Annotated in this window: 48 protein-coding genes, 1 tRNA gene and 2 other annotated features (2 of these 51 running past the window's edge); of the genes, 47 read left to right on the top strand and 2 right to left on the bottom strand. The window is 47.7% G+C overall.

The window, feature by feature from the left end; all coding sequences use genetic code 11:
* Nucleotides 1–3,902: the 3' portion of a S8 family serine peptidase gene (locus tag F4V51_RS23150; protein WP_153979787.1), read on the top strand. It extends 58 nt beyond the left edge of the window; the window shows 3,902 of its 3,960 coding nt (coding positions 59–3,960); its start codon lies off the left edge, out of view; it ends in the stop codon at nt 3,900–3,902.
* A 299-nt stretch (nt 3,903–4,201) separates the two neighbouring features.
* Here F4V51_RS23150 and F4V51_RS23145 read toward each other — a convergent pair whose 3' ends face one another.
* A complete protein-coding gene (locus F4V51_RS23145) occupies nt 4,202–5,440 on the bottom strand; it encodes a CynX/NimT family MFS transporter (RefSeq protein WP_153979786.1) in 1,239 nt (412 codons plus the stop codon).
* A gap of 422 nt (nt 5,441–5,862) precedes the next feature.
* Nucleotides 5,863–5,936, bottom strand: a tRNA-Arg gene (locus F4V51_RS23140).
* Between the two features lie 325 nt (nt 5,937–6,261).
* On the opposite strand from F4V51_RS23140, the gene F4V51_RS23135 reads away from it, so the two are divergent.
* The 46 genes from F4V51_RS23135 to F4V51_RS22910 all read left to right on the top strand — a co-directional run.
* On the top strand, nt 6,262–7,104 hold the full coding sequence (locus F4V51_RS23135; RefSeq protein WP_153979785.1) for a hypothetical protein: 843 nt from the start codon (nt 6,262–6,264) through the stop codon (nt 7,102–7,104).
* 135 nt (nt 7,105–7,239) lie between these two features.
* Nucleotides 7,240–8,580 (top strand): trigger factor, encoded by a 1,341-nt coding sequence (tig, locus tag F4V51_RS23130; protein ID WP_127541053.1) that lies wholly within the window; start codon nt 7,240–7,242, stop codon nt 8,578–8,580.
* Between the two features lie 375 nt (nt 8,581–8,955).
* The gene (gene clpP / locus F4V51_RS23125; RefSeq protein ID WP_091001992.1) at nt 8,956–9,546 is read left to right on the top strand and encodes an ATP-dependent Clp endopeptidase proteolytic subunit ClpP; all 591 of its coding nucleotides are present in this window, start codon (nt 8,956–8,958) and stop codon (nt 9,544–9,546) included.
* A gap of 12 nt (nt 9,547–9,558) precedes the next feature.
* The gene (gene clpX / locus F4V51_RS23120; RefSeq protein ID WP_095293292.1) at nt 9,559–10,812 is read left to right on the top strand and encodes an ATP-dependent protease ATP-binding subunit ClpX; all 1,254 of its coding nucleotides are present in this window, start codon (nt 9,559–9,561) and stop codon (nt 10,810–10,812) included.
* A gap of 121 nt (nt 10,813–10,933) precedes the next feature.
* Nucleotides 10,934–12,031, top strand: a complete 1,098-nt coding sequence (gene ispG, locus F4V51_RS23115) for a flavodoxin-dependent (E)-4-hydroxy-3-methylbut-2-enyl-diphosphate synthase (protein ID WP_153979784.1) — start codon at nt 10,934–10,936, stop codon at nt 12,029–12,031.
* 168 nt (nt 12,032–12,199) lie between these two features.
* Nucleotides 12,200–13,957: an ATP-dependent protease LonB gene (gene lonB / locus F4V51_RS23110; RefSeq protein ID WP_153979783.1), complete on the top strand. Its 1,758-nt coding sequence runs from the start codon at nt 12,200–12,202 to the stop codon at nt 13,955–13,957.
* Nucleotides 13,958–14,044: 87 nt separating this feature from the next.
* Nucleotides 14,045–16,384 carry an endopeptidase La gene (gene lon / locus F4V51_RS23105; protein WP_153979782.1) on the top strand — a complete coding sequence of 780 codons (2,340 nt, stop codon included), beginning with the start codon at nt 14,045–14,047 and terminating at the stop codon, nt 16,382–16,384.
* A 161-nt stretch (nt 16,385–16,545) separates the two neighbouring features.
* Nucleotides 16,546–17,187: a ribosome biogenesis GTP-binding protein YihA/YsxC gene (yihA, locus tag F4V51_RS23100; protein ID WP_221807704.1), complete on the top strand. Its 642-nt coding sequence runs from the start codon at nt 16,546–16,548 to the stop codon at nt 17,185–17,187.
* Nucleotides 17,188–17,456: 269 nt separating this feature from the next.
* Nucleotides 17,457–18,044 carry a non-ribosomal peptide synthetase module gene (locus tag F4V51_RS23095; RefSeq protein ID WP_153979780.1) on the top strand — a complete coding sequence of 196 codons (588 nt, stop codon included), beginning with the start codon at nt 17,457–17,459 and terminating at the stop codon, nt 18,042–18,044.
* Between the two features lie 336 nt (nt 18,045–18,380).
* Entirely contained in the window at nt 18,381–18,779 is a 399-nt protein-coding gene (speD, locus tag F4V51_RS23090; RefSeq protein WP_153979779.1) for an adenosylmethionine decarboxylase, read from the top strand.
* Nucleotides 18,780–19,101: 322 nt separating this feature from the next.
* Nucleotides 19,102–20,490, top strand: a complete 1,389-nt coding sequence (gene hemA, locus F4V51_RS23085) for a glutamyl-tRNA reductase (protein ID WP_153979778.1) — start codon at nt 19,102–19,104, stop codon at nt 20,488–20,490.
* Between the two features lie 15 nt (nt 20,491–20,505).
* Nucleotides 20,506–21,333: a cytochrome c biogenesis protein CcsA gene (ccsA, locus tag F4V51_RS23080; protein WP_375335150.1), complete on the top strand. Its 828-nt coding sequence runs from the start codon at nt 20,506–20,508 to the stop codon at nt 21,331–21,333.
* A gap of 5 nt (nt 21,334–21,338) precedes the next feature.
* Nucleotides 21,339–21,989 (top strand): precorrin-2 dehydrogenase/sirohydrochlorin ferrochelatase family protein, encoded by a 651-nt coding sequence (locus tag F4V51_RS23075; RefSeq protein ID WP_153979777.1) that lies wholly within the window; start codon nt 21,339–21,341, stop codon nt 21,987–21,989.
* 2 nt (nt 21,990–21,991) lie between these two features.
* Nucleotides 21,992–22,948, top strand: coding sequence for a hydroxymethylbilane synthase (gene hemC, locus F4V51_RS23070; RefSeq protein ID WP_153979776.1), 957 nt, complete (start codon nt 21,992–21,994; stop codon nt 22,946–22,948).
* A 4-nt stretch (nt 22,949–22,952) separates the two neighbouring features.
* Entirely contained in the window at nt 22,953–24,515 is a 1,563-nt protein-coding gene (gene cobA, locus F4V51_RS23065; protein WP_153979775.1) for a uroporphyrinogen-III C-methyltransferase, read from the top strand.
* Between the two features lie 135 nt (nt 24,516–24,650).
* Nucleotides 24,651–25,652, top strand: coding sequence for a porphobilinogen synthase (gene hemB, locus F4V51_RS23060; protein ID WP_095293302.1), 1,002 nt, complete (start codon nt 24,651–24,653; stop codon nt 25,650–25,652).
* 149 nt (nt 25,653–25,801) lie between these two features.
* On the top strand, nt 25,802–27,106 hold the full coding sequence (gene hemL / locus F4V51_RS23055; RefSeq protein ID WP_153979774.1) for a glutamate-1-semialdehyde 2,1-aminomutase: 1,305 nt from the start codon (nt 25,802–25,804) through the stop codon (nt 27,104–27,106).
* A complete protein-coding gene (locus F4V51_RS23050; RefSeq protein WP_153979773.1) occupies nt 27,103–28,008 on the top strand; it encodes an RluA family pseudouridine synthase in 906 nt (301 codons plus the stop codon). Before hemL ends, F4V51_RS23050 begins: the two co-directional genes overlap by 4 nt.
* A 138-nt stretch (nt 28,009–28,146) precedes the next feature.
* Entirely contained in the window at nt 28,147–29,685 is a 1,539-nt protein-coding gene (locus F4V51_RS23045) for a LysM peptidoglycan-binding domain-containing protein (protein WP_153979772.1), read from the top strand.
* Between the two features lie 160 nt (nt 29,686–29,845).
* Nucleotides 29,846–30,134: a binding site (T-box leader), on the top strand.
* Between the two features lie 58 nt (nt 30,135–30,192).
* The gene (locus tag F4V51_RS23040) at nt 30,193–32,859 is read left to right on the top strand and encodes a valine--tRNA ligase (RefSeq protein WP_153979771.1); all 2,667 of its coding nucleotides are present in this window, start codon (nt 30,193–30,195) and stop codon (nt 32,857–32,859) included.
* Nucleotides 32,860–32,937: 78 nt separating this feature from the next.
* The gene (locus F4V51_RS23035) at nt 32,938–34,314 is read left to right on the top strand and encodes a bifunctional folylpolyglutamate synthase/dihydrofolate synthase (protein WP_153979770.1); all 1,377 of its coding nucleotides are present in this window, start codon (nt 32,938–32,940) and stop codon (nt 34,312–34,314) included.
* A gap of 56 nt (nt 34,315–34,370) precedes the next feature.
* Nucleotides 34,371–35,690, top strand: coding sequence for a UDP-N-acetylmuramate--L-alanine ligase (gene murC / locus F4V51_RS23030; protein WP_236146838.1), 1,320 nt, complete (start codon nt 34,371–34,373; stop codon nt 35,688–35,690).
* 118 nt (nt 35,691–35,808) lie between these two features.
* On the top strand, nt 35,809–36,996 hold the full coding sequence (locus F4V51_RS23025; RefSeq protein WP_162009980.1) for an SPOR domain-containing protein: 1,188 nt from the start codon (nt 35,809–35,811) through the stop codon (nt 36,994–36,996).
* A gap of 144 nt (nt 36,997–37,140) precedes the next feature.
* Entirely contained in the window at nt 37,141–37,383 is a 243-nt protein-coding gene (locus tag F4V51_RS23020) for a DUF4321 domain-containing protein (RefSeq protein WP_095293309.1), read from the top strand.
* 91 nt (nt 37,384–37,474) lie between these two features.
* Nucleotides 37,475–38,086, top strand: coding sequence for a Maf family protein (locus F4V51_RS23015; protein WP_153979767.1), 612 nt, complete (start codon nt 37,475–37,477; stop codon nt 38,084–38,086).
* A 35-nt stretch (nt 38,087–38,121) separates the two neighbouring features.
* Nucleotides 38,122–38,811 (top strand): RadC family protein, encoded by a 690-nt coding sequence (gene radC, locus F4V51_RS23010; RefSeq protein ID WP_095361429.1) that lies wholly within the window; start codon nt 38,122–38,124, stop codon nt 38,809–38,811.
* A 185-nt stretch (nt 38,812–38,996) separates the two neighbouring features.
* Entirely contained in the window at nt 38,997–40,031 is a 1,035-nt protein-coding gene (locus F4V51_RS23005) for a rod shape-determining protein (RefSeq protein ID WP_095293312.1), read from the top strand.
* A 185-nt stretch (nt 40,032–40,216) separates the two neighbouring features.
* The gene (mreC, locus tag F4V51_RS23000; RefSeq protein WP_095361430.1) at nt 40,217–41,092 is read left to right on the top strand and encodes a rod shape-determining protein MreC; all 876 of its coding nucleotides are present in this window, start codon (nt 40,217–40,219) and stop codon (nt 41,090–41,092) included.
* A complete protein-coding gene (gene mreD, locus F4V51_RS22995) occupies nt 41,092–41,625 on the top strand; it encodes a rod shape-determining protein MreD (protein ID WP_153979766.1) in 534 nt (177 codons plus the stop codon). The genes mreC and mreD overlap by 1 nt, the downstream gene beginning before the upstream one ends.
* Before the next feature lie 74 nt (nt 41,626–41,699).
* Nucleotides 41,700–42,362 (top strand): septum site-determining protein MinC, encoded by a 663-nt coding sequence (gene minC / locus F4V51_RS22990; RefSeq protein WP_095293315.1) that lies wholly within the window; start codon nt 41,700–41,702, stop codon nt 42,360–42,362.
* Between the two features lie 3 nt (nt 42,363–42,365).
* A complete protein-coding gene (gene minD, locus F4V51_RS22985) occupies nt 42,366–43,160 on the top strand; it encodes a septum site-determining protein MinD (RefSeq protein WP_024633965.1) in 795 nt (264 codons plus the stop codon).
* Nucleotides 43,161–43,396: 236 nt separating this feature from the next.
* A complete protein-coding gene (locus F4V51_RS22980) occupies nt 43,397–44,275 on the top strand; it encodes a M23 family metallopeptidase (protein WP_162009979.1) in 879 nt (292 codons plus the stop codon).
* Complete coding sequence (locus tag F4V51_RS22975; RefSeq protein WP_153979764.1) at nt 44,268–45,128, top strand: M50 family metallopeptidase; 861 nt, start codon at nt 44,268–44,270, stop codon at nt 45,126–45,128. The genes F4V51_RS22980 and F4V51_RS22975 overlap by 8 nt, the downstream gene beginning before the upstream one ends.
* A 106-nt stretch (nt 45,129–45,234) precedes the next feature.
* On the top strand, nt 45,235–46,485 hold the full coding sequence (locus F4V51_RS22970; protein WP_153979763.1) for an Rne/Rng family ribonuclease: 1,251 nt from the start codon (nt 45,235–45,237) through the stop codon (nt 46,483–46,485).
* A gap of 56 nt (nt 46,486–46,541) precedes the next feature.
* Nucleotides 46,542–46,626 (top strand) — a sequence feature (ribosomal protein L21 leader region).
* 14 nt (nt 46,627–46,640) lie between these two features.
* A complete protein-coding gene (rplU, locus tag F4V51_RS22965; RefSeq protein ID WP_095293319.1) occupies nt 46,641–46,952 on the top strand; it encodes a 50S ribosomal protein L21 in 312 nt (103 codons plus the stop codon).
* 13 nt (nt 46,953–46,965) lie between these two features.
* Nucleotides 46,966–47,295, top strand: a complete 330-nt coding sequence (locus F4V51_RS22960) for a ribosomal-processing cysteine protease Prp (protein WP_095293320.1) — start codon at nt 46,966–46,968, stop codon at nt 47,293–47,295.
* A gap of 23 nt (nt 47,296–47,318) precedes the next feature.
* The gene (gene rpmA, locus F4V51_RS22955; protein ID WP_095293321.1) at nt 47,319–47,630 is read left to right on the top strand and encodes a 50S ribosomal protein L27; all 312 of its coding nucleotides are present in this window, start codon (nt 47,319–47,321) and stop codon (nt 47,628–47,630) included.
* Between the two features lie 161 nt (nt 47,631–47,791).
* Nucleotides 47,792–48,529: a Spo0B domain-containing protein gene (locus F4V51_RS22950; RefSeq protein WP_095293322.1), complete on the top strand. Its 738-nt coding sequence runs from the start codon at nt 47,792–47,794 to the stop codon at nt 48,527–48,529.
* A gap of 15 nt (nt 48,530–48,544) precedes the next feature.
* Nucleotides 48,545–49,855, top strand: a complete 1,311-nt coding sequence (gene obgE / locus F4V51_RS22945) for a GTPase ObgE (RefSeq protein ID WP_153979762.1) — start codon at nt 48,545–48,547, stop codon at nt 49,853–49,855.
* A 244-nt stretch (nt 49,856–50,099) separates the two neighbouring features.
* Nucleotides 50,100–50,537: an ACT domain-containing protein gene (locus F4V51_RS22940; protein WP_153979761.1), complete on the top strand. Its 438-nt coding sequence runs from the start codon at nt 50,100–50,102 to the stop codon at nt 50,535–50,537.
* A gap of 107 nt (nt 50,538–50,644) precedes the next feature.
* Nucleotides 50,645–51,931: a homoserine dehydrogenase gene (locus tag F4V51_RS22935; protein ID WP_095293333.1), complete on the top strand. Its 1,287-nt coding sequence runs from the start codon at nt 50,645–50,647 to the stop codon at nt 51,929–51,931.
* A 119-nt stretch (nt 51,932–52,050) separates the two neighbouring features.
* Nucleotides 52,051–53,121 carry a threonine synthase gene (gene thrC, locus F4V51_RS22930; RefSeq protein WP_153979760.1) on the top strand — a complete coding sequence of 357 codons (1,071 nt, stop codon included), beginning with the start codon at nt 52,051–52,053 and terminating at the stop codon, nt 53,119–53,121.
* Entirely contained in the window at nt 53,118–54,086 is a 969-nt protein-coding gene (thrB, locus tag F4V51_RS22925) for a homoserine kinase (protein WP_153979759.1), read from the top strand. The genes thrC and thrB overlap by 4 nt, the downstream gene beginning before the upstream one ends.
* Entirely contained in the window at nt 54,083–54,964 is an 882-nt protein-coding gene (pheA, locus tag F4V51_RS22920) for a prephenate dehydratase (RefSeq protein WP_153979758.1), read from the top strand. Before thrB ends, pheA begins: the two co-directional genes overlap by 4 nt.
* Nucleotides 54,965–55,106: 142 nt before the next feature.
* Nucleotides 55,107–55,991 (top strand): branched-chain-amino-acid transaminase, encoded by an 885-nt coding sequence (gene ilvE / locus F4V51_RS22915; protein ID WP_153979757.1) that lies wholly within the window; start codon nt 55,107–55,109, stop codon nt 55,989–55,991.
* Nucleotides 55,992–56,184: 193 nt separating this feature from the next.
* Nucleotides 56,185–57,671, top strand: partial view of a LysM peptidoglycan-binding domain-containing protein gene (locus F4V51_RS22910; protein WP_153979756.1) — the 5' portion only. It continues 136 nt past the right edge of the window; only the first 1,487 of its 1,623 coding nucleotides appear in the window; its start codon is at nt 56,185–56,187; the stop codon falls past the right edge of the window.

The raw sequence follows: 57,671 nt of genomic DNA, 5'->3' as shown, positions 1-57,671 counted from the left end.
TGCCTGCGGCTGGAGCCGCTCCAGCAGAAGTACAGCTTGACAGGAATTTGCCTTCCAAGGCTGAAGCCCAGCAGTGGAGAGAGATTCTCGACCAGCGGGAAGAGAAACTTGCCGCAGAACCTTTTTTGGATCAGAGGCTGGAAGGCCTAGGTGGAGAGAAAACAAGAGTAATCGTTGAACTCTCAAACAAACCCGTAGCTGTAGCGCAAGGTGAATCAACCCTCTCAGGAAAGTCATTTACCTCCTCTATGGAAACAAATGCTGTGACGAAGGTCGAACAACAACAACAGTCATTTGTACATAGCCTCACTCAGAACAAAATCAATCACGAAGTATTGGAAAAGTACGCATACGCCCTGAATGGTGTAGCCATTGAAGTGAATGGAAGCCAAATGGGACAGTTGCTTCGCATACCAGGTGTGGTCAGTGTGTATCCTGACCTTGAAATCGCGTTAACGCCAGAGAATGATGAAGTTAATCCCTATATGAAGGATACAGCTCCGTTTATCGGTGCCCCGGAAGTATGGGATTTGGGTTACAAAGGAAATGGTATCAAAGTCGGCGTTATTGATACAGGGATTGACTACGAGCACCCTAATCTGACAGAAGGTTATAAGGGTGGATGGGATTTTGTGGATAACGATGAAGATCCTTATGAAGCAACAAGAGAAGAGTGGAAGGTGTCTGGAGAGCCCGAGTTTAATGAAAGAGGCAGTTCCTACTATACATCCCACGGTACTCACGTTGCAGGAACGATTGCTGCTCGTGAAGCAGGAGATTATGGGGTTATTGGTATTGCTCCTGAAGCCGAAATCTATGCTTACCGCGTATTAGGGCCTTATGGCAGCGGACAAACCGCTTGGGTCTTGGGCGGAATTGATCGCTCGGTCAAAGACGGTATGGACATCATCAATCTCTCTCTGGGGAATTTAGCCAATGATCCAAGTTACATTACTTCGGTTGCCCTCAATAATGCCATGCTGTCAGGTGTGACTGCAGTGGTCGCAAGTGGTAATGAAGGCCCGAACCGTTACACCCTAGGTTCTCCGGGAGCATCGGCTATGGCAATCACGGTCGGTAACTCTACGGGCCCTAGTCAGATGATTACAGCCGACACACATTTTTGGATCGGTGAGGAAGGTGAAGGTACACTACCTGAAGAATTGCCTGCACCTGAGGTTGAGCAATCACCTGAACTGGGAGTAGCACCAGGAGCTGAAGCTCCAGAAAATCCAGAGCAAGACATTCCTGCTAGCACACCAGATGCAGAAGAGCCAACCGTTGAAAAGCCTGAATCGGCAGGCGAGGATACGCTGCCACAAGGAGAGCAAGCAGAGACTACATTGGAAACAGAACAAAATACAACTACTCCTAGTACGGAAGAAGTGGCACCTGCGGAAGAGGAGGAAGTCGCAGCACCAACTGAAACGGACACCACTCCACTAACCGTTACAGAATCAGTCTATCGCCTGGATGTGATGGGCTGGAATCTAGCGGAGGATCCGGAAACGGTATTGAATGGACAATACGATTTGGTGTACGCCGGCTTGGGCAAACCAACCGATTTTGAAGGAAAAGATATGAACGGCAAGGTTGCTTTCATTCAGCGCGGGGAGCTGGCTTTCGTTGATAAGATTGCCAATGCCAAAGCGGCTGGGGCGATTGCGGTTATTGTTTACAATAACATTCCTGGGCCAATTGGCGTTAGTTTGGGGGATGATTTTGAATTTATCCCTACCCTAAGCATGAGCAAGGAAGATGGAGAAGCTATCAAAGCTCAGCTCGATGCTGGTCAAGACGTTGAAGTCAGCTTCAGTGATTTCGTCAAAGACATGACAGAGGGAGATGAGATGAACTCATCAAGTTCCCGAGGACCAGCCAAGGTAACACTGGACATTAAACCTGACATTGTTGCACCAGGAACCAGCATCTTGTCAACCATTCCTGCGTATGGCAAGGATGAGCCGGGAGCAAATTACGATCAAGCGTATGGACGTAAATCAGGAACAAGCATGGCGACTCCGCATGTAGCCGGGCTGATTGCGTTGCTGATCGAAAAACATCCGGATTGGACCCCTTTTGATATCAAAGTTGCCCTTATGAACAATGCCAAAGTTCTGAATACAGAGAACTATGATGTGTTCGATCAAGGTGCTGGACGTATACAGGCAACGGAGACGATTGATCCTGAGACTTTCGTTAAAGTCATGGATGTGACGAAATATACTGAAAACGGCGTGGCAGTAGAAAAAGAAAACATTACAGGCAGTGTTAATTTCGGCAACTTTCTGAGTACAGACGAAAAAACGGTCAGCAAAACGCTCAAGGTTCAGTCATTAAAAGGGGCAGGCGGGGAATATTCTGTATCCGTTAATCCTACTCGCACCATTAATGATGTCTCGGTTTCCGTTGATAAGACGTCCTTTGAATTGAATGGAGAAGAAGAGGTAACGGTGACGATTACGGTTCCAAAAGGCGTGACTACTGTTGGAGAAGCCCAAGGGTATCTTCAGTTCAGTCATGGAGCGAAAACGTACAGCTTACCATACGTGGCTCACTTCAATGTTACAGAGGCCGGTGTTAAATACATTGAAACGAAGTATGGTAATGAAACGAATCCATTCCATTATCCTTTAAAAGCTGACGGCACACTGGATACGTTAAATGTAGCGATGGAGTTCCACAATCCAATGAACTTTGCACTTATAGAAATTTTTGATGGTCTTAACCCGGATGGTGGTTTTTATCAGGATGGGTACATTGGAAGTATCTTTGGAAATTACTACAATTTTAATGCCAATACCCGATATAACCTGGCTTGGACCGGAAATTACTTGGATTATGAAACAGAAGAAGCAACGAAAATACCGGATGGTTTGTACACCGTTGATATCACAGCTTTAGGTACAGACGGAAAAACCTATGTAGAAGATACTCCTCCATTTTTGGTGAAAACAGAAGCACCAGTGGTAACCGCTCCAGAAAAGCTGGAATTTAAAAACGATGAGTCTGCAGTTATTAATGGAAACGTGGAAGACTTGTACTTCGTTGTCGCTCCTGCGCTCCAAGAAGGGTGGAACATTGAGTTTGACCCTGCAGCATCCCTCGAAGCATCGTATGTTGTGAAAGAAGAGGATGATTCGATCGTTAAAGAGGGTGACTTTGAAATACAACAGGATGGTAGCTTTGGTCTTGCTTTAGAGGACATTGAATCCGGCGAATATGTCGTTGAACTGACGGTGAAGGACCAGCAGGGGCTTTCAGGTACAGCCAACACTTTGTTGAGCTTGGAATCTTCGGAGCCTGAACCGGAGACTCCGGCAACCAAAGCACCTGGCACTCCTGTACTTTCTCACAATAATGGACATGCTAATGGTCTGCTCGAAGGCTCCTATACCGTGAGCATGAACTTATGGTGGGGCGAAAATGCGACCAGCTATAAACTTTATGAAGACGGAGTATTGATTGACACGCAGAAGTTGACATACAATGCGCCTATGGCACAGTTTGCTCAGACGAAGATTACAGGAAAAACAAACGGGACTTATACGTATGTAGCTGAGCTAACGAATGACAAGGGAACAACACGAAGTCAAACGCTAACTGTGAGGGTTACCAATGCATCTCCTGGTAAGGCAGTGCTTTCTCAGGACAATTGGGATGGCGATGGTAATTATAAGGTCACCATGAACTTATGGTGGGGAACCAACGCTACGGAGTACCGCCTTTACGAAAATGATCAGTTAATTGATACCCAAGCACTCAATGCGGCTACACCTTATGCGCAAAGTGCGGTCAGTACAATTTCTGGACGATCTTCGGGCACGTATAAGTATCGTGCCGAGTTAAGTAACTCAGCTGGTACTACCAGTACCGAAACGATTACTGTAAAGGTCAAGTAAGTCCAATTATAAGATCCATGTAAGATAGCAAGCCTAATAAACTATCTATACACGTTGAGTGAAGTATATGTATAGAACGTTGTTTTTCTCTTAAGAGGCCTTCATCCTGATTTAATAGGGTGAAGGCCTCTTGTTTTGGAATTTTTTTAAAACTGTAGGTTACCTGAAGTATTTATTCTGATTGGCAACACAACATATACTTGTTGATATAAAAGACTCCCCTTACAGTGACTGGTGTTTTATCCTAGTCATCACAAGGAGAGCAAAATTCAAAAAGATCTGCACATCGAATCAAAATTTTATTTTGAATCACCAATCAATCGATTTTTACTTGCCATGATTCCTGTAATCAGCAATACGATAGCGAGTGCAACCTGCAAAAGTAGTGGAATGGTCCAGCCATGCGTCCAGTCATGAATTAGTCCGAACAACAAGGGACCTCCCGCTGCCAGCATATACCCGAACGATTGAGCCATTCCCGATAATCCTGCAGCTTGTCTTGCGTCTGCAGTCCGAAGTACAAAGAACATCGTAACCAGGCCAAATGAAGCCCCGCCCCCAATACCGGCGAGAACCACTCCGATCGTCACCAGTGATGAGATCCCGCTTAAGAGGAACGCATACCCCAAAATGAGGCAAGTACAAGTGATGGCTGTCAGCACGCGTTGATCCTTCATTCGTCCAGCAAGAATAGGGATAACAAACGTCACTGGAACGCTGACCATCTGCATCATGGATAACATCAATCCTGCTGAAGATGGGTTAAAACCCTGCGTAGACAAAATTTCGGGCAGCCAGGTAATGGTCGAATAAAAAATCAACGACTGTATTCCCATAAACAGCGTGATATACCAAGCTAGTGAAGATGAGATGAGTCGTACCGGTTTCTCGGTATTCCGAGAAGCTACATAGACTTCTCCGCGGCGTCCGTTACGAACGTGAGGCAGCCACAGGATAAGAGCCAGGATGGAGAGTACAGCCCACATTCCAAGTGAAGCATGCCAACCCATGGAGGTGAATCCTGCTGCCGGAACGCTAATTCCAGAGGCAATTGCACCCCATATATTCATGGAAACGGAGTACAGGCCAGTAACCAATCCTACACGTAATGGAAAATCCCGTTTGATTAAACTAGGGAGTAACACGTTACTCAGTGCAATTCCACATCCCAGGATGGCTGTGCCAGCAAAAAGTGCAGGGACAGACGGCAAAAAACGCAGTGCAATACCACACGTTACAATAATGATAGCGGTCAGCAGTGCAGCCTCCAAACCGAATCTTTTTGCCAGCTGCGGAGCAAAGGGGGAAATTGCCGCAAAAGCAAGCAGTGGCAGGGAAGTGAGTAATCCCGCCATGGTATGACTTATCCCTGTATCGGCACGAATTAAATCAACGATAGGCCCTGTCGCTGTAATGGGCGATCGCATCGTGGCTGCAATCAGGATGATGCCTGTAAGGAGAAGTCCGAGTTTCACTGACGCTGTAGAGTTATCCGCAACTGCATGATCAGGCGAATGTTGATGTAAAGAGGATGGCATAGGTAAATCTCCTGTTATTTATTTTTTTCTAATATGTATACTTTGATACATACGTATACCAACAAGCATAACATTCGGTGTCAACATTGGGCAACGAAGTGGGATGAACATATCCCAAGAACGCAGAAAAGCTTCCCGAAGGAAGCTTTTCCTAATACGTCCCAGAAGGGATACTCTCCTTACAGTCGAGACTGTGAAGTAGTGCTATCGAGGCAGATGCTCCGACGAACCATGGGGGTTCTCATCCCCAGAACGCAAAAAAAGCTTCCCGAAGGAAGCTTTTCTTAATACGTCCCAGAAGGGATACTCTCCTTCCAGTCGAGACTGCGAAGTGGTGCTATCGAAGAGGATGCTCCGACGAACCATGGGGGTTCTCATCCCCAGAACGCAAAAAAGCTTCCCGAAGGAAGCTTTTCTTAATACGTCCCAGAAGGGATTCGAACCCCCGACCGACGGCTTAGAAGGCCGTTGCTCTATCCAGCTGAGCTACTGAGACATGAATTTTTCAAGCAAAAATGATTTTATCATAAATAATGATGAATATCAAATGTTTTATTTAAATAACTTATTCGTATATGATGTTTGGCGGTAGGGGACGTTTTTTTCATTATATTTAAGGTTATGTTAGAATATCAGGAGAACTCAGAAAATAGATCGACATTCGTTTAATATACATCTATTTATGGTTGATTCCGACTGGAGATTGAGGATATAGAGGAGGTGCTCCTATCAAGGAATCCACGACGCCGGAAAACGAGCACAGTAACAATATTGTTCTGTTTCCTAAAACGCTGGACTATTACCAGATTCAATTAACTGTCATGCTGGAAAATGAGCGATATGGGGAAGCCATGAATCTGCTCCGCTTCCTGCTGCAATGTCAGGGACAGGAAGAACGTCATTATGATGAATGGCGGGCTCTGCTGGAGTGGCTTGAAGCTGCGTTCCCTCATTACGCCGAAGATTCCTCTATTGCCCCGGATGAACAAGAAGAAGAGGAAATCAGTGAGGAAGATATGGCACGTCAGCACGCCAGGTCCAAGCTGGAACAGGACCAAGGATATGCGGATAAGCTGCTTCGCACAGTAATGGAAGAACCGCTATCCGAACAAACGATGCTTGCCTTGGAGCAGCTTGCCTATCTTGAACTTCCGGAAATCGATGAGGCACTTAGTAGCTGGTTAACCGATAAGTCTCTTCATCCATTGCTGCAGTTCCGGGTGTTGCAAACCTTGCGACGTCGCGGTACGCAGGGCTTCATCACGTTCACAAGAGGGGAAGAGCAGGTTGAAGTGGAAATTGATACGGTTCCTCTGCGTCCGGAGGATTTTCCGCTTCAGATCGTGCGCATTCTCGAGCGAGTGGCCGATCAGACGGAAGTTCATGAGCCGACACTCTTTTATTTTGCACAGGAACTTTGGATCCAGTTTGTCATGGCGGTGTATGGAACACGAGACTACGATTCCATGCTGGAAGATAATGATTCCATGACAGATATATGGGCAGCAGCATTACATATGACCGTTGCAGACAGCCTGGGAGGCTCCCACGACGAAGAAGATACCCGTTCAATGTATGCTGTAACTGGAGCAATGCGCTTCCGTCTGGAGCAGGCATATCGCTCGATGAAGCAGTTTGTTTCTGCAGGTTTGGGGGGCCAATAAGGCCCGGAAACGTTTACCTCAAACCGCATCAAGGGATTCCCCTTGAAAAAGAATGTAATCTTGTTTATACTAAAATGGTTATTTTGTACGTGATCGCCTACGTGAACATGTGAATTTTGGAGGGGAAAGTATACAATGAAAGCAACTTGGGAAAAGATAGAGAAGAACCTTGGGGTTCTTGAAGTTGAAGTTGGTGCAGATCGTGTAACTGCAGCACTCGACAAAGCTTTTAATAAAGTAGTAAAACAAGCGAACGTGCCTGGATTCCGTAAAGGTAAAGTGCCACGTCCAATTTTCGAAGCTCGTTTCGGTGTAGAAAGCTTGTACCAAGAAGCAATCGACATTTTGCTTCCTGAAGCTTACACAGAAGCTATCGACCAAACGGATATTTTCCCGGTAGATCGTCCGGATGTAGATATCGAACAATTCGCTAAAGGACAAGCATTCAAGTTCAAAGCGAAAGTAACGGTGAAACCTGAAGTTACCCTGGGTGACTACAAAGGAATCGAAGTTGCTGTAGCTAAAGGCGAAGTAACAGATGCAGAAGTGACTGAAGAGCTTGAGCGTCTTCAACAACGTCACGCTGAACTCGTTGTAATCGACGAAGGTTCTGCACAAAACGGTGACGTTGCAGTTATCGACTTCGATGGTTCCGTTGATGGCGTACCATTCGAAGGTGGACAAGCTGAGCGTTATTCCTTGGAACTGGGTTCCAACACATTCATCCCAGGATTTGAAGAGCAAGTTGTGGGTCTGTCCACAGGCGACTTCAAAGACGTTGAAGTAACTTTCCCAGAGAGCTACCACGCAGCAGAACTTGCTGGCAAACAAGCGGTATTCAAAGTGAAAGTACACGAAATCAAACGCAAACAACTTCCAGAACTGGATGATGAGTTTGCAAAAGATGTCAGCGAATTTGATACTCTGGAAGAGTACAAAGCTGATCTGAAAACACAACTCGAATCCCGCAAAGCAGATGAGTTCAAAGCAGCTCAAGAAAATGCGGTAGTAGAAAAAGTAGCAGAAAATGCTGAAGTGGACATCCCTTCTGCAATGGTTGACAGCGAAGTGCAAAACATGATGCGTGATTTTGACAACCGCCTGCGTAACCAAGGCATGAACCTGGAAATGTTCCTGAGCTTCTCCGGTCAAACACAAGCTGACCTGAGAGGACAAATGCAAGACGATGCTTCCAAACGTGTTCGCAACAACCTGGTTCTTGAAGCTGTAGGTAAAGCGGAAAACATCGAAGTTTCTGATGAAGAAGTGAACCAAGAACTCGAAAAAATGGCTGAATCCTACAAGCGTCCTGCTGAAGAGATTCGTGGCATTCTGGAGAGCAATGGTTCCCTCGACAGCCTTCGCGATGAAGTTAAACTGCGCAAAACGATCGATGTTCTCGTTGAGAACAGCAAAGTTGTAGAGCCGGTTGAAGCTCCAGCTGAAGAAGCTGCTGCAGAATCTGACGAAAAATAAGACAAGCTGTAAGGCAACAAGCAGCTGAATAAAGGATAAGGCACGTGAATCATTGCGTGCCTTATTTTTAAATTATGGCATCCATTTTATAGATGATTCAGTAATAATATGGATGGTTATAATGTGGGAAGGGATATACTGCTTCAAGCTCCTATGTACTTTATGCAAATAAAATAAGGTTAAACGGCATAGGATTCCTTCGATTTGCACATACATAGAAAACATGGTTAAATATGATCAGGCTAAAAAGTAAACTAACTTATGCTTGACACTACTTGTGAAAAATGACATTGTCACAGGAACGTGTTAGAATGAATTTGGGTTTGCTTTACAGGTAGCCTATGTCTAATTACATGTAGAAAAGAGGTTGGTCTCATGAGTCTGGTGCCAATGGTTGTGGAACAAACCAATCGAGGCGAACGGTCTTACGATATATACTCGCGTTTGCTGAAGGATCGCATCATTTTTCTAACCAGTGCGATTGATGACGATGTAGCCAATCTTGTCATAGCACAGCTTTTATTTTTGGCAGCCGACGATCCTGAGAAGGATATCAGCTTGTACATTAATTCACCTGGTGGTTCTGTCACCGCAGGGATGGGTATATACGATACGATGCAGTATATCAAGCCGGATGTATCTACCATTTGCGTTGGGATGGCAGCAAGCATGGGTTCGTTGTTGTTAACGGCCGGTGCGCCTGGTAAACGATATGCGCTGACCAATAGCGAAGTGATGATTCACCAACCGCTTGGCGGCGTTCAAGGACAGGCTGCGGATATTAAAATCCACGCCGAATGGATTATTAAAACACGTCAGAAACTGAATCAAATATACGTCGATCGTACAGGTCAGCCCCTTGAGAAAATTGAGCGGGATACGGACCGTGACTTTTTCATGAGTGCGGAAGAAGCCAAAGCGTACGGCATTATTGACCAGGTGCTCAGCAGACCGATCAATTCCTAAAGGGGTGGTTTCATGTTTAAATTTAACGATGAGAAAGGGCAACTGAAATGCTCTTTTTGCGGTAAATCTCAAGAACAGGTGCGCAAGCTGGTCGCTGGACCAGGCGTATACATTTGTGATGAATGTATCGAACTTTGCACCGAAATCGTTGAGGAAGAGCTCGGTCATGACGAAGAACTGGACCTCAAAGATATACCGAAACCAAAAGAAATCCGCGATATTCTGGATCAATATGTTATTGGACAGGATCAAGCGAAGAAATCTTTGTCTGTAGCGGTTTACAATCACTACAAACGGATTAATACACAAAGCAAGATTGAGGACGTTGAACTGCAAAAGAGTAACATTTTGCTACTCGGACCTACAGGTTCAGGTAAAACGTTGCTTGCACAAACGATGGCGAAAATCCTCAATGTTCCTTTTGCTATTGCTGACGCGACTTCATTGACTGAAGCTGGTTATGTCGGTGAAGACGTAGAGAACATTCTGCTCAAGCTGATCCAGGCTGCTGACTATGATGTGGAAAAAGCAGAGCGCGGTATCATTTATATCGATGAAATTGACAAAGTAGCCCGCAAATCCGAGAACCCGTCCATTACACGTGACGTATCGGGTGAAGGGGTACAACAAGCCTTGCTGAAAATCCTGGAAGGAACGGTTGCTTCTGTACCACCACAAGGTGGACGTAAGCATCCACATCAGGAATTCATTCAAATTGATACAACCAATATCCTGTTCATTTGTGGTGGTGCCTTTGATGGTCTGGAGCAAATGATCAAACGCCGGATCGGTAAAAAAGTCATTGGCTTTAATACCGTTGCGGAACAAAAAGACCTCAAACCGGGTGAGTACCTGGGTATGGTTCTGCCGGAAGACTTGCTGAAATTCGGTCTGATTCCGGAATTTGTAGGACGTCTACCAGTCATCTCCACTTTGGAGCCACTGGACGAAGATACACTGGTACGGATTCTTTCCGAACCCAAAAACGCCCTGACCAAGCAGTATCAAAAATTGCTTGAACTGGACAATGTGAATCTGGTGTTTGAACCAGGTGCATTGCTCGCGATTGCAAAAGAGGCAATCAAACGTAACACAGGGGCGCGGGGATTGCGTGCCATCATTGAGGGTATCATGCTTGAAATCATGTATGAAGTGCCTTCACGTGAAGATGTTACGAACTGTGTGATTACCGAAGAAGTCGTTGAGAAAAGAGTTGTGCCTGAACTTGGCCAATCGAAGGACGATAAGCAGGAAGAAAGTGCCTAACTAAAGGCAGCATTCCTGCTCAGCTCTGAAATATAGACTTGTCAGTTCTCCACTTTGGCAGAAGGCGAATTCATGTCTCTGTCAGGGTGGAGCTTTGACGTTGTGGGGAGAGAAATCACTCATGTATTTAAGACAAGATACACGTCCCGTAAAAGTAGGGAATATAACGATTGGTGGCAGTAATGAAGTTATTATCCAAAGTATGTGTACTACAAAAACGGCAGACGTTGAGGCTACCGTTGCGGAAATTCTGCGATTGGAAGAAGCAGGATGCCAAATAGTACGTGTAACCGTAAATAATGAGGAAGCTGCTGCAGCCATTAAAGAAATCAAGAAACGCATCCACATTCCGCTTGTAGCAGATATTCACTTTAACTATAAATTAGCTCTTCTTGCGATTGAGAACGGCATTGATAAAGTCCGGATTAATCCAGGCAACATCGGTAAACGTGCCAAAGTGGAAGAAGTCGTGAAAGCATGTAAGGAACGGGGTATTCCCATTCGGATCGGGGTTAACGCCGGTTCACTGGAAAACCATTTGCTTGAGAAGTACGGATATCCAACAGCTGATGCTATGGTAGAAAGTGCATTGTATCACATTGGTATTCTGGAAGAACTCGATTTCCATGATATTATCGTTTCACTGAAAGCATCGGACGTACCGATGGCGATTGAAGCGTACTCCAAGGCAGCTCAGATCATTAAATATCCGTTGCACTTGGGGATTACGGAAGCAGGTACACTGTTCTCGGGTACAATTAAGAGCTCTGCAGGTATGGGTGCTCTGCTCTCGATGGGTATTGGTTCAACCATGCGGATCTCGCTCAGCGCAGACCCGGTAGAAGAAATCAAGGTTGCACGCGATCTGCTCAAAACCTTTGGGCTCATTTCGAATGCCGCCACGTTGATATCTTGCCCGACCTGCGGTCGTCTGGACATTGATCTCTTCTCTATTGCCAACGAGGTGGAAGAGTATATCTCCAAACTCAAAGTGCCGATTAAAGTGTCAGTACTGGGATGTGCGGTGAATGGTCCAGGTGAGGCCAAAGAAGCGGATATCGGGATTGCAGGTGCCCGCGGTGAAGGTCTCTTGTTCCGTCACGGCCAGATGATCCGTAAAGTGCCTGAGGAAATCATGGTAGAGGAATTGAAAAAGGAAATCGATAAAATCGTCGAAACCTATGAAACAACAGGAGTAATTCCTGGACGCTCGCACTGATCGTTTCATATATGTTTAACCAAGAGCCCGTCAGCAATGGCGGGCTCTTGCTGTCTTAACATCCATAAATTCTGTCTGGACCGTTTACCTGTTGGTGAAACGGCTATACTACCATGTATTAGTATGATTCCGTAGGGAACAGTCAGATGAACAGGAGGATGTTGAGATATGGGTGATTTAGGCATGGTCTTCATGTTGATACAGTTATTTTTTGGTGTGGTGATTGGTTTGTATTTCTGGAATTTGCTTCGGGGCCAGAAAACCAATCGCAGTGCCGTTGAGCGCGAGTCTCGCAAAGAGCTGGAGAAATTGCGTAAATTACGTTCCATTTCACTTACAAAACCACTCGCAGAGAAGACACGTCCAGCTACTATCAATGATATCGTGGGGCAAAAAGACGGCTTGCGTGCTCTCAAGGCTGCCTTGTGCAGTGCAAATCCACAGCATGTAATCATTTATGGGCCTCCCGGAGTTGGGAAGACAGCAGCGGCCAGGGTGGTGTTGGAGGAAGCCAAAAAAAATCCATCATCACCGTTCAAGCCAGATGCCAAGTTTACGGAGCTGGATGCGACAACCGCCCGTTTTGACGAGCGCGGGATTGCCGATCCCTTAATCGGTTCAGTACATGATCCGATATATCAGGGAGCAGGTGCCATGGGGGTTGCGGGAATTCCACAACCGAAACCGGGAGCCGTGACCAAAGCTCATGGGGGCATGTTATTTATCGATGAGATCGGTGAATTGCATTCCATTCAAATGAATAAATTACTCAAAGTACTGGAAGATCGGAAGGTCTTTTTGGAAAGTGCGTACTATAACTCGGAAGACACGCATACTCCTGCTTATATCCACGATATTTTTCAAAATGGCCTGCCAGCGGATTTCCGTCTTGTCGGAGCGACGACACGTTCGCCTCATGAACTGCCTCCAGCGCTTCGTTCGCGCTGCATGGAAGTATATTTCAGACCATTATTGCCGGAAGAGATTGGGAAAATTGCTGAGGATGCTGTTCAAAAAATCGGCTTCAGTCCTTGTCCGGATGCCGTTGAAGTGGTCAAGCGATATGCCACGAACGGACGCGAGGCAGTGAATATTATTCAGCTTGCTGCCGGATTGGCACTCACTGAAAAAAGAGAGACCCTTCAGGCCTCTGATGTCGAGTGGGTTGCTGGCAGCAGCCAAATCCAGCCGCGTCCGGATCGCAAGGTGCCTCAGCAGCCACAGATTGGTTTTGTTAATGGCTTGGCCGTATACGGTCCGAATATGGGCACCATACTTGAGATCGAAGTGTCTGCCGTGCCTGTACTCAAAGACCAGGGCCGAATCAATATTACAGGCGTGGTGGATGAGGAAGAGATTGGAGGCGGTTCGCGTACACTCCGGAGAAAAAGCATGGCCAAAGGTTCGGTTGAAAATGTGATCACCGTGTTAAAAGCCATGGGACTTCGTCCGAATGACTATGACTTGCATATCAACTTCCCTGGAGGAACACCAATTGACGGTCCATCAGCAGGAATTGCGATGGCCACAGCAATAGCCTCTGCCATTCAGGGACGTCCTGTTGATCATGAGACAGCGATGACTGGGGAGATCAGCATTCATGGCCGGGTGAAGCCGATTGGCGGCGTGCTCGCCAAAGTAGAGGCTGCTTTTCAGGCGGGAGCCAAGACCGTTATTATTCCCGCCGAAAACTGGCAGTCCATTTTTGAGAATCTGGATGGATTACGCGTCATTCCGGTAGATACGGTTCAGGATGTTTTTCGTGAGGTATTTGCCTGGGTACCTGATTCTCAGCAGGCGGAGCAATTGAAGCACGCAGATGAGCCAGCAGCACCCGCTGCAGAGATTTTCCCTCCAGCATCTGCTTCATTTTTACGTGCTGACCTGACCCGTCCGGGACAGGTTACTGATTCGGGAAGCTGCTAAGCGCTTCCCTTCAATTGGTTTTTTATGTGAACATTTGATAGAATAATGAATGACTACAACCTGAGAGCCATTGGAGGTGCGAAAGCGATGGGACCGAGCAAAACGAAAGGTCGTCGTTTTCCTTTACTGCCTTTAAGAGGACTTCTCGTCTACCCGAGTATGGTACTGCATCTCGATGTGGGCCGGGAGAAATCGGTCAAGGCTTTAGAAAAAGCGATGGTAGAAGAACATTTGATTCTCCTATGTTCCCAAGCCGAGGTAAATATTGAAGAACCAACACAAGAAGACATTTTCAGAATCGGAACCGTAGCCAAGGTCAGACAAATGCTGAAGCTTCCAAACGGAACGATTCGTGTGCTGGTGGAGGGCTTGGAACGGGCTGAAATCATTGAATATACGGACAACGAGGAATATTACGAAGTGCTGGCACAGGAACTGCCTGAAGAAGAGAACAGCCATCCGGAGACGGATGCCCTGATGCGCACGGTTCTGAACCAGTTCGAAAATTATATTAATCTGTCCAAAAAGGTAACACCCGAGACACTTGCCGCTGTGTCCGATATTGAAGAACCAGGCCGACTGGCTGATGTGATCACGAGTCACTTGTCCTTGAAAATCAAGGATAAACAGGAGATTCTGGAGACCATTGATGTTCGCGAACGTCTGGAGAAGCTTCTCGACATTCTCAATAATGAGCGTGAAGTGCTGGAGCTTGAACGCAAAATCAGCCAGCGTGTGAAGAAGCAGATGGAGAAAACCCAGAAGGAATATTATTTGCGCGAGCAAATGAAGGCGATTCAAAAAGAACTGGGTGAAAAAGAAGGCCGTGCAGGTGAGGTTGAGGAGCTCCGTAACCAGATGGAGACGCTTGGTCTGCCGGACAAGGTCAAGGAGAAGGTCGAGAAAGAGATTGACCGACTGGAGAAAATGCCTGCCAGCTCCGCTGAGGGCGGGGTCATTCGCAACTATGTGGATTGGCTGCTGGCTCTACCTTGGAACGAGATGACAGAGGATGATCTGGATATTCAAAAAGCCGAAGATGTGCTGAATGCCGATCATTACGGTCTGGAAAAACCAAAAGAGCGTGTACTTGAATATTTGGCGGTTCAGAAGCTTGTCAAAAAGCTTAAAGGGCCAATTCTATGTCTGGTTGGTCCTCCGGGGGTAGGGAAAACGTCACTTGCCCGTTCGATCGCAAGATCGCTGGGCCGGGAGTTTGTGAGAATCTCCCTCGGTGGCGTGCGGGATGAAGCGGAAATTCGTGGACACCGTCGTACGTATGTCGGTGCCATGCCTGGTCGTATCATTCAGGGAATGAAAACAGCAGGCTCACTTAATCCCGTCTTCCTGCTCGATGAGATCGACAAAATGGCATCCGACTTCCGCGGGGATCCATCTGCAGCGTTGCTTGAGGTACTTGATCCTGAACAAAATAGTACGTTTAGCGATCACTTTGTGGAACTGCCTTTTGACTTATCCAACGTCATGTTCGTTACAACCGCAAATACGGTGCACAATATACCTCGTCCACTGCTTGACCGGATGGAGATGCTCAATATTCCTGGGTATACGGAGATCGAGAAACTGCAGATTGCCAAAAACTATCTGCTGCCGAAGCAGAAGCGTGATCATGGTCTGGAAGAAGAACAGCTGGAGATTGGCGATGACAGCCTGCTCCGTGTTATTCGTGAATATACCCGCGAGTCTGGCGTGCGGAATCTGGAACAGCAGATGGCTTCACTATGCCGGAAAGCGGCTAAAAATATCGTATCTGGTGCGGAAGGTCAGATCATTATCACACCGGATGAAATCAAGGACTATCTCGGACCTGGCAAGTTCCGTTACGGTATGGCCGAACTGGAAGACCAGATTGGTACCGTAACCGGACTCGCATGGACCGAAGTAGGTGGAGATACGCTTGTTATTGAGGTCACGGTTGTGCCTGGAACAGGGAAACTGACATTGACTGGTAAATTGGGTGATGTCATGAAGGAATCTGCTCAGGCAGCATTCAGTTATACCCGGTCCAAGGCGGCCCAGTTAGGCATTCCGGCTGACTTCCATGAGAAGAATGATATCCACATCCATGTACCTGAGGGAGCTATTCCTAAGGATGGACCTTCTGCAGGAATTACGATGGCGACAGCTTTGATTTCTGCATTGACAAACAAACATGTGTCGAAAGACATTGCGATGACGGGTGAGATTACGCTGCGTGGTCGCGTGCTGCCTATTGGCGGTTTGAAGGAAAAATCACTGGCAGCACATCGCGCCGGTTACAAAAAAATATTATTGCCCAAGGATAACGAACGGGACCTGCGGGACATTCCGGACAGCATCAAGGAAGATGTGGAATTTGTCCCAGTAGCCCATATGGATCAGGTGCTGCAGCATGCGCTCGTGGAGCAGACAGGAATTCACCTCTAGATCCGGTTAACCGAGGGAGCGTATGAAGAATGAACCGTTCTGCGGAAGCTTCGGCGTCCGCTGGAACGGTTTTTTTGGTATGATAGAACAATGATCCAAGGCATAATACGTTTATTGGCTTCCAATGCAAGAACAAGAGATCCAGAGAGGACAGATATATGATGAAAGTAAACCAATCCGAATTTATTATCAGTGCCGTTAGGCCTGAACAATATCCCGATGATGGCCTGCCGGAGATTGCTTTGGCGGGACGTTCAAACGTGGGCAAATCATCTCTGATTAATCGTTTGATTAACCGCAAAAATCTGGCAAGAACAAGCTCAACACCGGGTAAAACGCAGCAGCTGAACTATTATAAAATTAATCAGGATTTATACTTTGTCGATTTTCCAGGTTACGGTTACGCCAAAGTTTCCAAGGAGCAGCGCTTTGCCTGGGGTAAAATGATGGAGAAGTACTTGCTCGGCCGCAAGGAATTGAAGCTTGTCATGCAAATGGTGGATATGAGACATGAACCCTCCAAGGATGACAAGATGATGAATGAATGGCTTCGCCATCACGGATTGCCTTTGGTAGTCGTAGCAACCAAAATGGACAAGATTCCAAAGACACGCAGAGCCAAACATATCAAAGTCATCAAGCAAGCGCTCGATCTGCGTCCAGGAGACTTGTTTGTACCGTTTTCATCTGAATTAGGACTGGGTAAAGATGAATTATGGGAGATCATTACACGCCACGCAGGTATTGGACAATCTGCTTCCGACGAATCTGAATCTGAAGAGATCAGCGAAGTGAATGAATGAGCAGGCAGATTACGCCATGTTAATGCGGAAAAGTGAGTAAGCTGGCTGAACAAAGAATGAATGATCGATTATATCCGTATTTTCATGGGATTTTATGAGAATTCACTGTTTTGTTCTGGAGCATATTGGTTTGGCAGTGGTGTATAATGAATGTAGGTGCGTTCATGCCACAGGAACAAAAATACCGGCTTTGCCGGCCTGAAGAATTTTGAGATGACTGCCCATAAGCAGGAAGGCAAAACAATCGGGGAAGAATTGAGGAGATTTGTATGGCTCAGCGGTTAGCCACAGAGTATGTTAATGCCACTTTTAAATTGTCAGAACCCCAGATGCATCAGTTTTTGCGCATGTCGGACGATGGCCGGATTCATCACCGGGTTAAGGTGCTTGATAATGGTTGTCAGGAAATTGTGCTTGCAGATGTCAGTGGAGAGGAAGTCCATTTTCCTTTTGACCGTCAGAAAGGGTTTTACATCTGTGAGTTGTCTTGCCGTCTGGTAAACCATCATCTGACCAACGTTGTCCGTAAACTCTTTATGACCTTTAAGGGTGACGGCGTTGTTCATCGGATTTATGAAGAATTCACCATGACGTATGTTTATGCTCAAGGCTCTGTTCGTAAAATTGTAGAACAAAACGGGGAAAATACCCGCCTGATTTATGAATACAAAAACACATTGCTTGAATTACAGCGTCAGTTCCAGGCGCGGGATGTTGAGCGTGAAATTAACCGATTATATGCTGAGGTGGACACACTTCTCGATACTAGGATTCATACATCAGCTCCTGAAGAGCTTCATCAGATTGATGCAACACTTGCTCGACATCAAAAACGGCTCTTTGAACTTGAGGCTTAGTGAGCTTTAAGACGGCCGTTATACGACTATTAATGCTTGATCCATCCCCTTATTGATTCTGATCGCAGGCACTTGCCGGTTCAGGTTCCGAAGGGGATTTTTTGTGAAGAATGCGTTCATTTAGGCTGGCAATAATTTATTTGTTTAACTGTAAAAAAAGGGTTGCATTCCTTTAAAATAGATGTTATTTTTATTCTCGTTGAAAAGAATATAGGAACCAGGATTCACTCAGGACATTATATGTTGCGAGAGGTTATTCCCTCGGGAAGTGAATGACGTAGGTCCTAGCGGATGAAATTTTCAAACATTTTATTCCTAGGAAGGGGGAACCGAAGGATGGAATATTCAACTTTCGGAAGACACGTTGCTGTTGATGTTTGGGGTGTCGACTTTGATCTACTGAACAGTGCAGAGTATCTGCAAGCCCAACTGGTAGAAGCTGCAGAGGCATGTGGTGCGACAGTAATGTCCGTGCAATCCAAGCAGTTTGAGCCACAAGGAGCGACAGTGCTTGTGCTATTGTCAGAGAGCCATCTCTCCATTCATACGTATCCTGAGAGAGGGTTTGCGGCGATTGACTGCTACACTTGTGGTGAAACAGTAGACCCACAGCTGGCTATTGACTACCTGGTATCCGTTTTGAAACCGGAGAAAACGTACGCTAAGAAACTGGTGCGTGGATTGGGTGAACTGCAGGTCGTAACACCGACAGTGCAACCGATCGAACTGGTCTAATTGATGTAGATAAACATGAGTAATGTTCACATATGGGGAATGAGCAATTGTCCCGAATTATAAATAGTCATGGAATTATTCCATGACTATTTGTTTTAATATTTTGAAGAAATGGATTTAAACGAATAACGGAGAAGATTGGTGAGACACTACAATAAATGACAATGCATAGGATAATCTACATGGGGATTTCATAAACATTTCATAAAAATGGCCCAGTCGCGGTCATGATGTGTGATATAATTAACCATGTCAAGCATAAATGGATGGAGATATGTAGAAAACACTTTGATTGGAAATTTATTAGGCAGGTGAACTTGCAATGCACATCGTTGTAGTTGGTTTGAATTATCGCACGGCGCCTGTAGAGGTTAGGGAACGATTCACATTTGCAGAAAAAGACTTGTCTGAAGCGCTGCAGCAGCTCAAGCTGACCAAGAGTGTATTGGAAGGTGTAATCGTAGCCACATGTAACCGTACCGAGTTGTATGTTGTGGTAGACCGTCTTCACATGTGTGGTTATTTTATTCGTACGTTTATGGAACAATGGTTTAATGTTCCGCGGGAAGAATTTACGCAACACTTATATATATATGAAGATGATCAAGCCATTCGCCATTTGTTCCGTGTCATTTGCGGGCTGGATTCCATGGTGATTGGTGAAACACAGATTCTTGGACAGGTGAAGCAGGCCTTTTTCACTGCCCAGGAAGAGAAATCGACAGGCACCTGGTTTAACATGTTGTTCAAACAGGCGGTAACTCTGGGCAAGAGAGCACATTCGGAAACATCCATTGGAGAAAGTGCAGTCTCGGTCAGTTACGCCGCTGTTGAACTGGGGAAACGTATTTTTGGCATGTTTACGGACAAGAAGGTACTTATTCTTGGAGCGGGCAAAATGAGTGAGTTGACAGTCAAGCATCTGTACGCCAATGGAGCCTCAGAGGTCATTGTAGCGAACAGAACTCTTGCAAGGGCTCAGGAGCTGGCTGCCAAGTTCAGGGGAACCCCTTGTACGATGGAGCAGGCTTTGGAGAGACTGAGTGAGGTTGATATTGTCATCAGTTCAACAGGTGCAGAGCGATATGTTCTGGATGCTTACGTTGTCCGTGAGAGCATGAAGCGCCGTCAATCACGTCCATTATTCCTAATCGATATTGCGGTTCCTCGGGATATTGATCCGGCCATCGGAGAGTTATCCAACGTATTCCTTTATGATATTGATGATCTGGAAGGGATCGTGGAGAGCAATCTGGAGATGCGCAAGGTGGAAGCGGCCAAAATCGAAAAAATGATTGAACTGGAGATGGAAGACTACTATCACTGGCTCAAAACATTAGGTGTTCGCCCGGTGATTCGGGCATTGCAGGAGAAAGGAGCTTCCATTCATGAAGATACGATGGAGAGTCTCTTTAATAAACTCCCTGAGCTCGACGAACATCAGCGTAAGGTTATCCGTCGTTTGACCAAAAGCATCGTGAATCAAATGACGACAGATCCGATCAACCGGATCAAGGAAATGGCAGGCGGCAAGCATGGAGATGAAGCACTACGCATGTTCACCCAAATTTTTGCCTTGGAGGATGCAGTGGAGACGGCCGCAGAAAAAGTAAACCAAAGCGATGCCTCGGCCTTGGGTAAACCGGCCGCCGTTCATCTTAAAGACAACCGGCAAGACGCAATGCCGGCTTATGCTCCGGCAAGTGTATAAGGGCGGGTGAACAGCTTGACCCTTTCTGAACAAATCTATGAAGCTCTGATCTATATGTATGCCCTGAGCCTTCTGTTCTATTTCTCGGACTGCATTCGACGGAATGCGGGGGCGAAGCGAACGGGCACAGGGTTTCTTGTTGTTGTCTGGCTGCTTCAGGTCGTTCATGTAATTTTGCGAATGTGGACCGAGGGCCATTTTCCGATCTATACAACGTTCGATTTTCTGTTTATCTTTTCGTTTAGTATCGTATTGATGTCCCTGGGGATGATACGTGTCCAGCGTTCGGAATTTGTCATCCTGCTATTGAATATTGTGGGCTTCTCAGTTACCGTATTGAATCGATTGTGGTTTACAGCCGGGGAGATCTCGCTGCATAACTGGCAGACCGTTCACGGGCTGCTGATCATGCACATTACGCTGGCAAATCTGGGCTTTGCAGCCCTCACGGTAGCTGCGGTCTTCGCCATGTTGTATCTGTTCCTGCACCGTAAATTGAAAAACAAAAAATGGAATGATACGATGCGGCGGATGCCGAGTCTTGAAGTCATTGGCAAATACATGGATGGCGCAACATTGATCGGAACACCGTTACTTGGCGTCTCCGTGGTTCTGGCCGTATTATCCATTGTCGCTGAGACCAGGTGGTATCTGCTTCTGGATCTGAAAGTCATTGCAACAGGTCTCGCTATCGCGATCTACATCGGTTATTTCGTTTCTAAGCAGAGAAAGCAGTTTTCCAACATCATCATGGCTAGATGGACATTGATTGGATATGGTTTTGTCATTATGAGCTTTTTAACCAATGCGTATTCAGCGTTTCATCGTTGGACAGGAGAGTGAGAACTATGGATCGCTATACGCCGTTATATGTAAATACTTCAGGCAAAACCTGCTGCGTTGTTGGGGGCGGACGTGTTGCCGAACGTAAGATCAAAGGTTTGCTTCACGCCGAAGCGCATATTAAGGTGTTTAGTCCGGAAATCACATCGGAGCTGAAACAACTGCATCAGGATTCCCGAATTGAGTGGATAGCCCGGTCCTACCGCAAAGGTGATTTGCGGGGGGCCTTTCTCGTATATGCAGCAACGGATCACGCTGAAGTCAACGCACAAGTAGTACAGGAGGCTAACGATGCGGGCATACTGGTGAATGATGCGATGTCTTCCGAGAACAGTGCTTTCATCACCCCCAGTGTGGTCAGGCGTGGAAGACTGAGCATCGCCATCTCAACGGCTGGAGCAGGACCGGCAGCCGCTGCAGAGATTCGGTCTACACTGGAGCAGCAATTTGGCGAAGAATACGAGACGTATATTGAATTTCTGCATCAGATGAGAATTCAAGTGAAGTCACGTGTGTCGTCTCCGCGTGTGCGAAGCATTTTACTGCGGCGATTGACTGAAATGAATGTGCTGGAGGATATCCGTACAGGGCAATTCCAGTGGTGGACAGAAGAAGAAATCGGGGACTGGATATCCCGTAATCAGGAGGAGCGGTAGACATGCGTACAATTAAAGTGGGAAGCAGACAAAGCGCACTGGCTTTGACACAGACAGGACATGTAATTCAGGATTTACGAAGCATTTGTGAGCGGGAAGGTTTAGCATTTGATTTTGAAGTACATAAGATCGTTACGAAAGGGGATTTGATTCTCGATGTAACGCTGTCCAAAGTCGGTGGCAAAGGACTGTTTGTCAAAGAGATCGAACAGGCCATGCTGGATCGTACCATTGATATGGCTGTGCACAGCATGAAGGATATGCCGTCCGAACTGCCGGAAGGATTAATCAACGGCGCTGTTCCGCGCCGTGCCGATCCGCGTGATGCATTGATTTCCAATGGGGGATTGTCTCTGGATCAATTGCCGGAAGGGGCGAGAGTGGGGACAAGCAGTCTCCGTCGTTCCAGTCAGTTAAAGGCATACCGCCCGGATCTGCAGCTCGAATCCCTGCGTGGTAACATTGACTCACGTCTTCGCAAGCTGGAGACGGAGGGTCTTGATGCTATTATTTTGGCTGCTGCAGGATTGTATCGAATGGGCTGGCAGGATCGGATTACCGAGTATCTGTCCGAAGAGGCTTGCCTTCCTGCCGTTGGACAGGGTGCACTGGGGATTGAATGCCGTGAGGATGACGAGGAGCTGCTTCATCTGTTGAAGCTGTATAACGATCCGGAGACTGCTGCTCCCGTTTTGGCAGAACGTAAATTCCTCAGTGTATTGAATGGAGGCTGTCAGGTGCCGATCGGTGCTCATGCCGTCTGGAATCGTCAGCAAGATACAGATTCCCCGAATGGGCAAAACACGTTACAATTAACGGGTATGGTTGGTACGCCGGATGGCGGACTGATTCTTAAAGAAGCTCTGACCGGAACGGATCCGGTACGTCTTGGAGAAGAAGTAGCGTGGAGATTGATTGAACGGGGAGCAGAGCAGATACTGGCAGAAGTTAGGGGATGAGGACATGGTGGGAAAGGTCTTTTTGGTAGGAGCAGGTCCAGGGGATGCTAAGCTGATAACGGTAAAAGGATGGGAGTCTATCGGCAAGGCAGATGCTGTAGTCTATGATCGCTTGGCCAGTCCGAGATTGTTGAAACAGATGAAGCCTGGAGCAGTGAAGATTTACGTAGGCAAGCGGCCTGACCGTCACACGATGAAGCAGGAAGAGATTAATCAGCTGCTCGTCGATCTGGCCCTTGAAGGGAAAGTGGTTGTTCGGCTGAAGGGCGGAGATCCCACGATATTTGGACGCGTCGGCGAAGAGGCAGACCTGCTGCGCAAAAACGGCGTTCCTTTTGAAATCGTGCCTGGGGTTACCGCAGCAATAAGTGTGCCTGCTTATGCCGGAATACCGGTGACCCACCGCGATTATGCATCATCCATTTCCATTATTACAGGGCATGAAAGCCCGGACAAGCTCGATCGCAGCATTCATTGGGATAAAGTAACGAACGCAACGGGAACACTGGTATTTATGATGGGTGTAGCCAAGATTGGCTATATCAGTGAACAGCTCATCCGTCATGGCCGTCCGGCACAGACACCCGTCGCACTGGTTCGTTGGGGAACAAGAGCAGAGCAGGATACCCTTGTGGGTACACTTGAAAATATAGAAGCCAAGGTCATTGCTGCCAACTTCCAACCGCCTGCAGTTATTGTTGTCGGGGAAGTGGTGAATCAACGTGAGCAATTGAAATGGGCTGAGGTACTACCGTTGTTCGGCAAACGAATTCTGGTGACGCGCGCTCGCAGTCAGGCGAGTGAACTGGTGAACCGCATCGAGGAACTTGGTGGTGAACCGTATGAGTTTCCAGTTATCGAAACCGTGATGCCTACGAGTGAAACAGCAAAACAAAGTGTCAAGGATGCCTTCGGTGCGTTAAATACATTTGATTGGGTATTTTTCACAAGCGTAAACGGTGTGGAGTTTTTCTTCCGTCATCTGGAAGAGCAAGGTAAGGATATCCGCGCCATGCATCAAGCAAGAGTCGCTGCGGTCGGACCTTCAACTGCCGAGGCCTTGCGCAAGCACGGTATTGTTGCCGAAGTGGTCAAAGGGCCTTTTCAGCAGGAAGGCATGCTGGATGCTTTTGAGAGTGAACTGAAAAAAGGTCAGAAAGTGCTGCTTCCCCACGGTGATCTGGCACGCTCCTGGTTGCCTGACCAGTTGAAGGAACGGGGACTTGAGGTCACGGAAGCGATCATCTATGATACTGTACTCGCGGGTGAGGATGATGATGAACTTCTGAAGCTGCTGGAAGAAGGCGGTATTCACGCGGTGACGTTCACGAGCTCTTCAACGGTTACGAACTTCATGGAGATGCTTAAACGGATGGGGCTCCAAGATCCATTACCGTTGTTAAAAAATGTCGAGGTTGCTTGCATCGGGCCAGTGACTGCCAAAACGGCAGAAGCAGCTGGCTTGAAGGTAACGCTGATGGCCGCAGAAGCAACGATCGAAAGCATGATCTCTGCGCTGATGGAGTGGAAAAGGACGCCTTCTCCAGAAGGGGCTATGCCTCGTTGATTTAAAAATTGTATCGCTATTGTAATAGATTGTATCCATATACCAAAAGCAGATTGATGAAGCGTGCTGAATTCGTTAGGATACCGGCGCGCTTCCCTTTTTGCTCTACTTTACTCTAAGAGAGGATGTATCTATATGAGTTTTCCAATTGTACGACACCGTCGCTTACGTCAATCCGCAGGCATCCGGAATATGGTCAGAGAGACTCATCTGACTGTGGATGATTTTATCCAACCCATCTATGTAACTTACGGTGAAAACGTAAAATCCGAGATCAAATCTATGCCAGGCGTATTCCGTTTTTCTCTTGACCGTCTGCAGGAAGAGGTAAAAGAGATTGCCGATCTGGGAATTCCGGCCGTGTTGTTGTTCGGTATTCCTGAGACAAAGGATAGCATTGGTTCTTCTGGTTTCGCTGAAGATGGTATTGTGCAGGAAGCAACGAAATTGATTAAGTCCTGGTATCCCGACCTGCTGGTTGTGGCGGATACCTGCCTGTGTGAATTTACGGATCACGGGCACTGCGGTATGGTGCATACCGTGGAAGTGGACGGACATATCTGCGGAGATGTTCTGAATGATGAATCATTGGATCTGCTTGTAAAAACAGCTGTATCCCAAGCCAAAGCAGGCGCGGATATTATTGCCCCATCCAATATGATGGATGGATTCGTCCAGGCAATCCGGGCAGGATTGGATGAGAATGGATTCAGCCATATTCCAATCATGTCCTACTCCGTTAAATATGCATCTGCTTTTTATGGTCCCTTCCGTGAAGCAGCGGATTCCACACCACAGTTTGGAGATCGCAAATCATATCAGATGGACCCGGCCAATGCCCGCGAGGCACTGCGCGAAGCCGAAACAGATGTGCTTGAAGGAGCAGACATGCTGATGGTGAAACCGTCACTTTCCTATCTGGACGTGATGCGTACAATCAAGGATCAATTTGACCTTCCGCTTGTGGCCTATAATGTAAGTGGTGAGTATGCCATGGTGAAGGCTGCAGCAATGCAGGGTTGGATTGATGAGAAAAAGGTCGCCATGGAAATTTTGCTCAGCATGAAACGCGCGGGTGCGGATATGATCATCACGTATTACGGAAAAGATGCCTCCCGCTGGTTGGCTGAGAAGTAATAGTTCCTTGTAATTTACACGTTTGCTAAGAGAGTCGTTATCAAATTACCAACATATAGCAAGGCCCTGCACGAGCCTGTTATGTCGCTTGTATAGATCAGTTTACTGTTCATATAAGGAGCGGGGCCTTCATATTAAGGAGGATGTTCATGACTGCACAATCAGGAAAAAGACGAAACGATGAGCGCTCACGCAGCGCATTCGAAGAAGCCAAGCAGTACATACCTGGAGGCGTAAACAGCCCCGTTCGGGCATTCAAATCCGTAGGACTTACCCCGATCTATGCAGAACGCGGAGAAGGATCCAAAATTTACGATATTGATGGCAATGTGTTTATTGATTATGTGGGCTCATGGGGACCACTTATCATGGGACATGCCCATCCTGATGTCGTGGAAGCACTGCGTGAAACTGCTCTGAAAGGAACGAGCTTTGGTGCTCCAACGCTGCTGGAGACCGAGATGGCTAAGCTTGTTTGCGAGCGCGTACCATCCATTGATATTGTTCGGATGGTCAACTCGGGTACGGAAGCAACCATGAGTGCCATCAGGTTGGCGCGCGGTGTAACGGGCCGCAGCAAAATTTTGAAGTTTGAAGGTTCATATCACGGACATGCGGACAGCTTGCTGATCAAAGCGGGCTCCGGTGTCGCTACCCTTGGATTGCCAGACAGTCCTGGAGTTCCTGAAGGGGTTGCTACCAATACGATCACGGTGCCTTACAATGATCTGGAATCGGTTAGCCTTGCCTTTGAACGTTTTGGTGAGGAACTGGCTGCTGTCATTGTTGAGCCTGTGGCTGGGAATATGGGCGTTGTACCTCCGGCAGAGGGCTTTCTTGAAGGCCTGCGCAGCCTGACGAGCCAGTACGGCAGCCTGCTCATCTTTGACGAAGTCATGACCGGTTTCCGTGTAGGCTTGAACTGTGCACAGGGGCGGTATGGTGTTACGCCCGATCTGACATGTCTTGGTAAAGTTATCGGCGGCGGCCTTCCGGTCGGAGCATATGGTGGTCGTCGGGATCTGATGGAGCAGATCGCTCCAACCGGTCCGATCTATCAAGCGGGAACACTAAGTGGTAACCCACTGGCCATGGCAGCAGGCTATACCACCCTCAAACTGTTGACACCGGAAGTCTATGATCGTTTGGAGACGTTGTCGGCTCGTTTGCAGGCTGGCTTCGAAAAGAATGCGGCAGAGGCGGGTATTGCAGTAACCATTAACCGCGTTGGTTCCATGGTATGTCCGTTCTTCAGCAGTGTACCTGTTACCAATTATGATATAGCCAAAGAAAGCAATTTGGATCAGTTTGTTCGTTACTTTGCAGCTATGATTGATGAGGGTGTAAGCGTGGCACCTTCCCAATTTGAGGGCATGTTCGTCTCTGGTGTTCATACCGAGCAGGATATTGACGATACGATTGAAGCAAACCGCAAGGCTCTGCAATCTCTATGACGATCAAAAGTTGGAAACGTCGTGGGGAATGGCTGGAGCTGATGCCAGGCAAAGTGGTAACAGGCAGTCCAGACAGACAGCTTGCGGCAGAGCAATGGCTGCTCACTGAACTTTCTTTTCCAGAAAAGCTGTTTCGTCAGCTTAAGGCAAATCACGGAATTCAACTCGCAGGGGACCGGCTTCGGCTGGCCCTTTTTGCATCTCAGCCGATTGATGTTGAACCCCGTTGGGCAGAGATTGAGGTGCTGTACGAGGATGATTTTTGTCTGGTTGTACATAAACCCGCGGGTATGAAGCTGCATCCGGATGGAACTCGTGCCGATCATGCCATTACGCTGGATCACGCTGTCGCCTCTTATTATGAGATCAACGGTATCGACACCAGCGTACGCCATGTGCATCGCCTCGATGAAGATACAACCGGCCCGGTTCTCTATGCGAAAAATGCTTTTGCTCTGGCAAAATTGGATGAGGCCATGCGTCGCAAAGAAATTGGGCGTCAGTATGTAGCCATTGCGGAAGGGCAGGTATCTCCGGAATGCAGCAAAATTGATGCGCCCATCGGTAAGGACAGACATCATAAGCAGCGCAGACGCGTTTCCGAGAGTGGGCAGGAAGCCGTTACTCATGTAGAGATTGCGGAAGTGTGGGAGCGGGCTACACTTGTGCGTTTAATACTGGATACTGGACGTACACATCAGATCAGAGTACATCTGAGTTATGCCGGACACCCGCTTATTGGCGATCAGCTGTATGGAGGAAGGTCAGATGCCATTGGACGCCAGGCACTTCATGGTGAAGTGTTAACGTTTAATCATCCGCTCACGGGAGCGCTGATTGAAGTTCAAGATCCGTGGCCTTCCGATTTTGAACAGCTAGTCCAGCGGGAACGAACAACCTAATAAAAAGGCAAGCTTTGAACAAAGGTGGCATGCTCATCTCATCGATGGCATATAGATGGGGTAACGAAGGATTTGGACCATGGATCAGTCCCATGAGAAGGATCATGGTGAACATATGCCGAAAGGAGGACGCCACCTTTGTTGAATCAACCTTATGGTTTGCGGTTCGATATTTATGAGCGCGTTCATTTGTCCGAGGGAGTCCCTGCCATTGAGGAACTGGAGGAAATTGAGTTATACCCGCGTATTCAAGTCATCGGTCAGGATGATCATGCAACGTTGCGAGGCCATCTTTTGCTTACAGGTGCGTATCGGGGAGAGAACGAAATCTCGGAGGAACTGAAACATTTTATTCCGGTTGAGATCACGGTACCCCTGAATCGGGTAAGGTCACTTGAGGATATCTCGATTGAGATCGAAAACTTTGATGTGGATTTGTTATCCAGCCGAAGCTTGAATATTACAGGTGTGCTGTCACTGCGTGGCATTGAGGGCTTTCCTGTTGAAGAGCCGCAGGCCTGGTCAGCGGAAGAGTTTACTGTGGTACACTCCCCTGATCCGCAGCAGGTTAACCGCGCCCCGGAGGCAGAGGATGCAGATGCTGGGTTGAACACCTTTGCTCAGGAATATCTGCTGCAGCGCAGTGAAGAGGAAGGTCTGCCTATAACGGCCGAGTCTCTATACGCAGCAGAAATTCCTGAGAATCCGCAGCAAGCCGCTGAAGAAAACATCCGTTATGAGGAAAATGCGCAGCCGGAAGAACAGTTAACCCCTGCACCGCAACAGATCTATGCTGATACGCTCGAGAATCAAGATGAAGAAGAATATCAGAAAAGACCTGCTGAAGATAACGCTCCTTCATTAATTACCCAAGAAGATGAAGCAGCGGATAATCAAGTGGCTGCCTCACCTTCACCCGTCTCGTCTTTCATGGCGGAGACTGCAGACCGACTGGCTTCTTATCCGGAGTCTGAGCCATTGCTACCTCTGGCTGAGGAATCACCATCTGTCTGGGCGGAGCCTTCCGTGGAGACCTTACATACAAACACGGAGCTGAACCAACAACCATCAGAAGACGTGGCTGTTTCGAATGTTTGGAACTTCGAATCTTCCAGGTCAGGTTCACCGCAGGAAGATCAGACGGAGGCTGAAAAGCCATCAGAGAATTGGCAGGATGTGTTTGCAGCGTCTGAACTGGAATCTGCCGAAGGGGAACGACCTTCTGCACCGGAAGCAGTGGATGCAGATGAATCTTCAGAGCCATTTTCATTCATTCCTGAACCTGTGGCTGAGACAGAAGACAAGCCAGAGCTCAAAGTCGCGTTTGGCAGCAAAAGGGAGTCTTCACCAAGACAGGAAGAAGGGGTGGGTATCTCGTCCCTGTTATCCTCAGGTAGGTCAGTGCGGGATACAGAAACGGATCGGGAGGACGAGTCGGTCGCTGGCTCCGTTCAGGAAGAAGCCTACCAGACAGAGGATGTCCAGTGGAAGAACCTGTTCTTGGGCACGATTGTGGATCAGACACCATTCCGCAAAGTTAAACTGTGCATCGTCCAGCGGGAAGAGACGTTGGATAGCATTGCTGACCGCTACCAATTGAGCACTCGGGAGCTCCAGTTATACAATCGTTTATCGGAACAAGTCGTTGAAGAAGGGCAGATTCTATACATCCCCTGACCTCTGACTTGTAAAATAACGTCCATACCAACCCGCAATCCAAAAAGGATTGCGGGTTTTTACTGCTTTTTGGCTTAATACGCAGGGCTGCCGCCCGTTTACGCTGTTGTCAGGTTGACTATCGGGCACGGTCAGGGTATGATGTGTTTAGGTTTTTTAAAGAACAACGTCGAATGGGAGTAGTAGACAGCAAGGCCTTTCAGAGAGCGGGATTGCAGCGCTGAGAAATTCCGCAGGAACCTACTGATCGAAGTCGCCCGGGAGTTGCCTGTTTGAATACGAGGAACGATGAAACATGTCATTGTGATTTGTTTGTTCCTGAAGTAGGATGGGCCGGTAGCAGCCGTTATCTGCTTGAAGTGTCACGATAGCCTCAGAAAGGCATGCTGTTTCTTTCTGTCTGCGTGAAACAAAGGTGGTACCGCGAAAGCTAACCTTTCGTCCTTTGATGGATGAAAGGTTTTTTTGTTTTTTGGCGATGATGATTAAGTAACGGAGGAATGACACATGTCTGAAGAAAAAAAATCAGCGGCAACAGAAATGCCGACTACGTATGATCCGAAAGCTGCCGAGCAGAAATGGTATTCTACCTGGACAGAACGTGGATATTTCAAGGCTGGTCAGCGCAAGGATGCTGAACCGTTTACCATTGTAATTCCACCCCCGAACGTAACCGGTATGCTTCATATCGGGCATGCACTGGATTTCACACTCCAGGATATCCTGATCCGCACCAAACGCATGCAAGGATATGACGCTTTGTGGCTCCCAGGGTCTGACCATGCAGGTATTGCGACTCAAACCAAAGTAGAGCAAAAGCTGCGTGAGGAAGGTTTGACCCGCTATGATCTTGGACGCGAGAAGTTCCTGGATAAAGTCTGGGACTGGAAAGACCAATACGCGACAACGATCCGTCAGCAGTGGGGTAAAATGGGACTCTCCCTGGATTATTCACGTGAACGCTTCACGCTCGATGAAGGACTTTCCCAAGCGGTGCGCAAAGTGTTCGTTCAACTATATGAAAAAGGCCTGATTTACAGAGGCAAACGCATTATTAACTGGGATCCGGTGAACCGTACTGCATTGTCTGACATTGAGGTGGAGTACAAAGAGGTTCAGGGACACCTGTATCATCTGAAATACCCACTTAAGGACGGAAGCGGTTATGTTACAGTGGCAACGACTCGTCCGGAGACGATGCTCGGTGATACTGCAGTTGCGGTTCATCCAAAAGATGAACGTTATACAGACATGATTGGCAAAACGCTGATTCTCCCAATCATCGGCCGGGAAATTCCGGTTATTGCAGATGATTATGTAGATAAGGAATTCGGAAGCGGTGCTGTAAAAATTACGCCTGCACATGATCCGAATGACTTTGAAGTGGGTCTTCGTCACAACCTGCCTCAGATTACAGTAATGGATGAGACAGGTACCATGAATGCGGAAGCAGGCAAATATCAGGGTATGGATCGCAGCGACTGCCGCAAGCAGATCGTTGCAGATCTGCAGGAACTGGGTGTCTTGATCAACATTGAGGATCACACACATCAGGTTGGACATAGCGAACGGACCGGAGCTGTGGTTGAGCCTTATTTGTCCACACAATGGTTTGTTGAGATGAAACCTCTTGCCGAAAGAGCCATCCAAAAACAGCAGAACGGGGAAGGCGTAAACTTCGTGCCGGATCGTTTTGAGAAAACATATCTGAACTGGATCGAAAATGTTCGTGACTGGTGTATCTCACGTCAGTTGTGGTGGGGACATCGTATTCCTGCCTGGTACGACGATGAGACTGGCGAAATTATTGTATCGGCTGAAGATCCAACAACACTGCCAGAGTACGCTGGTCGTAAGCTGAGACAGGATGAAGATGTTCTGGATACGTGGTTCAGTTCGGCATTATGGCCTTTCTCCACACTCGGCTGGCCTGAAGATGCTGAAGATCTGAAACGTTACTATCCGACAAGTGTGCTTGTAACCGGATATGACATCATTTATTTCTGGGTTGCACGGATGATCTTCACAGCTCTGGAGTTTACGGACGAAATTCCATTCAAAGATGTTCTGATGCATGGTCTGGTTCGTGATGCGGATGGCCGTAAAATGTCCAAATCCCTCGGTAACGGTGTGGATCCGCTGGATGTTATTGAGAAATACGGTGCAGACGCGATGCGTTATATGATATCCACCAGCAGCACGCCTGGCCAGGATCTTCGTTTCCGCTGGGAGCGGGTAGAACAGGCACGTAACTTTGCTAACAAAATCTGGAATGCATCACGTTTCGCACTGATGAATCTGGAAGGCTTTACTTACGAAGATCGCGACATCAGCGGAGAGCTTGGAACAGCCGATTATTGGATTTTGCACCGTCTGAACGAAACTTCCCGCGATATTACGCGTCTAATCGAAGCATACGAATTTGGGGAAACAGGACGATTGCTGTACAACTTTATCTGGGATGACCTCTGCGACTGGTATATTGAATTTTCCAAGTTGTCCTTCTACGGTGAAGATCCGGTTGCCAAGAAAAAAACACAATCGGTACTCGCTTATGTCCTGGACCACACCATGCGCCTGATTCACCCGTTTATGCCTTACATCTCGGAAGAGATCTGGCAGCATCTGCCTCATGAAGGCGAGACGATTACACTTGCATCCTGGCCAGTGTATGATCCTGCGCTGGAGAATCCGGAAGCCGTTGCCGAGATGAACCTGCTCATGGATACCATTCGTGCCGTACGTAACATTCGTGCAGAAGTAAACGTGCCGATGAGCAAGAAGATTGAATTGATGGTAAAAGCGAACAGCGCCGAGACATTCAGCATTATCGAACGCAACAGCCATTACATTCAACGATTCTGCAATACATCCGAGTTCGACAGCGGACTTGATCTCAGTTCACCGGATAAGGCCATGAGTGCTGTAATTACGGGAGCTGAACTTTACTTGCCGCTGGCTGGACTGATTGATATTGAGCAGGAAGTGGCTCGTCTGGAGAAAGAACTGCAGAACCTTGAAGGCGAAGTACTCCGTGTAGAGAAAAAGCTGGCGAATGAAGGCTTCGTAGCCAAGGCACCAGCCAAGGTTATTGAGGAAGAACGCGCCAAACAAGCGGATTATTCGGATAAACGGGATAAAGTCATCGCCCGGATCAAGGAACTGAAAGGTTAATGTTTCTGGGTCGGATGGAGAGCAAGCATGCCATCCGGCCGCTTTTTTCAATCAAACTCGGGACCGAAGGTGAAACATATGACGGAACTTAATGGCACGGGCGTAGATGCCCCTCTGTATACCTATGACGAGGCTGTGGACTGGATCAATGGCCTTATTCCTTTTGGCATCAGACCCGGATTGGAACGAATCACGGAGCTCATGTCATTGCTCGGTAATCCTCATCAGCGTCTCAAATTTATTCATGTCGCGGGAACGAACGGAAAAGGTTCGACTTGCGCTTTTTTGACGTCAGTACTGCTTCAGGCGGGGTACGATGTAGGAACGTTTACGTCTCCGTATATCACGAAATTCACGAATCGTTTTCAGTACAACGGCGAGGATATTCCGGAAGAGACGCTGCTGAAGTTAGCGAATCGACTCCATCCGCTGGTCACAGATATGGCCTCTACTGTTCTGGGATCACCTACGATGTTCGAAGTGTCTACAGCCCTGGCACTCTTGTACTATGCAGAAGAGTGTTATCCGGATGTAGTAGTATGGGAGACTGGACTGGGGGGAAGGATGGACGTAACGAATATCGTTACACCCGTGGTTTCGGTCATTACGAATATCGGTATGGATCATACGGATATCCTGGGTGATACCATTGAAGCGATCGCGGGAGAAAAAGCAGGCATTATTAAACCAGGCGTACCTGTTGTCACCTGTGTTACGCAGCCAGAGGCTATTAGGGTGATTCAGGAAAAGGCCCAGCAAGTCCGATCAACTGTGTATTTGTCTGGAGAACAATTTTCGTACCATAGACTCGATAGTGATGAGAATGGTCAAGCCTTTCATTTTGCAGGACCATTCCGCGAGCTGGATGCTCGCATTCGAATGCAGGGCATTTATCAGATGGATAATGCTGCGGGTGCTCTTATGGTGCTTGAATTGCTCAGACAGTACATGGCATTCATTCTGGATGACAGAGATATTGCGCTTGGATTGGAGAATGCCTTCTGGGCTGGCCGATTCGAGAAGGTCGTTCACGAACCCCGAATTGTACTGGATGGTGCGCATAATCCGGAAGGGGCAGAGTCACTGGCCAAGAGCATTGTCGACGTATATCCTCACAACAAGTTAAATTTGATGATGGGCATGCTGGCGAATAAGCATCACGAAGCGTATTTGCAGCATATACTGCCACTAGTGGATACGCTGATCCTGACCGAGCCAGATTTCCGACGCAAAATGGATGCAGCCGAGTTGCTGCAGATCGTCGAGCGGTTACGTCCCGCCATTGCGAAAGAGAATCTGGAAATCATCGTCGAGCCCGATTGGGCGAAGGCACTTGATCTATTGAAGTCACGGACGGAAGCGGAAGATCTGGGGGTGGTGTCCGGCACACTGTATCTCATTGCAGATGTGAGGGCAGCCCTTTTGCATCAAACCGATTCTGAAAAAGGTTGGTGAAAGTTTTGTTAAATACATCAGAACACGTTCATTTTATAGGGATTGGCGGATATGGCATGAGTGCCATCGCCCGAGTTATGCTGGAGATGGGATACACCGTTACCGGATCGGATGTCGCTTCACAGGAGTTGACTGAGAAGCTGGCAGCCAAGGGAGCGAAAATATATATCGGACATACAGCTGAACACGTAAATGGAGCAGATCTTGTGGTCTACTCTACAGCAGCGCCGGCGGATAATGTGGAGCGGGTGGCAGCCGAGCAGCTTAATATTCCGATTCTTCACCGTGCACAGATGCTGGCGCGCCTGCTTAATGAGCGCAAAGGTGTTGCGGTTGCAGGTGCACACGGCAAAACGACGACTTCCTCAATGATTGCACTTGTCATGGACAAATGCGATACAGACCCGACGTATATCATTGGCGGAGAAATCATGAATTTGGGAACCAATGCCAAGGCGGGCCAGGGCGACTGGGTCGTGGCTGAAGCAGATGAGAGTGATGGATCGTTTTTGCAGTATCATCCATGGCTAGGTATTGTGACCAATATCGAAGCCGATCATTTGGAGAATTACAACAGTGACTTCGAGGAACTCAAAAAAGCGTATGTACAGTTCTTGAGTCAAATTCGTCCGGAAGGAACAGCCATTGTCTGTGCGGATGATGAGAACGTGCAAAGCATTTTACCTGAGCTGAAATCCCGAATCACGACATACGGCATCGATCAGAAGGCCGATTATATGGCATCGGATATCGTACTGGGTGACCGCAGGATCTCCTTCACCATGAGCCATCAGGGTAAAGCACTGGGAACGGTAGAGCTCTCTGTTCCAGGCAAACATAATGTCTACAACGCTATGGCTACGGTCATTACCTGTCTGGAAGCAGGCATTCCGTTTGAGAAAATCACGGCAGCCATTATTCAGTTCCATGGTGCCAAACGCAGATTCCAGGTGCTGGGTGAAGCACGCGATATTCTGGTCATCGATGATTATGCTCATCATCCGACTGAAATTGAGGCAACCATCAGTGCAGCGAAAGCGACCGGGAAACGTATTATCGCGGTGTTCCAACCACAGAGATATACGCGTACCTTCTTCCTGCTGGATGCGTTTAGTCGTGCTTTCGCGGAAGCCGATGAGGTACTTATTACCGACATCTATTCTCCGGCGGGAGAAAAACAGATTGAAGGTGTTCACTCCGCTAAGCTGGTTGAACTGATTGTTCAAAACAGTAATGCTGCTGCTCGTTATTTGCCTACCAAGGAAGAAGTGGTAGCCGATTTGCAGAATCGTCTGCAGCCAGGAGATCTTGTTCTCACGATGGGAGCAGGGGATATCTGGAAGGTTGGCGACACACTGGCCAAAGGACTGAAATAGTCCACTTTATGACCCGCTTGTCTTCGTAAAGAAGCAAGCGGGTTTTTGAATTTCTAGGAATCTTTCATTGTCTCTGGGCATATAGCTGATATAAATGGGACAAAGGAGAGGGTACGGGGTGAGCAATGCTAGAATGACGTTTCGTTTCGGGGAGAACGAGTCGGACAAGCCGAATCATAAGGATGAGAAGGTGATGGGAACCTTTCCATCCTTATCTGATGAGATATCGCACAGTGCTCCGCGGATCGATGTCGCGCCTTCATGGACACCGGAGGATATCCCTGGAGATTGGGGAGAGACCACCCTGAGCGGGACAAGTATACTAGAGCCGGATCAGAGAAAGGACCGGAATCTGGAGCCTGTACAGTCGCAGTATGTTTATTCGGATCATACAGTGTATCCTGACGAAAATGAGAAAGAGCTTCCTGAAGACAGCAATGATGTGGGTCATGACTGGATGGCGGATCGTGATCATTACTCCTACAAGCGAAATCGCCCTCCGAGGGGCTGGAAGATGATTGGTTCGGTTACGGGAGCGCTGGTCACCGGTGCCCTTTTCGGTATGGTTATTCTCTCTTTTTTTAATCGGGAAGGAACAGGTCCGGACGTACTTCCTCAAACCAATCAACCAGTATCGAGTGTGACGGGAGTGCAGGGTGCTTCCGGGACGGACCAACAAGCACAGTCAGCACTTAGCGGAGGCAATTACTATGCGCTTCAGTACGGTGTTTTTAGTTCGCCTGAACGTGCAGAACAGGCCAAGCTTGAACTCTCACAGGCTGGAATTGCTGCAGGAACGGATCCGGACGATGGGAATCGTGTCTATGCAGGTATCTCTTCCGACCGTGAAGAAGCCAAACTGCTGAGCTCACGTCTTAAGGCGGAGGGTGTGGAACTGTATGTCAAAGAGATCGCATACCCTGCAGTGGACTCTGCAGCTCTTGGTATGAATGAGGAAGATGTTCAGCTCTTCTTCATCAGCAGCAATGCATTGGTGGAACAACTATCCACATTGTCCATCGGGCAGCTTGGTCAAGCAAATCCAGAGCCTGTAGCTTCGGAAACGATGACTGCATTACAGAATCAGCATGAGGCATGGATAACAGGCATGGGTAAACTCTCAGCAGGGCTCGGACAAGAGGCAGCGCCGATTGTTTCAGCCATGGAGAAATCGATGAACAGTGCAATTACGGCAGTTGTCGAGTATAACAAAAACCCCTCCGATGTACACATGTGGGCGGTACAAGCGGATCTGATGGATTATGTTCTGCAGCAGAAAAAATGGCTTGAAGGGATCAAGCAATAAGTTTTCCTTCCCCTAACACAGCCCCGAAATCCCTGTCCGGCAAGGAACTGGAAATAGTTCCCCTTGCCGGATTTGTGTTTGTATTGACGTACAAAACCCCGTATAATAATGTGGGTGTCAAAAAATGGCGAGGGAAGAGAACCGATGAAAAAAAACTTCGGCATGTTAATACTGTTTCTTCTGCTCGGCTGGATGGCCGGAGCGTGGATCGCCAAGGCACTGCAGCCAGTCAAGGCTGTAGCCATTCTAACCAAAGCCACGACCATACGTTGGTCACCGCAGGCTGATCTGGATATTATCAGTTATGACATTTCATTTCAATTTCAAATGAGCCTCCTCAGTTTGATTGGTATTATTGCAGCTGTATGGCTGTATCGCAGACTGTAGGAGAATGACGATTTTTGACGACAAAACTTAGCGAATGACATCTACTATGGTGATGTGACAGATGTCGCCGTAGCATAAGGAGCCGTTTATTTTGAATAAATCACAATCGCGCCCTATTATTCTGGCCTCCACTTCGCCGCGGCGCAAGGATCTGATCGCTTCACTTCAACTAGCTTTCAAAGTAATACCAAGTCACGCGAATGAAGATACACCGCCGGAATGGACTCCTGAGCAGACGGTTCAGGAGCTCGCTATGCGCAAAGCAATGGCTGTCTATCGCGGTCTTGAAGGTCAGGAACAGGACGCCATTATTGTAGGCAGTGATACTGTCGTTGTGCTGGATGGAGACATTCTTGGCAAACCTGTGGATCAACAGGATGCTGAACGTATGCTTGCCAGACTTCAGGGACGTACACATCGTGTATTCACTGGTGTTGCTTGTATTGATGCTGGAGATGGAAAGTCCGTTGTGCACTATCGGCAGACGGAAGTAACGATGAAAGAACTGTCCGAGTCAACGATCAGGGCGTATGTTCAGACAGGCGAGCCTATGGATAAAGCAGGGTCGTATGCAATTCAAGGGATTGGCGCTTCACTGGTAGACCGCATTGAAGGATGTTACTTTAATGTCGTGGGCTTGCCTCTTTCCCTGCTCAGCGACATGTTGGATGGATTCGGAGTTCATGTGCTGCCGCGAGCCTGATTGAGGGAAATGATTGATGTGAAAAGAGGGAATATATGGAGTCGCCTCAGTACATGATGCGCGACATCCCCCATGAAGAACGCCCGAGAGAACGCATGATGGAATATGGGGCGGGCGCCTTAAGCCATGCAGAACTGCTGGCTATTTTACTTCGGACAGGTACGAGGCAGGAATCGGCAGTGCACATGGCACAGCGCATTCTCACTGAAGCAGGTGGCATCCGTTCACTAATGGATATGAGTCTGAACGAGTTGACTGCCATGAAAGGAATTGGTATGGCCAAGGCTGTTCAGCTCAAGGCTGGTATTGAACTTGGTCACCGGATTGCGCAGAGCAGACGGGTACAGTCTCCTTCAATCCGTACACCTCGTGACGCAGCTGATATTTTACTCGAGCAGCTGCGTTACTTGCAGAAGGAACACTTTGTGTGCCTTTTCCTGAATAGCAAAAATCATATTATTGCCCAGGAAACACTCTCCATGGGTAGCCTTAATGCTTCAATTGTACATCCACGTGAAGTGTTCCGTGCTGCCATCAAATGCAGCAGTGCCTCGATCGTATGCGCACACAATCATCCGAGCGGTGATCCTACGCCTAGTCCTGAGGATATTCAAATAACCAAGAGACTGATCGAAGCAGGTTCAATCGTCGGCATAGATGTGCTGGACCACATCATAATCGGCGATGGAACATACGTAAGTTTGAAGGAGAAGGGCTTAGTATAATATAATGGTTGGCGTTGATGTTTTCCTATGAATATTGACGGCGTTGTCCGTAGAAGATAGGTTCACTTTACAGATGCAATACATTTCAATGAATGATGAACCCTGCTGGATTGCAGAGGAAATGAAAATGAAACGCTCTGAACGTTAAGAGGGCGGCAATATGAGTCAGAAAAGGAGATTACGTCATGTTTGGTGGTTTTACGAAAGATTTGGGTATTGATTTGGGGACAGCGAATACGCTGGTTTATGTACGTGGAAAAGGAATTGTGGTGCGGGAGCCTTCGGTGGTTGCTCTGCGGACAGATACCAAGAGCATTGAGGCTGTCGGGGAATCTGCCAAAAAAATGATCGGACGTACTCCTGGTAACATTCGTGCGATTCGTCCAATGAAGGACGGCGTTATTGCCGATTTTGATACGACGGCAACGATGATCAAATACTTTATTCGCCAGGCGCAGAAACAGCGCTCGATGTTCCAGCGTCACCCGAACGTTATGGTATGCGTACCATCTGGAATTACAGCGGTAGAACAACGTGCGGTTGAAGATGCAACAAAACAGGCCGGCGCGCGTGAAGCATACACAATTGAGGAGCCATTTGCAGCAGCCATTGGTGCAGATCTTCCGGTATGGGAGCCAACAGGCAGCATGGTTGTGGACATCGGTGGAGGAACGACAGAAGTGGCGGTCATTTCCCTCGGCGGAATCGTAACAAGCCGTTCGGTTCGTGTAGCTGGTGATGAGATGGACGAATCGATCATCCAGTATATTAAACGTCAGTACAATCTGATGATTGGTGAACGTACATCCGAACAATTGAAAATGGAAATCGGTTCAGCTATGCCACTGGAACAAGTGGAAACGATGGAAATTCGCGGACGCGATCTCGTAACAGGTCTGCCTAAGACCATCACGATTACATCGGATGAAATCAGCGAAGCTCTGGCAGATACGGTAAATGCTATTGTTGAAGCTGTGAAAGTAACTTTGGAAAAATGTCCTCCTGAGCTTGCTGCAGATATTATGGACCGCGGTATCGTGTTGACTGGCGGCGGCGCGTTGCTCCGCAATCTGGACAAGCTGCTGGCTGGTGAGACAGGTATGCCAGTCATCGTAGCGGAAAATCCACTCGATTGTGTAGCAATCGGAACAGGTAAAGCTCTTGAGAACATCCATTTGTTCAAAAGCAGAAGCAGTTCGGCAGTTCGTTCCAAACGTTAATCCGGCACTTATCGTTTAATGTCACGTTTGAGTTAAGCGTCAGTTGCCAACGAAGAGGACCCGGCTTCAGCCGGGAGAGCTATTACCCGCATACCCGGGGAGATCAGCGAATATTCTCGAAGGGACTATCAGTCTGCACGTCTCCCCGCCGGGCATAGCTCGGAAGAGAATATGGATGTTAGAGGGTGTTCGAACTGTTTAAGCTGCTGGGCAACAAAAGACTTTTTGTTTTGCTGGTGGGCCTTGTTACATTTATCGCGTTAATGGGCTTTACGCTCGGTCCGCGAACCGCTCTATCCTGGCCGGAAAAATTCCTGAAGGATTCAGTCGGATTTGTACAATACGTATTTTACAAGCCCGCTTCTGCTGTAGCGGGCTTTTTCAAAGATGTAGCGAACATGCGTGCGGTATATCAAGAGAATGAAGAGCTGCGAATCGCGATGGGGCACTATACCCGGGATCGACTGAAGTATAACGAGATGGAAAAAACCAATGATCGTTATAAGGATTTGCTAAAATTTACGGCTGAACAGAGAAATCGGTATAACTACGAATATCGTATTGCACAGGTCATCAGTGCCAATTCCGATCCCAATAGCAGAACGATCAATATTGATATTGGGGAGAATGCGGATATCAAGCCAGGCATGGCCGTCACTTCCCAGGATGGTCTGGTTGGGGTGATCAGTCACGTTAGTGCCTATACCTCAACGGTGAATTTGCTAACCTCGATGGATGCCAACGATCCCAACTCCAATGCCATCGCAGCAACGGCGGTGGGCAAGGAAGATACGGTTTTCGGTATGATCGAGAGCTTTGATCCCAAGACGGGCATGTTCAAGATGACCAAAATTTCGGAAGAGTCTGATATCAAAAAAGGTGACGAAATTATCTCATCAGGTATTATCAATAATTTTCCGAAGTACATGCGAATCGGGGAAGTCAAGAAAATTGAAGTTGGCGAATATGGACTCACGCGTACAGCAACGATAGAACCTTATGCAAGCTTCCTGGATTGGAAAGAGCTGATGGTGGTTATTCCTCCCGAGGTGAAGGAGTAATGGTGACACGCAAGCAAGTCTTGTTCCTGTTGCTGTTCGTTCTGTTCATCGCGGAAGGAACGATTTTGCCACTGCTTATTCCTTCCGGATGGCAACTGCGCATTTCGGCCAATTTGGTTTATATCGTCATTCTGTTTATTGCTGTATATTATCATCGCCACACTGCTCTGGTGCTCGGCATCTTTTTTGGACTGCTTCATGACGTTGTATTTTATGGAGAGATGATCGGACCTTATGGATTTGCAATGGGGTTATCTGCTTATATGATGGGACTTATATTCCAGGCACCGCGTGCACCACTTCCAGTTATGGTTACAGTCGTAATTTTGGGGAGTCTGCTTAACGACACCATGTTGTTCTTTTTATATAAGCTCTTCCGCCTCAATCATGTGACCTTTGACTGGGCTTTGCTTGAATATATGATTCCCAATCTGTTCATTCATTTCGTGTTTGCTCTGATCATATATACTCCGCTGCGTAAGCAGCTGGAGCGTATCGGCAAAAGAAAGAGCAAGGTGCAGGAAGCATCCTGATACATTTTATAGAGTGAAAAGCAGGAACTTCGAGGCCCGGGCACGAAATGTAATGAGATGGGAGGGACAGGCTTATGACGGTAAAATCGAATCACGTAACGATTAAAGGCATCCGAGACGGCTTGGTTTTCCTGTTGGACGATCAATGTGAATTCGAGGAATTGCTCTATGAGCTCCGCTATAAGCTGGAACACAGCCATCAAAATATTTTGACCGGACCGATTGTTCATGTGGATATCAAACTGGGCAGCCGCGAAGTGACAGAGGACCAAAAAGAAGCGATATTGGACATTTTGAAGCAAAAAGGGAATCTGCTCATTCGCTCCATCGATTCACCAGCCCTTAAACCAGAGGTTAAAGGGCCACCGCCAATTGTTACGATGTGTGGCATGGTGCGTTCAGGTCAAGTGCTTCATCACGAAGGGAATCTCCTGTTTCTTGGGGATATCAATCCGGGGGGCACGGTGACGTGTACCGGAGATATATATGTTTTGGGTTCACTCAGAGGCATGGCTCACGCTGGGATCGGCGGGGACGACGAGTCAATCATTGCCGCATCGGTATTTGCACCGACGCAGCTTCGAATCGCTGATATCATCAGCCGTCCCCCTGATGAATGGGAGAGCCGGGATACCGGGATGGAATTTGCTTATTTACAGGACAATCAGATGCAGATCGACAAGATGAGCAATATCGTTCGGTTGCGCCGAGATTTTAATGTGTTTAAAGGAGTGTAGCTCATGGGAGAGGCGATCGTGATCACTTCGGGTAAAGGCGGCGTTGGTAAAACAACCACCTCAGCAAACATCGGAACAGCGCTGGCGCTGCTCGGAAAAAAAGTTTGTCTGGTAGATACCGATATCGGCCTTCGCAATCTGGATGTTGTGATGGGACTCGAGAACCGGATCATTTATGATCTGTGTGACGTGGCAGACGGGCGTTGCCGTCTGAATCAGGCGTTGGTAAAAGACAAACGCTTCGAAGAATTGTATATGCTGCCTGCAGCACAAACAAGAGACAAAAACTCTGTATCTCCGGAACAGGTTAAGGACATCATTCTGGAATTGAAAAAAGATTTTGAGTATGTCATTATCGATTGCCCTGCCGGGATTGAACAGGGATTCAAAAATGCGGTCGCTGGAGCAGATCAGGCCATCGTGGTGACTACACCGGAGAACGCTGCTGTACGTGATGCGGATCGGGTCATCGGCCTACTCGAGAGCTCGCATATTCAATCACCGAAGCTGGTTGTAAACCGTATTCGGAACAACATGGTCAAATCGGGCGATATGCTTGATATTGATGGTATTTTGCAAGTCCTCAATATTGATCTGATTGGTATTGTGCCAGATGATGAACTTGTCATCAAAGCGGCTAACTCTGGAGAACCTACAGTCATGAATCCAGACTCGCTTGCAGCGATTGCCTATCGGAACATTGCTCGTCGCATTCTGGGAGATACGGTTCCACTGATGCAGTTAGAGCAGAAAAAGGGCGCATTCTCACGCTTTAAAAAGTTTTTTGGTATGGGTTAAAAGGGTTAATACAATCGTCCTCATAGATATGAATACTTACCGCCGCGGCCTTTGCAGCCCGGCCTTTTTAATGCGTTCAGCACAGAACCCCCTATCATTTTTCTCTACATTAAACTCCACTCGGCAGGTTGATCTCACCTGGGTGGAGTTATTTTGCTTTGACCCGGAAGCTTGTTCATATTATGAAAGAGCTCTTCATAGGATGTATTAAACAAGCCTCGGCGGGAGGATATACCATGAATACGAAACTTCGAATCAAGCAAAGAAGAGAAGAACGGATACGGCGGTTGCTGGATGGCGCGGCGATGGAGATAATGCAGGAAGCGAACCCGGGGCCCAGCAAGAAGATTGCCGAGAGCCCGAGACCTACTTCTTCTTTTGATATACAGGATCAGACAAGACATGTTGGATCACTACTGGCAGAACAGGAAAGGGATCCTGAATGGCTGTGGAAAAAAGAGAACGGACATTACGGTTCAGGTGGCCATACACGTTTTAACCTGGTGAAATCATTGGTGCGTCGAACCGTAGTCAGTGCATTGGTTTTTGGTGCGGTATGGGGACTGTTTCAACTCAATGCGTCATGGGCATCTTCACCCAAAACGGTAATTGCAGATGCGCTGCATCGGGACATGGACTTTGCCTCAGCTGCTCTCTGGTATGAACGGCACTTCGGCGGAACGCCGTCTTTCCTGCCCGTGCTGGGCCACTCCACAGATGCAGTTAATGGTTCGGGGGTTAGATCACTGCTGGGTAAACCGCTCTCTGGGACAATCGTTCAACCATTTGCGCTGAGCATGAAGGGCATAGAGATCGTCCCCGAAGCAGAAGGAACTGGATTTGTACAGGTGGTCAGTTCGGATGCAGGACGAGTTTTGCAAGTTCTTGGTGATGCAGAGAATGGGATAACCGTAGTCATCCAGCATACAGGCAGCTTGACTGCGATATATGGCCGACTGAACGAGAGTGAAGTCGAAGTGAATGACTGGGTGGAGGCCGGAAATGTCGTTGGCAGCCTCAAGTCCACAGGCGGAGAACAACCTGCCACGCTGTACTTTGCAGTAAAAGAGGGCGAAGAGTATGTAGATCCTGCGGAAGTGGTTGCCCTTGATTAGGTTGTGGGGTGTACGCATTTCGCTTCATCCGTTTTTTGTCATTATTATGCTGGCTTCCTTGGCTACAGGACATTTCATAGAACTCATCACCCTGTTTGCGATCGTATTTATTCATGAATGTGGACATGCTGCGGCGGCAGCCCTTCTGGGCTACCGTGTCCTGTCAATTCAGATGCTTCCGTTTGGCGGTGTGGCTGTTATTGAAGACGGGGGCCGGCTTACGGCTGGGCGGGAAATTATCATTGCGCTGGCCGGTCCTCTGCAAAACATATTGATGGTTGGGATCACCATGCTCCTGCAGTACGCCAACCTCGGAGATCCCGTATTCTTGGCGTACATTATCCAAGGGAATCTACTGATTGCGCTGTTTAATCTGCTGCCCGTACTTCCGCTGGATGGCGGTAAAATTGTACAGGCACTCGTCAGTCTGATTGCTCCTTACTATACGACATTAATGTGGACCTATCGGATTAGCATCCTATGCAGTACAGGTGTTATTCTGTTTGCCATCAGCAAATGGATCACTGGAGACTACGGGCTCCCGCTGAATATCTTGCTCATTGGTCTCTTTCTGTTCTATTCCAACGTGACCGATTATCGAAACGTACCATATCGCTTTATCCGCTTTTTGATGAATCGGGAAGGTGCATTTGCCCATCATGCGGCTACAGGCAGTTTGGCACAGCCGATAATCTCATTTCCGGCGAAACCTTTGGACACTATTCTGCGTCTATTAAAGAGAGAGAAATATCATATGGTATATGTGATGAACAGACAGGGACGAATTATGGCCGTTTTGCCTGAACAGCGAATTATCGGTTCCTATTTCAAGCAGAACACAGATAAACTGTAATATGGTTGTTGAACTCGTCCCGATTTGGGGTAATACATATACATTGAGAATTGCAAAGACACAGAATGGATGTGGATGAATTGAATTGTCTTCTAGAGGTCAAGCCATGAAACAAATGATCGTACATAATGAACACAACCTCATGCAAATGGCGCTTCTGGAAGAAGGCAAAGCTGTGGAATTTACAGCAGAACGTACACGCGAACGCGGACTGCTTGGTTCGTTTTTCAAAGGACGGGTCGTCAACGTGCTGCCGGGTATGCAGGCTGCTTTTGTGGATATAGGTCAGAAAAAAAATGCCTTTCTATATGTGGATGATGTCCTGCACCCTCATTTGGAGAAACAACCCAAGGTGAAACCTTCAATCTCCGAATTGCTTCGTCCAGGTCAGGATGTCATCGTTCAGGTTCTAAAAGAGCCGGTAGGAAGCAAAGGAGCCCGGGTGACGACACACTACTCACTACCGGGCCGATGGCTTGTCTACATGCCGATAGCGGACTACATAGCCGTCTCGAAGAAGATTGCCCGTGAAGGGGATCGCTCCCGTCTTAAGGCATTGGGAGATCAGCTCAGACGTGGGGAGGAAGGGCTGATCATTCGAACCGTATCCGCAGAAGAGCAGCGTGAGGCCATAGAGGCTGACTTGGAATCGTTGCGTGAGCAGTGGCGTTTGATATGCGAAAAAGCTGACAGTTTGCCTTCACCGAGCCTGTTGCATCGGGATCACAGCATGGTTCAGCGAATTATTCGGGATGTGTATACTCCAGGCAGCGATGAGGTTATTACAGACAGTGAAGGACAAGCCCGGGAGGTGAGGGCTTTACTGGAGGAGATCTGTCCGGGTCATCAGCCGAAGGTACAGGTTTACCGGGGCGCAGAGTCCATCTTTGCTGCGTATGGCGTTCAAGAGCAGCTCAATAAGGATTTTGCACGCAAAGTATGGCTCCCCGGCGGAGGTTACATCGTCATCGATCATACAGAGGCACTTACCGTGGTGGACGTTAATACAGGCAAATTCACCGGAGGCGGCGGGGATAGTCTGGAAGAAACCGTAACGGAAACCAATATGCAGGCAGCCATCGAAATTGCACGTTTAATGCGTTTGCGGGACATTGGTGGCATGATCATTGTGGACTTTATCGATATGGAGGAAGCAACCAATCGGCAGGAAGTTGCTGCAGCGCTGGAGGCTGAACTCAAAAAAGATCGAACCAAGGCTTTTGTCATGGGCTGGACCAAGCTGGGTCTGCTTGAACTTACACGTAAAAAAGTCCGGGAAGAAAGTACACTTCCTTATGTGGAGCCCTGTTCTTCTTGTCACGGGACAGGTAAAAGATATATTTCACCATTGCATTGATTTTTGCTCGCGATGATGATATAATCATCAGGTATGTGTTTAGCCTATTGGTCTTGCACATGCTGTAACCGCACTGGACGGGTACAAGAACAGCTCCGCAAGGAGGCTGTCACCTGAGACCGGGCGAGTCTGAGACATGAGGAGGTGCAAGGCAAATGTACGCAATTATTGAAACAGGCGGCAAACAGTACAAAGTCCAAGAGGGCGATGTTCTGTTCATCGAGAAATTGACTGCGAACGATGGCGAAAGCGTAACGTTCGACCGTGTCCTGGCTGTATCTAACGATCAAGGTTTGACAGCAGGTACACCATTGGTTTCCGGAGCTACTGTAACGGCTAAAGTGGAGAAACATGGCAAAGGTCAAAAGGTTGTTGTATACAAATACAAACCGAAAAAGAACTACCATGTGAAGCAAGGTCACCGTCAACCGTACACTAAAGTAACTATTGAGAAAATCCAAGCGTAAGAGGGTGCGATAAGTGATTATCGTTCAAATCTTTCGTAACGATGACGAGAGCATCGATCGCTTTTCCATCAAAGGGCATGCCAATTATGCCAAGCGGGGAGAAGATATCGTATGTGCCGGGGTATCCGCTGTTACAGTGGGTACAGTGAATTCGATCGAAGCATTGACGGGTGTCGAAATGGATGCCAAAATGAAGAATGGCTTTTTAAGCGCTTCTTTGCCAGTGCTGGAGAGAGACGGAACTTGGTCCCAGGTGCAATTGCTGCTCGAATCTATGGTTCTTATGCTCACTGATATTGCAGAGTCATACGGGAAGTATATTAAGATAGAGCAACTCAAATAAGTAAAGAAGGAGGACAACCAATCATGTTGAAATTAAATCTTCAGTTATTCGCATCGAAAAAAGGTGTAGGTTCCACGAAGAACGGTCGTGACAGTAGAGCACAACGCCTTGGCGTTAAGCGTGCTGACGGTCAAACAGTAACTGGTGGTAGCATTCTTGTTCGCCAACGCGGAACAAAAATTCACCCAGGTACGAACGTGGGTATCGGTAAAGATGACACTTTGTTTGCGAAAGTGGACGGCGTTGTGAAATTCGAACGTTGGGGACGCGATCGCAAAAAAGTAAGCATCTACCCTGTGGACGTTGCTCCAGTAGCAGCTGCAGTAAAAGCATAATATCGGCATTCCGCCTAAGGAGCCTTCGGCAATTTTGCCGGAGGCTCTTTGTATTTAGGATGGTATAGATGTTTTCGATAATGAACTGGCAGAAAAGACATGTTATACTTGGTTACGGTGGGGTTTAAAACCAACCGAGTTTTGTAGAACGGGGAGAAGCCATGAAATCTTGGAAAAGAGTGCCGTGGATTGCGGCATGTTCACTTCTGATTCCTTTGGTTTTCGTTGTGCTGTATCCGGCAGCCATTTCGAGTGCTGTATGCGCATTGTGGTCCGTGGCCGTAATCTTTGTTTCAATGAATGTGATGAAGAGACAGGCGGAAGCGGAACGCAGAACCATCATACAATCTATGGAAAAGACAGCAATTGCATCACTAAATCATCATCGGCATGATTGGATGAACGATCTTCAGGTGTTATATGGATATCTTCGGCTGGGCAAACTTGATAAATCCGTGCAATGTGTGGAAAGAATAAAAGAACGGGTAACCGAGGAAAGTCGGATTTCCAAATTAGGCATTCCCTCACTCGTTTTTTATCTCCAGTCTTTTCGTGCCAGTGGCGCCGCTCTGGAATTGCATGTGGAAGTCGAGGAAGAATTGCAGCTTAGTGCTCTGATCTCTCCCGAGGATGGCGAGTCGCTTACGGGCGCAATTGCAGATGCAATCAGAGCCTATCAATACGGTGGCGGCCGGTCGTCTTGGGGAGAGGTTCGCAAACTGACCTTGAACTTCGGACAAGACCATGGGGATGTGGTTGTTCGGCTGGACGGGGATCAAACACCCGATCCGGAAACATTACGGCAGCTTAATGCCGTACTCAAAGGAAAAAAAGTCAGAACGGAGCAGCTTCCGTCTGAAGACACGTTTATACAATTTAGAATGCCGTGTGGAATATAGGAAGAAGGGGTAGCCATGTTTGTAGATAAAGCGAAGATTTATGTAAAAGCAGGAGACGGAGGGGACGGACTTATTTCGTTCCGTCGTGAGAAGTATGTACCAAACGGCGGACCTGCCGGGGGTGATGGAGGCAGAGGAGCTGACATCATTTTCCGCGTCGATGAAGGTTTGCGTACATTGATGGATTTCCGTTACCAGCGTCACTTCAAGGCCCCTCGTGGCGAGAAGGGACGTAATAAAAGTCAGCATGGTGCGAACGCTGAGAATATGATTGTGCGTATTCCACCGGGGACTGTGATTTTGGATGAAGACAGTGGAGAGGTATTAGCAGACCTGACGCGTCATGGTCAACAGGTTGTCGTTGCGCGTGGTGGCCGAGGCGGCCGGGGGAATATCCGTTTTGCAACACCGAACAATCCAGCACCTGAACTTGCCGAAAATGGTGAAGAGGGCGAAGAGCGCTATATTGTGCTAGAGCTTAAAGTTATGGCGGATGTTGGTTTGGTTGGTTTTCCGAGTGTCGGGAAATCGACCCTGCTGTCCGTTGTATCAGCGGCGAAGCCGAAGATCGGAGCCTATCACTTTACGACCATTACACCTAACCTGGGTGTAGTTGGTGTGGGTGAAGGACGCAGTTTCGTAATGGCTGACTTGCCAGGATTGATTGAAGGTGCTCATGAAGGCATCGGGCTTGGACATGAGTTTTTGCGTCATGTTGAACGTACCCGCATCATTATTCACGTTGTGGATATGTCTGGTTCGGAAGGACGCGATCCGTTTGAGGACTGGGTCAAAATCAACGACGAGCTGAAGCTGTACAATCCGGCACTCGCGGAGAGACCTCAGATTGTGGCAGCCAACAAAATGGATATGCCGGAATCGGAAGAGAATCTGGAGCAATTTATGCAAAAGGTTCGTGAAGTTCAGCCGGATATTGAGATCATGCCAATTTCTTCCCTGACTCGCAAAGGAATTCAGGAACTCCTGTATCGTGCGGCAGATCTGCTTGATCAGATTCCGGACGAAGTCGTGGTGGAGGAAGTAGCGGACATATCGGAACGCAAAGTGTACAGTCTGGATAAGAAAGAGGACGAAGGCTTCCGTATTGTGCGGGAGAATGAAATCTTTGTTGTTGAGAGTGCCAAGATTGATCGCATGATGAAACGGATGCAGCTGAACTCGCATGAGGCCATCCTTAAATTGGCGCGTACACTGCGTCATATGGGTGTGGATGAAGAGCTCCGTAAACGTGGTGCTGAAGAAGGTACGATTGTGCGCATCGGTGATTTTGAATTCGAATTCGTAGAAGGCAGCAGCTACTATTAAGTTTGGCAAGTAAAATTTAATGTATGGCTGTGCACGTATAAATGAACATGCAGACGCAGAGAAGTGGGAAAAGACCCGCTGCTCTGCGTTTTTTTGTTTTTTCCTAACATGAGGTAGAGAGAACCTTGTATACTTTGAGAAACGGTTTTGAAAAAAATAGACATGTAACGTATTGCCCTTTTAGTATAGATCCGATATAATGTCCACTATATGAAAACATGAGTCTTTGAGGAGAGGACGTTCTGTGAATGAACGCTATTACTTAGTACGGGAAGACATTTTGCCAGAAGCAGTGGTGAAGACGATGCAGGTGAAAGAGCTGCTTGCTTCGGGGGATGTCAAAACAGTGCATGAAGCAGTAGAGCAGGTCGGATTAAGCCGAAGTGCTTTTTATAAGTATAAGGATGGAATTCACCTCATCAACCAATTGGAACGGGAAAGAATCGTTACCATATCGATTGATCTGGAGCATCAGTCTGGTATATTGTCTCGCGTGTTGGGACATGTGGCTGGATATGGAGCCAACGTACTCACGATTAATCAGAGTATCCCGCTTCAAGGAAGAGCCAATGTCGTTATCTCGGTAGAAACGTCACATCTTCACGGAGAAATCGGTGAAATGTTGGAACGGATGCAGGATATGCCGGGGGTTCGGCGCACACGGATTGTAGGTCAGGGCTAACTGGATTTTATCTCATAACGTCCGGATATATGAAAAAAACTGCTTCATTGTACATAGAGAGTGTACAGAGGCGGCAGACATAAAAGACATTAGGGGGTAGATCGTTGGTGAAACCGGTAAAAGTAGGATTATTGGGACTCGGAACCGTAGGTACCGGGGTTGTTCGCATCGTGGAAGGAAACCAGGAGGATCTGAGCAGTCAGGTCGGCTCACCGATTGTTATCGAGAAGATTTCTGTAAAAAATACGGTTAAGGATCGCGTCATTGCTGTGGATCGAGCCAAACTGACAGAAGATCCGTGGGAAGTGATTCGCCACCCGGACATCGATGTGATCGTGGAGGTTATGGGTGGTATCGAACAGACGAAAGAGTACATTCTTGAAGCGCTGGAGCGGGGAAAACATATTGTCACGGCAAATAAGGATCTAATGGCTCTCCATGGCTCCGAGATTTTGGCGAAGGCACAGGAGAAGAAATGTGATGTCTTCTATGAAGCCAGCGTAGCTGGTGGGATTCCCATTATCCGCACCCTGATTGAAGGTTTCTCATCTGACCGGATTACCCGTATTATGGGGATTGTGAACGGAACAACGAACTTCATTTTGACCAAAATGAGCCAGGAAGGTGCTTCTTATGAAGAGGTCCTCGCAGAGGCACAGGCTCTGGGTTATGCGGAAGCTGACCCAACATCGGATGTGGAGGGACTGGATGCCGCTCGCAAAATGGCAATATTGGGAACGCTGGGTTTCCGCACCAATGTGGAGCTCCAGGATGTGGCGGTTAGTGGTATTTCATCCGTAACCCGTGAGGACATTACGTATGCCAGAAGACTCGGTTATGAGATGAAACTCCTTGGAATTGCGGATTGCCGTGATGACGAGATCAATATCAGTGTTCAGCCTACCATGGTGAGACAGAGTCACCCGATTGCCTCCGTTAATGGCGTGTTCAATGCAGTGTATGTACACGGGGAAGCAGTAGGCGAAACGATGTTCTATGGTGCGGGTGCAGGTGAACTCCCAACGGCCACTTCCGTCGTTGCAGATCTCGTGGCTGTGATCAAAAATCTGAAGCTTGGCGTAAACGGACTTAAAGCCATCGTTCCTTACAAGCAGAAGCGTCTGCAAAGCGATGAACAGATCATGTCAAAGAACTTCATTTTGCTGCATGTGGACGACAAAGCGGGCGTTTTGGCGCAAATCACGCAGATTTTTGCAGAGTATGAAGTCAGCCTGGCTTCGGTCGTTCAACAGCCGAACGAGCATAACCCGGATGCCGAGATCATCATCGTTACTCATAATGCAAGCAAGGCAAGCATGGATAAAGTGTTGAAACACTTTGAATCTCTTAGTGTTATACGCCGGATCAAGAGTGTATATCGGGTTGAGGGTTAAAATTATTTTTCTAATCATATAACGTTCGAATGGCTAGGTTAAATGGAATGTACAATTTTTAATACTATAATTTCAGGTCTTCATATTCGTATTACTTAATCATAAAGGAGCTTACTACAATGAGATATCAAGGATTGCTGCAAACGTACAAAGAGTACCTTCCGGTTAATGAAAATACACCTATGCTTACGCTTCAGGAAGGAAACACTCCACTGATTCATGCCGAAAATCTGTCCAAGGACCTTGGACTGAATCTATATTTTAAATACGAAGGCTTGAATCCAAGTGGTTCTTTCAAAGACCGCGGTATGGTAATGGCTGTTGCAAAAGCTATGGAAGAGGGCAGCCGTACGATCATGTGTGCCTCCACAGGCAATACTTCTGCAGCTGCTGCAGCATATGCTGCACGCGGTGGTCTGAACTGTATCGTATTGATCCCTAACAATAACATCGCACTGGGCAAGCTGGCTCAGGCCATGATTTACGGAGCCAAAGTGATTGCGATTAACGGTAACTTCGACCGTGCACTTGAAATTGTACGTGAGATTACAGCGAAGCACCCTATCACACTGGTGAACTCTGTGAATCCTTACCGCATCGAAGGTCAAAAAACAGCTGCATTTGAAGTGGTGGATCAACTGGGTCAAGCACCTGACGTACTGGCAATTCCAGTCGGCAATGCAGGGAATATCTCTGCTTACTGGAAAGGCTTCAAAGAATACAAAGAGGCGGGAAAATCGGACTCCTTGCCGCGCATGGTTGGATTTGAAGCAGAAGGCGCGATGGCAATCGTTAAGGGAGAGCCGATTCTTGAGCCGGAGACTGTGGCCACTGCGATTCGCATTGGTAACCCGGCTAGCTGGAAGACCGCTGTGACTGCGGCTGAAGAGTCCGGTGGACAGATCAACTATGTAACGGACGAGGAAATCTTGACAGCATATCGTACAATTGCAGCGCGGGAAGGTATCTTCGCTGAACCGGCATCGGCTGCTTCGGTTGCGGGAGTATATAAATTGAAGCAGGAAGGATACTTTAAAGGCGGAGAGACGGTTGTATGTGTCTTGACGGGTCATGGTTTGAAAGATCCGAACATCGCGATCAAAACGGTAGCAACAGAGCCGCTTGTAGTCGATGATTCGGAAGAAGCGGTTATGGCGGCTATTGCACAGCTGGAGCAGCAATCCGTATGAGTTTGCAGCAACGAGTTACAGTAAAAGTACCTGCAAGTACAGCCAATCTGGGTCCAGGGTTTGATACCCTGGGCATGGCATTGTCTTTGTATGCCTGGATTGAGATGAAGCCGTCCGAACAGACGGTGTTTCATCTGTATGGAGATCATCTGAATGGTTTGCCAACGGATAGATCCAATCTAATTTACGAAGTCGCACAGATGGTATTCAAAGAGGCGGGCGTGTCTGTTCCTGAACTGGAGATTTCCATGTTTTCGGATATTCCTCTTACCCGCGGACTGGGAAGCAGCGCATCTGCCATAGTTGGTGCTCTGGCTGCCGCGAACGCTTTAATTGGTTCTCCGCTATCGGACGATAAGCTCATGGATATGGCTACTTCGCTCGAAAAGCACCCGGATAATGTGGGGGCTTCTCTATATGGCGGTATTATTGCGGCTGCTTGGGATGGAAGTCGTGTGGATCACATCCGTATTGAGCCGCATCAGGATTTGCAGACATTGGTCATTGTGCCAGACTTCGAACTATCGACTTCCAAAGCAAGAAATGTCATTCCACAGCAATTTGACAAGTCTGATGTCGTGCATAATATCAGCAGGTCTTCCCTGTTGATTGCAGCGCTGGCCAGCGGACGACTGGATATGATACAAAGGGCGATGCTGGATCGTATTCACCAACCATACCGGGCATCTTTGGTACCTGGCATGACTGAAATATTGGAACATGCTGTAGAGCATGGTGCTTTGGGAGCTGCACTAAGTGGAGCCGGACCAACGGTTCTGACATTGGTGGATCGGCATGATCCCCGCAAAGCTGAGCTGGAACAGTATTTGATGGAGACCATGGGCAAGGAAGGCATTAATGCAACGCCGCTATGGCTGGATCCGGACCTGGACGGTGTAACCGTGCTGCCTGATCAAGATGAACGTCCTTTTTTGGACAGAATTAAAGGGGAAGTTAAAGCATGAAACGAATTGCCGTATTACCTGAAGGCTCTGTTTCCCATGAAGCTGTAGAATTTCTGTTTAATGGGGAACCACTGGAGCTGCTTCATTCCAAACTGATTTCTGATGTGTTTCGCGCCACGGACAGTGGCAAGTCACAATATAGCGTTATTCCCATTGAAAATACAATTGAAGGCTCCGTTAGTTTGCATATGGACTGGCTGGTTAACGAAGTGGACATTCCAATGCAAGCGGAGTGGGTGTATCCTTCCATACAAAATGTGATTGGACATGGTTCCGAGTTCGCTGACGGGAGCGGTGCATACGACTTCAGCAAAATTACCAAGATCATGTCTCATCCGGTAGCCATTCCGCAGTGCCAGAACTTTATCCGTCTTCATTGCCCGGATGCTGAGCTTGAGGGCGTCAATAGTACGGCAGAAGCGGTCGAGTTGGTAAAAAAGAATCCCGGAAAGGGCTGGGCCGCTATTGGCACCCGCCTTGCTGCACAAAAGCATGGATTAAATATCATGGCTGAACGGGTGACGGATCATGATAACAATTACACCCGTTTTGTACTGATTGGTCATGAGCCAGTGCAGATTCAACGTGAGCCGGATCATGTGAAAACAAGTTTGCTGGTTACACTGCCTGAAGATGCACCTGGTGCTCTGCATCAGGTATTGTCCGCATTTGCCTGGAGAAAGCTGAATTTGACTAGGCTGGAGTCTCGTCCTACGAAGAAAAGGCTGGGCAGTTACTATTTTTATATCGATGTTGAAGAAACCGTAGAATCCGTATTGCTCACAGCAGCCATGGCTGAGATCGAGGCATTGAATTGTCAGGTCCGTGTTCTGGGCAGCTATCCCTGCTATACATATCCTTCATTGAAAACCACCTAATAAACGGGTAGGATTTGCTGAGGATTGGCATTGAGATGGGTAAAACGTTAACGTAAAAGCCTGCCCCATGTTGTACAATGTAATGGAACAATTCAAGATTCGGGAGATAATGATTGGAAATTAAACGGAGGTGCAGTCATCCATGTCAGAACAGTGGATTTATTTGGATGGTCAATATGTAACCAAGGAGAACGCAACCGTTTCCGTGTATGATCACGGCTTTTTGTATGGGGACGGAATTTTCGAAGGTATCCGGATTTATAACGGCAATATTTTCAGATGCAAAGCGCATTTGGACCGTCTGTACGATTCGGCAAGATCGATCAGTTTGAACATTCCTTTATCCTATGATGAAATGCTAGAAGTAATGGCAGAAACAGTGCGCCGCAATGATATGCGTAACGGCTATATCCGTTTAATCGTATCTCGTGGACCTGGTAATCTGGGTCTGGATCCGCTGCGCTGCCCGAAAGCGTCTGTTATTATTATTGTGGAGCAGCTGGCAATTTATCCTGAGGAAGCGTATCTGACAGGGTTAAAGGCCGTATCTGTATCTCAGCGCCGGAATATCCCGGATGCACTGAATCCCAAAATCAAATCATTAAATTATCTGAATAACATACTTGTTAAAATCCAGTCCAACTATGCAGGTGTTGGCGAAGCAATCATGCTGAATTCCCAAGGATATGTTACCGAAGGATCTAGTGACAACATTTTCATTATCAAAAATGGGGTAGTCTACACACCGCCTTGTTACCTCGGAGCGCTGGAAGGAATCACGCGTCAGGCCATCATCGATTTATGTGGTGAACTCGATCTGGAGCTAAAAGAAGTTCCGTTTACCCTGCATGATGTGTACATCGCTGACGAAGTCTTCTTCACGGGAACAGCCGCAGAAGTCATCGCTGCATATGAGGTTGATGGAAGAACAATTGGATCGGGTGTAGCTGGCCCAGTCACATTGAGATTGCTCGAAGCGTTCCGTCAAATTGTAGACAAAGACGGTTATAAGGTTTGGGAAGCGTAACCCTTCTGAACATATTGAAATGCAATATCCTTCTTGTCCAATAAGATCAGCATCCTACATCGGGTGCGGGTTTTGGAGGCAGGGAGGATTTTTTTTGTTTAGATGATGTCATTAGCCCAGTTTCTGCATAGGATGTAGTAACGGTATGGGCGAATGCACTGCCCAAGTAACACGTCTAGGAGGTTAGTTCCCCGTGAAAATACACATGGTGAAAAAAGGCGACACGCTATATTTACTGTCCCAAAAATATAATGTGGGCCTGGACAAAATTATTGCGGCTAATCCGCAAATTACTGATCCCGACAAGCTGGATATCGGTATGAAAGTTAAAATTCCAGCAGAGCCTGTAACACCAAAACCGGAAGGAATACTGCATAGTCACAAAGTCCAGCAAGGTGATTCTTTATGGAAGCTGTCTCAGGCTTGGGGAGTGTCATTGAAGGATATGATCAACGCGAACCCTCAGTTGAAAAACCCGAACGCCCTGCTTGTAGGAGAGACAGTCTATATCCCCTCCCAACCTGTTCAGGGAAATACGGTTACAGGAAGCAGTACAGGTAATGTTGCTGCTCATGAAAAGCTTTCGCCTGAAGGCAAGGAGTATACAGGTGTCAAAGAAGAGCCAGCACCCCCAGCACCACCAGCACCGGAGATACCTAAGGCAGTAGAAGAGACGCCAGCTCCTACTCCAGCACCAGCACCTTTACCAGCAAATCCTGTCATCCCAAATGTGATGCCTGAATTGGAAGTACTGCCGCAGTTACCTGAGCTCCCTGAGGTTAAACCAGAGATGGCACCTGAGAAAAAAGAACAGCTCGCTCCAATTGCTGAAGTACAGCCTTTGCCGGAAGTGCCAACATACACCATGCCTAATCTTTCCCCTGAAATTATGCCGCTACCAGTCATCCCTAATACGAAGTCGCCGTCTGTCGTTTCACCCGCGAGCAAATCTCCTTGTGGATGTGGAAAAAAATTGCATCATGCGCCGGCTGAGCATCCATATGCTCAAATCCCTGTCCCTGTTCAAGAGGTTTATGCTGTTCCTGAATCATCACATATTTCTGGATATAATCACAATTCTGGGTTCCCAGGGCTACCTGAAGCTACTCCTTATTCGGTGAGCCCTTCTTATCAAGGTCAATGGACAGAGCAGAACCACAATAACTATACGCCGAATTTGGCTCCCGAATATCAGCAGGAAAATGCTTATCCAGTCGCACCTGCTGCACAAGTCAACAGCCCATTCCCTCCATTCGTTGCTGATACACATATGAACCAACAGCCGTTTATTTCCCCTTACTCAACACTTCCGTATCCACCTTGTGGATGTGGCGGACATATGCATAACCCCCATTATGGCCACCCTGGTTACAGTTATCAGGATCCTGCGTGGGGAATGTATGGTTCGTATGACCCGTATGGTGTACAGACGCATATGGGGCCAAACATTGTACCAAACCAGCCCGTAGAGTATGCATATCAGAATCCGTATCCTTCACAAAACATGGTGCCCCCATCTCCTCTGGGAGCTTTTGGGGAACTGTACCCAGCTCAAGGCAATGTTGGAACTAAAAAAGGTGGACGTGAAGAAGCGGATTTAAGCCAGTCTAATGTATCCGGAGAAGAAGTAACGGAAGTAGGGGGCAAAACCAAGCAAGCTTCTGCAAAAACAGGCACGAC

The sequence above is a fragment of the Paenibacillus xylanilyticus genome, from assembly GCF_009664365.1.
GTDB lineage: Bacteria > Bacillota > Bacilli > Paenibacillales > Paenibacillaceae > Paenibacillus > Paenibacillus xylanilyticus_A.
Note: the sequence above shows the minus strand (reverse complement) of the source record. Positions and strands in the feature narration are given on the sequence as shown.

Excerpts from the sequence above, each read along its gene's own strand:
- obgE (WP_153979762.1), top strand. The coding sequence starts at position 48,545 with ATGTTTGTAGATAAAGCGAAGATTTATGTAAAAGCAGGAGACGGAGGG.
- rplU (WP_095293319.1), top strand. The coding sequence starts at position 46,641 with ATGTACGCAATTATTGAAACAGGCGGCAAACAGTACAAAGTCCAAGAG.
- minD (WP_024633965.1), top strand. The coding sequence starts at position 42,366 with ATGGGAGAGGCGATCGTGATCACTTCGGGTAAAGGCGGCGTTGGTAAA.
- F4V51_RS23095 (WP_153979780.1), top strand. The coding sequence starts at position 17,457 with ATGGCTCAGCGGTTAGCCACAGAGTATGTTAATGCCACTTTTAAATTG.
- rpmA (WP_095293321.1), top strand. The coding sequence starts at position 47,319 with ATGTTGAAATTAAATCTTCAGTTATTCGCATCGAAAAAAGGTGTAGGT.
- thrC (WP_153979760.1), top strand. The coding sequence starts at position 52,051 with ATGAGATATCAAGGATTGCTGCAAACGTACAAAGAGTACCTTCCGGTT.
- F4V51_RS23050 (WP_153979773.1), top strand. The coding sequence starts at position 27,103 with ATGACGATCAAAAGTTGGAAACGTCGTGGGGAATGGCTGGAGCTGATG.
- minC (WP_095293315.1), top strand. The coding sequence starts at position 41,700 with ATGACGGTAAAATCGAATCACGTAACGATTAAAGGCATCCGAGACGGC.
- ispG (WP_153979784.1), top strand. The coding sequence starts at position 10,934 with ATGTATTTAAGACAAGATACACGTCCCGTAAAAGTAGGGAATATAACG.
- lon (WP_153979782.1), top strand. The coding sequence starts at position 14,045 with ATGGGACCGAGCAAAACGAAAGGTCGTCGTTTTCCTTTACTGCCTTTA.
- hemA (WP_153979778.1), top strand. The coding sequence starts at position 19,102 with ATGCACATCGTTGTAGTTGGTTTGAATTATCGCACGGCGCCTGTAGAG.
- ilvE (WP_153979757.1), top strand. The coding sequence starts at position 55,107 with ATGTCAGAACAGTGGATTTATTTGGATGGTCAATATGTAACCAAGGAG.
- murC (WP_236146838.1), top strand. The coding sequence starts at position 34,371 with ATGAGTGCCATCGCCCGAGTTATGCTGGAGATGGGATACACCGTTACC.
- F4V51_RS23040 (WP_153979771.1), top strand. The coding sequence starts at position 30,193 with ATGTCTGAAGAAAAAAAATCAGCGGCAACAGAAATGCCGACTACGTAT.
- hemB (WP_095293302.1), top strand. The coding sequence starts at position 24,651 with ATGAGTTTTCCAATTGTACGACACCGTCGCTTACGTCAATCCGCAGGC.
- speD (WP_153979779.1), top strand. The coding sequence starts at position 18,381 with ATGGAATATTCAACTTTCGGAAGACACGTTGCTGTTGATGTTTGGGGT.
- tig (WP_127541053.1), top strand. The coding sequence starts at position 7,240 with ATGAAAGCAACTTGGGAAAAGATAGAGAAGAACCTTGGGGTTCTTGAA.
- F4V51_RS22980 (WP_162009979.1), top strand. The coding sequence starts at position 43,397 with ATGAATACGAAACTTCGAATCAAGCAAAGAAGAGAAGAACGGATACGG.
- F4V51_RS23135 (WP_153979785.1), top strand. The coding sequence starts at position 6,262 with ATGCTGGAAAATGAGCGATATGGGGAAGCCATGAATCTGCTCCGCTTC.
- F4V51_RS23145 (WP_153979786.1), bottom strand. The coding sequence starts at position 5,440 with ATGCCATCCTCTTTACATCAACATTCGCCTGATCATGCAGTTGCGGAT.
- F4V51_RS23005 (WP_095293312.1), top strand. The coding sequence starts at position 38,997 with ATGTTTGGTGGTTTTACGAAAGATTTGGGTATTGATTTGGGGACAGCG.
- F4V51_RS23020 (WP_095293309.1), top strand. The coding sequence starts at position 37,141 with ATGAAAAAAAACTTCGGCATGTTAATACTGTTTCTTCTGCTCGGCTGG.
- cobA (WP_153979775.1), top strand. The coding sequence starts at position 22,953 with ATGGTGGGAAAGGTCTTTTTGGTAGGAGCAGGTCCAGGGGATGCTAAG.
- F4V51_RS22950 (WP_095293322.1), top strand. The coding sequence starts at position 47,792 with ATGAAATCTTGGAAAAGAGTGCCGTGGATTGCGGCATGTTCACTTCTG.
- pheA (WP_153979758.1), top strand. The coding sequence starts at position 54,083 with ATGAAACGAATTGCCGTATTACCTGAAGGCTCTGTTTCCCATGAAGCT.
- mreD (WP_153979766.1), top strand. The coding sequence starts at position 41,092 with ATGGTGACACGCAAGCAAGTCTTGTTCCTGTTGCTGTTCGTTCTGTTC.
- F4V51_RS23075 (WP_153979777.1), top strand. The coding sequence starts at position 21,339 with ATGGATCGCTATACGCCGTTATATGTAAATACTTCAGGCAAAACCTGC.
- radC (WP_095361429.1), top strand. The coding sequence starts at position 38,122 with ATGGAGTCGCCTCAGTACATGATGCGCGACATCCCCCATGAAGAACGC.
- lonB (WP_153979783.1), top strand. The coding sequence starts at position 12,200 with ATGGGTGATTTAGGCATGGTCTTCATGTTGATACAGTTATTTTTTGGT.
- hemL (WP_153979774.1), top strand. The coding sequence starts at position 25,802 with ATGACTGCACAATCAGGAAAAAGACGAAACGATGAGCGCTCACGCAGC.
- thrB (WP_153979759.1), top strand. The coding sequence starts at position 53,118 with ATGAGTTTGCAGCAACGAGTTACAGTAAAAGTACCTGCAAGTACAGCC.
- clpP (WP_091001992.1), top strand. The coding sequence starts at position 8,956 with ATGAGTCTGGTGCCAATGGTTGTGGAACAAACCAATCGAGGCGAACGG.
- F4V51_RS23035 (WP_153979770.1), top strand. The coding sequence starts at position 32,938 with ATGACGGAACTTAATGGCACGGGCGTAGATGCCCCTCTGTATACCTAT.
- yihA (WP_221807704.1), top strand. The coding sequence starts at position 16,546 with ATGAAAGTAAACCAATCCGAATTTATTATCAGTGCCGTTAGGCCTGAA.
- hemC (WP_153979776.1), top strand. The coding sequence starts at position 21,992 with ATGCGTACAATTAAAGTGGGAAGCAGACAAAGCGCACTGGCTTTGACA.
- clpX (WP_095293292.1), top strand. The coding sequence starts at position 9,559 with ATGTTTAAATTTAACGATGAGAAAGGGCAACTGAAATGCTCTTTTTGC.
- F4V51_RS22970 (WP_153979763.1), top strand. The coding sequence starts at position 45,235 with ATGAAACAAATGATCGTACATAATGAACACAACCTCATGCAAATGGCG.